87 protein-coding genes and 1 pseudogene (1 of these 88 only partly in view) are annotated in these 48,799 nt (G+C 69.0%); 12 read left to right on the top strand and 76 right to left on the bottom strand.

What is annotated here, in order from left to right:
- From F7R91_RS14705 to F7R91_RS14570, 29 genes are all read right to left on the bottom strand, one after another.
- Nucleotides 1–74, bottom strand: the 5' portion of a protein-coding gene (locus F7R91_RS14705) for a hypothetical protein (RefSeq protein ID WP_150948581.1). Its footprint begins 331 nt before the window's first position; 74 of the gene's 405 nt are visible here — the first part of the coding sequence; it begins with the start codon at nt 72–74; the stop codon falls past the left edge of the window.
- A 27-nt stretch (nt 75–101) separates the two neighbouring features.
- Nucleotides 102–1,046 carry a phage major capsid protein gene (locus F7R91_RS14700; protein WP_150948578.1) on the bottom strand — a complete coding sequence of 315 codons (945 nt, stop codon included), beginning with the start codon at nt 1,044–1,046 and terminating at the stop codon, nt 102–104.
- Between the two features lie 56 nt (nt 1,047–1,102).
- Complete coding sequence (locus F7R91_RS14695; protein WP_150948575.1) at nt 1,103–1,654, bottom strand: hypothetical protein; 552 nt, start codon at nt 1,652–1,654, stop codon at nt 1,103–1,105.
- 42 nt (nt 1,655–1,696) lie between these two features.
- On the bottom strand, nt 1,697–2,737 hold the full coding sequence (locus tag F7R91_RS14690; protein WP_150948572.1) for a hypothetical protein: 1,041 nt from the start codon (nt 2,735–2,737) through the stop codon (nt 1,697–1,699).
- Nucleotides 2,737–4,131 (bottom strand): phage portal protein, encoded by a 1,395-nt coding sequence (locus F7R91_RS14685; RefSeq protein WP_150948571.1) that lies wholly within the window; start codon nt 4,129–4,131, stop codon nt 2,737–2,739. The genes F7R91_RS14690 and F7R91_RS14685 overlap by 1 nt, the downstream gene beginning before the upstream one ends.
- A gap of 16 nt (nt 4,132–4,147) precedes the next feature.
- Nucleotides 4,148–5,719, bottom strand: coding sequence for a hypothetical protein (locus F7R91_RS14680; protein ID WP_150948568.1), 1,572 nt, complete (start codon nt 5,717–5,719; stop codon nt 4,148–4,150).
- Nucleotides 5,700–5,888 (bottom strand): hypothetical protein, encoded by a 189-nt coding sequence (locus F7R91_RS14675; protein WP_150948565.1) that lies wholly within the window; start codon nt 5,886–5,888, stop codon nt 5,700–5,702. The genes F7R91_RS14680 and F7R91_RS14675 overlap by 20 nt, the downstream gene beginning before the upstream one ends.
- Nucleotides 5,888–6,496, bottom strand: coding sequence for a hypothetical protein (locus tag F7R91_RS43815; protein WP_150948562.1), 609 nt, complete (start codon nt 6,494–6,496; stop codon nt 5,888–5,890). Before F7R91_RS43815 ends, F7R91_RS14675 begins: the two co-directional genes overlap by 1 nt.
- A gap of 318 nt (nt 6,497–6,814) precedes the next feature.
- Entirely contained in the window at nt 6,815–7,138 is a 324-nt protein-coding gene (locus tag F7R91_RS14665; RefSeq protein ID WP_150948559.1) for a hypothetical protein, read from the bottom strand.
- Between the two features lie 604 nt (nt 7,139–7,742).
- Nucleotides 7,743–8,042: a hypothetical protein gene (locus tag F7R91_RS14655; RefSeq protein WP_150948553.1), complete on the bottom strand. Its 300-nt coding sequence runs from the start codon at nt 8,040–8,042 to the stop codon at nt 7,743–7,745.
- Nucleotides 8,043–8,052: 10 nt separating this feature from the next.
- Nucleotides 8,053–9,030, bottom strand: coding sequence for a hypothetical protein (locus tag F7R91_RS14650; RefSeq protein ID WP_150948550.1), 978 nt, complete (start codon nt 9,028–9,030; stop codon nt 8,053–8,055).
- 36 nt (nt 9,031–9,066) lie between these two features.
- Entirely contained in the window at nt 9,067–9,513 is a 447-nt protein-coding gene (locus F7R91_RS14645) for a hypothetical protein (protein ID WP_150948547.1), read from the bottom strand.
- A gap of 72 nt (nt 9,514–9,585) precedes the next feature.
- Nucleotides 9,586–9,867 carry a MerR family transcriptional regulator gene (locus F7R91_RS14640; RefSeq protein ID WP_191971487.1) on the bottom strand — a complete coding sequence of 94 codons (282 nt, stop codon included), beginning with the start codon at nt 9,865–9,867 and terminating at the stop codon, nt 9,586–9,588.
- Between the two features lie 147 nt (nt 9,868–10,014).
- Nucleotides 10,015–10,719, bottom strand: coding sequence for a hypothetical protein (locus F7R91_RS14635; RefSeq protein ID WP_150948542.1), 705 nt, complete (start codon nt 10,717–10,719; stop codon nt 10,015–10,017).
- A gap of 150 nt (nt 10,720–10,869) precedes the next feature.
- Nucleotides 10,870–11,322, bottom strand: a complete 453-nt coding sequence (locus F7R91_RS14630) for a hypothetical protein (RefSeq protein WP_150948539.1) — start codon at nt 11,320–11,322, stop codon at nt 10,870–10,872.
- A gap of 79 nt (nt 11,323–11,401) precedes the next feature.
- Nucleotides 11,402–11,881, bottom strand: coding sequence for a hypothetical protein (locus F7R91_RS14625; RefSeq protein ID WP_150948536.1), 480 nt, complete (start codon nt 11,879–11,881; stop codon nt 11,402–11,404).
- A 114-nt stretch (nt 11,882–11,995) separates the two neighbouring features.
- Nucleotides 11,996–12,478: a hypothetical protein gene (locus tag F7R91_RS14620; RefSeq protein WP_225320649.1), complete on the bottom strand. Its 483-nt coding sequence runs from the start codon at nt 12,476–12,478 to the stop codon at nt 11,996–11,998.
- 23 nt (nt 12,479–12,501) lie between these two features.
- Nucleotides 12,502–13,410: a hypothetical protein gene (locus F7R91_RS14615; protein WP_150948534.1), complete on the bottom strand. Its 909-nt coding sequence runs from the start codon at nt 13,408–13,410 to the stop codon at nt 12,502–12,504.
- A 209-nt stretch (nt 13,411–13,619) separates the two neighbouring features.
- The gene (locus F7R91_RS14610; RefSeq protein ID WP_150948531.1) at nt 13,620–15,623 is read right to left on the bottom strand and encodes a hypothetical protein; all 2,004 of its coding nucleotides are present in this window, start codon (nt 15,621–15,623) and stop codon (nt 13,620–13,622) included.
- On the bottom strand, nt 15,620–16,972 hold the full coding sequence (locus F7R91_RS14605; RefSeq protein WP_150948528.1) for a hypothetical protein: 1,353 nt from the start codon (nt 16,970–16,972) through the stop codon (nt 15,620–15,622). Before F7R91_RS14605 ends, F7R91_RS14610 begins: the two co-directional genes overlap by 4 nt.
- 22 nt (nt 16,973–16,994) lie before the next feature.
- A complete protein-coding gene (locus F7R91_RS14600; RefSeq protein ID WP_150948525.1) occupies nt 16,995–17,198 on the bottom strand; it encodes a hypothetical protein in 204 nt (67 codons plus the stop codon).
- Nucleotides 17,195–17,398 (bottom strand): DUF4236 domain-containing protein, encoded by a 204-nt coding sequence (locus F7R91_RS14595; protein ID WP_150948523.1) that lies wholly within the window; start codon nt 17,396–17,398, stop codon nt 17,195–17,197. Before F7R91_RS14595 ends, F7R91_RS14600 begins: the two co-directional genes overlap by 4 nt.
- 7 nt (nt 17,399–17,405) lie before the next feature.
- A complete protein-coding gene (locus F7R91_RS14590; protein ID WP_150948520.1) occupies nt 17,406–17,591 on the bottom strand; it encodes a hypothetical protein in 186 nt (61 codons plus the stop codon).
- A gap of 14 nt (nt 17,592–17,605) precedes the next feature.
- A complete protein-coding gene (locus F7R91_RS14585) occupies nt 17,606–17,902 on the bottom strand; it encodes a hypothetical protein (RefSeq protein WP_150948517.1) in 297 nt (98 codons plus the stop codon).
- Between the two features lie 28 nt (nt 17,903–17,930).
- Nucleotides 17,931–18,107: a hypothetical protein gene (locus F7R91_RS42030; RefSeq protein ID WP_191971486.1), complete on the bottom strand. Its 177-nt coding sequence runs from the start codon at nt 18,105–18,107 to the stop codon at nt 17,931–17,933.
- Nucleotides 18,107–18,271 carry a hypothetical protein gene (locus tag F7R91_RS42025; protein WP_191971485.1) on the bottom strand — a complete coding sequence of 55 codons (165 nt, stop codon included), beginning with the start codon at nt 18,269–18,271 and terminating at the stop codon, nt 18,107–18,109. Before F7R91_RS42025 ends, F7R91_RS42030 begins: the two co-directional genes overlap by 1 nt.
- 88 nt (nt 18,272–18,359) lie before the next feature.
- A complete protein-coding gene (locus F7R91_RS14580; RefSeq protein ID WP_150948514.1) occupies nt 18,360–18,704 on the bottom strand; it encodes a hypothetical protein in 345 nt (114 codons plus the stop codon).
- Nucleotides 18,701–18,922, bottom strand: coding sequence for a hypothetical protein (locus F7R91_RS14575; RefSeq protein WP_408056032.1), 222 nt, complete (start codon nt 18,920–18,922; stop codon nt 18,701–18,703). The genes F7R91_RS14580 and F7R91_RS14575 overlap by 4 nt, the downstream gene beginning before the upstream one ends.
- Nucleotides 18,922–19,410 carry a DUF6907 domain-containing protein gene (locus tag F7R91_RS14570; RefSeq protein ID WP_150948511.1) on the bottom strand — a complete coding sequence of 163 codons (489 nt, stop codon included), beginning with the start codon at nt 19,408–19,410 and terminating at the stop codon, nt 18,922–18,924. The genes F7R91_RS14575 and F7R91_RS14570 overlap by 1 nt, the downstream gene beginning before the upstream one ends.
- Nucleotides 19,411–19,634: 224 nt before the next feature.
- Here F7R91_RS14570 and F7R91_RS14565 point away from each other — a divergent pair, with 224 nt between their 5' ends.
- The 6 genes from F7R91_RS14565 (at nt 19,635) to F7R91_RS14540 (ending at nt 23,018) form a co-directional block, all read left to right on the top strand.
- Nucleotides 19,635–20,369, top strand: a complete 735-nt coding sequence (locus tag F7R91_RS14565) for a GntR family transcriptional regulator (protein ID WP_150948508.1) — start codon at nt 19,635–19,637, stop codon at nt 20,367–20,369.
- A 32-nt stretch (nt 20,370–20,401) separates the two neighbouring features.
- Nucleotides 20,402–21,121, top strand: coding sequence for a GntR family transcriptional regulator (locus F7R91_RS42705; protein ID WP_225320648.1), 720 nt, complete (start codon nt 20,402–20,404; stop codon nt 21,119–21,121).
- Between the two features lie 77 nt (nt 21,122–21,198).
- The gene (locus F7R91_RS14555; RefSeq protein WP_150948505.1) at nt 21,199–21,588 is read left to right on the top strand and encodes a hypothetical protein; all 390 of its coding nucleotides are present in this window, start codon (nt 21,199–21,201) and stop codon (nt 21,586–21,588) included.
- A gap of 131 nt (nt 21,589–21,719) precedes the next feature.
- The gene (locus F7R91_RS14550) at nt 21,720–21,965 is read left to right on the top strand and encodes a helix-turn-helix domain-containing protein (RefSeq protein WP_150948502.1); all 246 of its coding nucleotides are present in this window, start codon (nt 21,720–21,722) and stop codon (nt 21,963–21,965) included.
- A gap of 203 nt (nt 21,966–22,168) precedes the next feature.
- Nucleotides 22,169–22,369 (top strand): hypothetical protein, encoded by a 201-nt coding sequence (locus F7R91_RS14545; RefSeq protein WP_225320658.1) that lies wholly within the window; start codon nt 22,169–22,171, stop codon nt 22,367–22,369.
- A 10-nt stretch (nt 22,370–22,379) separates the two neighbouring features.
- Nucleotides 22,380–23,018, top strand: coding sequence for a hypothetical protein (locus F7R91_RS14540; RefSeq protein WP_150948496.1), 639 nt, complete (start codon nt 22,380–22,382; stop codon nt 23,016–23,018).
- Nucleotides 23,019–23,064: 46 nt separating this feature from the next.
- On the opposite strand, the gene F7R91_RS14535 is transcribed toward F7R91_RS14540, so the two are convergent.
- From F7R91_RS14535 to F7R91_RS14450, 21 genes are all read right to left on the bottom strand, one after another.
- Nucleotides 23,065–23,289, bottom strand: coding sequence for a hypothetical protein (locus F7R91_RS14535; protein WP_150948493.1), 225 nt, complete (start codon nt 23,287–23,289; stop codon nt 23,065–23,067).
- Entirely contained in the window at nt 23,286–23,810 is a 525-nt protein-coding gene (locus F7R91_RS14530) for a hypothetical protein (protein ID WP_150948490.1), read from the bottom strand. The genes F7R91_RS14535 and F7R91_RS14530 overlap by 4 nt, the downstream gene beginning before the upstream one ends.
- Entirely contained in the window at nt 23,807–24,049 is a 243-nt protein-coding gene (locus F7R91_RS42020) for a helix-turn-helix domain-containing protein (protein ID WP_191971484.1), read from the bottom strand. Before F7R91_RS42020 ends, F7R91_RS14530 begins: the two co-directional genes overlap by 4 nt.
- On the bottom strand, nt 24,046–24,225 hold the full coding sequence (locus F7R91_RS42015) for a hypothetical protein (protein ID WP_191971483.1): 180 nt from the start codon (nt 24,223–24,225) through the stop codon (nt 24,046–24,048). The genes F7R91_RS42020 and F7R91_RS42015 overlap by 4 nt, the downstream gene beginning before the upstream one ends.
- A complete protein-coding gene (locus F7R91_RS42010; protein WP_191971482.1) occupies nt 24,222–24,497 on the bottom strand; it encodes a hypothetical protein in 276 nt (91 codons plus the stop codon). The genes F7R91_RS42015 and F7R91_RS42010 overlap by 4 nt, the downstream gene beginning before the upstream one ends.
- A 187-nt stretch (nt 24,498–24,684) precedes the next feature.
- Entirely contained in the window at nt 24,685–26,118 is a 1,434-nt protein-coding gene (locus F7R91_RS14520) for a hypothetical protein (RefSeq protein ID WP_150948485.1), read from the bottom strand.
- Between the two features lie 2 nt (nt 26,119–26,120).
- Nucleotides 26,121–26,303: a hypothetical protein gene (locus F7R91_RS14515; RefSeq protein WP_150948482.1), complete on the bottom strand. Its 183-nt coding sequence runs from the start codon at nt 26,301–26,303 to the stop codon at nt 26,121–26,123.
- Nucleotides 26,304–26,379: 76 nt separating this feature from the next.
- Nucleotides 26,380–26,649: a hypothetical protein gene (locus F7R91_RS14510; RefSeq protein ID WP_150948479.1), complete on the bottom strand. Its 270-nt coding sequence runs from the start codon at nt 26,647–26,649 to the stop codon at nt 26,380–26,382.
- A gap of 66 nt (nt 26,650–26,715) precedes the next feature.
- Nucleotides 26,716–26,973: a hypothetical protein gene (locus F7R91_RS14505; protein WP_150948476.1), complete on the bottom strand. Its 258-nt coding sequence runs from the start codon at nt 26,971–26,973 to the stop codon at nt 26,716–26,718.
- Nucleotides 26,974–26,989: 16 nt separating this feature from the next.
- The gene (locus F7R91_RS14500; RefSeq protein WP_150948473.1) at nt 26,990–27,268 is read right to left on the bottom strand and encodes a hypothetical protein; all 279 of its coding nucleotides are present in this window, start codon (nt 27,266–27,268) and stop codon (nt 26,990–26,992) included.
- A complete protein-coding gene (locus F7R91_RS14495; protein WP_150948470.1) occupies nt 27,265–27,621 on the bottom strand; it encodes a hypothetical protein in 357 nt (118 codons plus the stop codon). The genes F7R91_RS14500 and F7R91_RS14495 overlap by 4 nt, the downstream gene beginning before the upstream one ends.
- Nucleotides 27,618–27,881 (bottom strand): hypothetical protein, encoded by a 264-nt coding sequence (locus tag F7R91_RS14490; protein WP_150948467.1) that lies wholly within the window; start codon nt 27,879–27,881, stop codon nt 27,618–27,620. The genes F7R91_RS14495 and F7R91_RS14490 overlap by 4 nt, the downstream gene beginning before the upstream one ends.
- 157 nt (nt 27,882–28,038) lie before the next feature.
- Entirely contained in the window at nt 28,039–28,530 is a 492-nt protein-coding gene (locus F7R91_RS14485) for a hypothetical protein (RefSeq protein WP_150948464.1), read from the bottom strand.
- 85 nt (nt 28,531–28,615) lie between these two features.
- A complete protein-coding gene (locus F7R91_RS42005) occupies nt 28,616–28,789 on the bottom strand; it encodes a hypothetical protein (RefSeq protein WP_191971481.1) in 174 nt (57 codons plus the stop codon).
- Nucleotides 28,790–28,909: 120 nt separating this feature from the next.
- Nucleotides 28,910–29,902, bottom strand: coding sequence for a phosphoadenosine phosphosulfate reductase family protein (locus F7R91_RS14480; RefSeq protein WP_150948461.1), 993 nt, complete (start codon nt 29,900–29,902; stop codon nt 28,910–28,912).
- Between the two features lie 285 nt (nt 29,903–30,187).
- Nucleotides 30,188–30,403 carry a hypothetical protein gene (locus F7R91_RS14475; protein ID WP_150948458.1) on the bottom strand — a complete coding sequence of 72 codons (216 nt, stop codon included), beginning with the start codon at nt 30,401–30,403 and terminating at the stop codon, nt 30,188–30,190.
- Nucleotides 30,404–30,420: 17 nt separating this feature from the next.
- On the bottom strand, nt 30,421–30,726 hold the full coding sequence (locus F7R91_RS14470) for a zinc finger domain-containing protein (RefSeq protein WP_150948456.1): 306 nt from the start codon (nt 30,724–30,726) through the stop codon (nt 30,421–30,423).
- A complete protein-coding gene (locus tag F7R91_RS14465) occupies nt 30,723–31,055 on the bottom strand; it encodes a hypothetical protein (RefSeq protein WP_150948453.1) in 333 nt (110 codons plus the stop codon). The genes F7R91_RS14470 and F7R91_RS14465 overlap by 4 nt, the downstream gene beginning before the upstream one ends.
- Nucleotides 31,052–31,444: a hypothetical protein gene (locus tag F7R91_RS14460; RefSeq protein WP_150948450.1), complete on the bottom strand. Its 393-nt coding sequence runs from the start codon at nt 31,442–31,444 to the stop codon at nt 31,052–31,054. The genes F7R91_RS14465 and F7R91_RS14460 overlap by 4 nt, the downstream gene beginning before the upstream one ends.
- Complete coding sequence (locus F7R91_RS14455; RefSeq protein ID WP_225320647.1) at nt 31,441–32,115, bottom strand: ATP-binding protein; 675 nt, start codon at nt 32,113–32,115, stop codon at nt 31,441–31,443. Before F7R91_RS14455 ends, F7R91_RS14460 begins: the two co-directional genes overlap by 4 nt.
- 16 nt (nt 32,116–32,131) lie before the next feature.
- A complete protein-coding gene (locus tag F7R91_RS14450) occupies nt 32,132–33,040 on the bottom strand; it encodes a hypothetical protein (RefSeq protein ID WP_150948443.1) in 909 nt (302 codons plus the stop codon).
- A 107-nt stretch (nt 33,041–33,147) separates the two neighbouring features.
- Between F7R91_RS14450 and F7R91_RS14445 the strand changes: the two genes are divergently transcribed.
- Entirely contained in the window at nt 33,148–33,513 is a 366-nt protein-coding gene (locus F7R91_RS14445; RefSeq protein WP_150948439.1) for a hypothetical protein, read from the top strand.
- Between the two features lie 466 nt (nt 33,514–33,979).
- Here F7R91_RS14445 and F7R91_RS42700 read toward each other — a convergent pair.
- Nucleotides 33,980–34,237 (bottom strand): annotated as a pseudogene (locus F7R91_RS42700) (WhiB family transcriptional regulator); the annotation flags it as partial.
- Between the two features lie 35 nt (nt 34,238–34,272).
- On the opposite strand from F7R91_RS42700, the gene F7R91_RS14435 reads away from it, so the two are divergent.
- Nucleotides 34,273–34,824 (top strand): hypothetical protein, encoded by a 552-nt coding sequence (locus F7R91_RS14435; protein WP_150948433.1) that lies wholly within the window; start codon nt 34,273–34,275, stop codon nt 34,822–34,824.
- Nucleotides 34,825–35,056: 232 nt separating this feature from the next.
- Here the strand turns inward: F7R91_RS14435 and F7R91_RS14430 are convergent, their stop codons facing one another.
- The 24 genes from F7R91_RS14430 to F7R91_RS14315 form a co-directional block, all read right to left on the bottom strand.
- A complete protein-coding gene (locus tag F7R91_RS14430) occupies nt 35,057–35,251 on the bottom strand; it encodes a hypothetical protein (protein WP_150948430.1) in 195 nt (64 codons plus the stop codon).
- Entirely contained in the window at nt 35,248–35,595 is a 348-nt protein-coding gene (locus F7R91_RS14425; RefSeq protein ID WP_150948428.1) for a hypothetical protein, read from the bottom strand. Before F7R91_RS14425 ends, F7R91_RS14430 begins: the two co-directional genes overlap by 4 nt.
- Nucleotides 35,592–36,047 carry a hypothetical protein gene (locus F7R91_RS14420; RefSeq protein ID WP_150948425.1) on the bottom strand — a complete coding sequence of 152 codons (456 nt, stop codon included), beginning with the start codon at nt 36,045–36,047 and terminating at the stop codon, nt 35,592–35,594. Before F7R91_RS14420 ends, F7R91_RS14425 begins: the two co-directional genes overlap by 4 nt.
- Nucleotides 36,048–36,111: 64 nt before the next feature.
- Nucleotides 36,112–36,702, bottom strand: coding sequence for a hypothetical protein (locus tag F7R91_RS14415; protein WP_150948422.1), 591 nt, complete (start codon nt 36,700–36,702; stop codon nt 36,112–36,114).
- The gene (locus tag F7R91_RS14410) at nt 36,699–37,499 is read right to left on the bottom strand and encodes a hypothetical protein (protein WP_150948419.1); all 801 of its coding nucleotides are present in this window, start codon (nt 37,497–37,499) and stop codon (nt 36,699–36,701) included. The genes F7R91_RS14415 and F7R91_RS14410 overlap by 4 nt, the downstream gene beginning before the upstream one ends.
- Nucleotides 37,496–38,362 (bottom strand): PD-(D/E)XK nuclease-like domain-containing protein, encoded by an 867-nt coding sequence (locus tag F7R91_RS14405; protein WP_150948416.1) that lies wholly within the window; start codon nt 38,360–38,362, stop codon nt 37,496–37,498. The genes F7R91_RS14410 and F7R91_RS14405 overlap by 4 nt, the downstream gene beginning before the upstream one ends.
- Nucleotides 38,359–38,544 (bottom strand): hypothetical protein, encoded by a 186-nt coding sequence (locus F7R91_RS14400; protein ID WP_150948414.1) that lies wholly within the window; start codon nt 38,542–38,544, stop codon nt 38,359–38,361. The genes F7R91_RS14405 and F7R91_RS14400 overlap by 4 nt, the downstream gene beginning before the upstream one ends.
- Complete coding sequence (locus F7R91_RS14395; protein WP_150948412.1) at nt 38,541–39,239, bottom strand: 3'-5' exonuclease; 699 nt, start codon at nt 39,237–39,239, stop codon at nt 38,541–38,543. Before F7R91_RS14395 ends, F7R91_RS14400 begins: the two co-directional genes overlap by 4 nt.
- Nucleotides 39,240–39,361: 122 nt before the next feature.
- The gene (locus F7R91_RS14390; RefSeq protein WP_150948408.1) at nt 39,362–39,709 is read right to left on the bottom strand and encodes a hypothetical protein; all 348 of its coding nucleotides are present in this window, start codon (nt 39,707–39,709) and stop codon (nt 39,362–39,364) included.
- A gap of 109 nt (nt 39,710–39,818) precedes the next feature.
- Nucleotides 39,819–40,121 carry a hypothetical protein gene (locus tag F7R91_RS14385; protein ID WP_150948405.1) on the bottom strand — a complete coding sequence of 101 codons (303 nt, stop codon included), beginning with the start codon at nt 40,119–40,121 and terminating at the stop codon, nt 39,819–39,821.
- The gene (locus F7R91_RS14380) at nt 40,121–40,483 is read right to left on the bottom strand and encodes a DUF6197 family protein (protein ID WP_150948402.1); all 363 of its coding nucleotides are present in this window, start codon (nt 40,481–40,483) and stop codon (nt 40,121–40,123) included. Before F7R91_RS14380 ends, F7R91_RS14385 begins: the two co-directional genes overlap by 1 nt.
- Nucleotides 40,480–40,722, bottom strand: a complete 243-nt coding sequence (locus F7R91_RS14375; RefSeq protein ID WP_150948399.1) for a hypothetical protein — start codon at nt 40,720–40,722, stop codon at nt 40,480–40,482. The genes F7R91_RS14380 and F7R91_RS14375 overlap by 4 nt, the downstream gene beginning before the upstream one ends.
- On the bottom strand, nt 40,722–40,931 hold the full coding sequence (locus F7R91_RS14370; RefSeq protein ID WP_150948396.1) for a hypothetical protein: 210 nt from the start codon (nt 40,929–40,931) through the stop codon (nt 40,722–40,724). The genes F7R91_RS14375 and F7R91_RS14370 overlap by 1 nt, the downstream gene beginning before the upstream one ends.
- On the bottom strand, nt 40,928–41,386 hold the full coding sequence (locus F7R91_RS14365) for a hypothetical protein (protein ID WP_150948392.1): 459 nt from the start codon (nt 41,384–41,386) through the stop codon (nt 40,928–40,930). Before F7R91_RS14365 ends, F7R91_RS14370 begins: the two co-directional genes overlap by 4 nt.
- Nucleotides 41,383–41,598 carry a hypothetical protein gene (locus F7R91_RS14360; protein ID WP_150948389.1) on the bottom strand — a complete coding sequence of 72 codons (216 nt, stop codon included), beginning with the start codon at nt 41,596–41,598 and terminating at the stop codon, nt 41,383–41,385. Before F7R91_RS14360 ends, F7R91_RS14365 begins: the two co-directional genes overlap by 4 nt.
- Nucleotides 41,599–41,710: 112 nt before the next feature.
- Nucleotides 41,711–41,953 (bottom strand): phiSA1p31-related protein, encoded by a 243-nt coding sequence (locus F7R91_RS14355; protein WP_150948387.1) that lies wholly within the window; start codon nt 41,951–41,953, stop codon nt 41,711–41,713.
- Nucleotides 41,953–42,177, bottom strand: a complete 225-nt coding sequence (locus F7R91_RS14350; RefSeq protein ID WP_150948384.1) for a hypothetical protein — start codon at nt 42,175–42,177, stop codon at nt 41,953–41,955. The genes F7R91_RS14355 and F7R91_RS14350 overlap by 1 nt, the downstream gene beginning before the upstream one ends.
- On the bottom strand, nt 42,174–43,046 hold the full coding sequence (locus tag F7R91_RS14345) for a hypothetical protein (RefSeq protein ID WP_150948382.1): 873 nt from the start codon (nt 43,044–43,046) through the stop codon (nt 42,174–42,176). The genes F7R91_RS14350 and F7R91_RS14345 overlap by 4 nt, the downstream gene beginning before the upstream one ends.
- Nucleotides 43,043–43,318 (bottom strand): hypothetical protein, encoded by a 276-nt coding sequence (locus tag F7R91_RS14340; protein WP_150948379.1) that lies wholly within the window; start codon nt 43,316–43,318, stop codon nt 43,043–43,045. The genes F7R91_RS14345 and F7R91_RS14340 overlap by 4 nt, the downstream gene beginning before the upstream one ends.
- Entirely contained in the window at nt 43,315–43,689 is a 375-nt protein-coding gene (locus tag F7R91_RS14335; protein ID WP_150948376.1) for a DUF6197 family protein, read from the bottom strand. The genes F7R91_RS14340 and F7R91_RS14335 overlap by 4 nt, the downstream gene beginning before the upstream one ends.
- Entirely contained in the window at nt 43,682–43,942 is a 261-nt protein-coding gene (locus F7R91_RS14330) for a hypothetical protein (RefSeq protein ID WP_225320646.1), read from the bottom strand. Before F7R91_RS14330 ends, F7R91_RS14335 begins: the two co-directional genes overlap by 8 nt.
- Nucleotides 43,939–44,793, bottom strand: coding sequence for a phage antirepressor N-terminal domain-containing protein (locus tag F7R91_RS14325; protein WP_150948373.1), 855 nt, complete (start codon nt 44,791–44,793; stop codon nt 43,939–43,941). Before F7R91_RS14325 ends, F7R91_RS14330 begins: the two co-directional genes overlap by 4 nt.
- A 103-nt stretch (nt 44,794–44,896) precedes the next feature.
- A complete protein-coding gene (locus F7R91_RS14320) occupies nt 44,897–45,157 on the bottom strand; it encodes a hypothetical protein (protein WP_150948370.1) in 261 nt (86 codons plus the stop codon).
- Between the two features lie 66 nt (nt 45,158–45,223).
- On the bottom strand, nt 45,224–45,475 hold the full coding sequence (locus F7R91_RS14315; RefSeq protein WP_150948367.1) for a helix-turn-helix domain-containing protein: 252 nt from the start codon (nt 45,473–45,475) through the stop codon (nt 45,224–45,226).
- 255 nt (nt 45,476–45,730) lie between these two features.
- Here F7R91_RS14315 and F7R91_RS14310 point away from each other — a divergent pair, with 255 nt between their 5' ends.
- The 4 genes from F7R91_RS14310 to F7R91_RS14295 all read left to right on the top strand — a co-directional run bounded on the left by F7R91_RS14310 (nt 45,731) and on the right by F7R91_RS14295 (nt 48,128).
- The gene (locus tag F7R91_RS14310; protein WP_150948365.1) at nt 45,731–46,066 is read left to right on the top strand and encodes a helix-turn-helix domain-containing protein; all 336 of its coding nucleotides are present in this window, start codon (nt 45,731–45,733) and stop codon (nt 46,064–46,066) included.
- 181 nt (nt 46,067–46,247) lie between these two features.
- Nucleotides 46,248–46,499, top strand: coding sequence for a hypothetical protein (locus F7R91_RS14305; protein WP_150948363.1), 252 nt, complete (start codon nt 46,248–46,250; stop codon nt 46,497–46,499).
- The gene (locus tag F7R91_RS14300) at nt 46,489–47,772 is read left to right on the top strand and encodes a tyrosine-type recombinase/integrase (RefSeq protein ID WP_150948360.1); all 1,284 of its coding nucleotides are present in this window, start codon (nt 46,489–46,491) and stop codon (nt 47,770–47,772) included. The genes F7R91_RS14305 and F7R91_RS14300 overlap by 11 nt, the downstream gene beginning before the upstream one ends.
- Nucleotides 47,773–47,900: 128 nt before the next feature.
- Nucleotides 47,901–48,128, top strand: a complete 228-nt coding sequence (locus F7R91_RS14295; RefSeq protein WP_150948357.1) for a dodecin — start codon at nt 47,901–47,903, stop codon at nt 48,126–48,128.
- Between the two features lie 91 nt (nt 48,129–48,219).
- Here F7R91_RS14295 and F7R91_RS14290 read toward each other — a convergent pair whose 3' ends face one another.
- The gene (locus F7R91_RS14290; RefSeq protein ID WP_150948355.1) at nt 48,220–48,708 is read right to left on the bottom strand and encodes a phosphatase domain-containing protein; all 489 of its coding nucleotides are present in this window, start codon (nt 48,706–48,708) and stop codon (nt 48,220–48,222) included.
- Nucleotides 48,709–48,799: the final 91 nt, after the last annotated feature.

The following is a 48,799-nucleotide window of genomic DNA, read 5'->3' as shown; positions in this document are numbered from 1 at the left end:
TCGTCGCTCGCGGCTGTCGCCGCTGCGGGCACGTCCGCTTCGATGACCCGCACGTAGGGGGCGGTGTCTGCCATGAGAGTGCTCCTCTTCTGCGGGCCGGGTTACGGCAGGTCGATGCGGGCGACCGGGTAGCGGTTCGCCTCGGTCGGCTGGTCGTTGTTGATCGTGTTCGCGACCTGCCAGCCGACCCGGAAGGTCAGGCGGATGGCGGTCATGTCCTGCTGAGCGAGGTTGTAGACGATGGCCCCGGTGTTGTCCTGGATGACAGCCTCGGTCAGCACCTTCATCGTGATGTCCTGGCGGACGCCCACGACGAACTGCGACCAGTCGCCCATGAACAGAGTGGGCGACCCGGATGCGGTCGGGAACAGACCACGCATCGGGTACATGATCGGCAGGCCGTCCAGGGACATCAGGTTCCCGGCCACGCGGGACTCGTCGAGCTTGCGGCCCTGACTGTCACGCGACTTCCGCAGCCGCGTCTTCACCGAGGTCGCGCCGACGAAGCCCGTCGCGTCGTAGCCGTCGGCCTCAAGCTTCTCGTAGGCGTTGTCGACGTCACCGAAGAACGCGCCCGCGGTGGCCGCCGAGTTGGCGGTCACGTTGTTGCCGGCGGACGTCGCCGAGGAGGCGATGTTCGTCGGCCAGGAACTGGGAGCGTTGGTGCCGAAGTAGACGGCCGCGTCGAGCGTGCGGCCGAAAGCCTCGGTCAGCAGCGGCATAGCCTCGTCCCACACGTTGGCGTCCACGTCGGCCAGGACGTTGTCCGGGACCGGCATGATCGCCGCGATCTCCTCGATGTTGAGGTACTTGTTCGTCCAGTTGACCTCGGTCGTCTGCTTCAGACCGGTGTCACCCGACACGAAGTACGCGGTCGGCAGCGCCGACAGCACCGGGAACCGGACCTGCGCCCGGCCCACCGGCACACGCCGGAACATCGACAGGACGGCGGACTGCTCCAGCGCCTTGCCGAGCATCTCGTTGGAGACCTCTTCCGGGATGAGCGCCGCAGCGTCCGTCCGCGAGGTCAGGTTGTTGTAGGCCATGGTCCGGCCTCCTCATTTCTCGTCAGCCGGCCGGACCTCGCCGCGCCGGAGATGGGTCAGCCCAGGCCCGCCTTCTGGCGGATCAGGGCGTTCATGTCGGCAGGTGCCGCCGCCGTTGTGCGCGCGCCGCCGTCGAAGGACGGGGGTGCCGCTTCCTTGCCGAGGTGGGGCTTGCGCTTCAGCAGGTCGGCGAGCGCCTTCTCGACCGCCTTGGTGTCGACGTCTCCGTCGCCGTCGACGAAGTCGGACGGGTTGAGGAACGCCGCAGCATCGGACGGGTCGGCGAATGTTGCAGCAGCCAGGGCCCGGACCTCGGCACGAACGGCACGGTCAGCCATTGCGGCGACACGCTTCTCGGCCGCGTCGGCTCGCTCCGACGCCTTCTGTAGCTCCGTCTTGTCCCGGTCCTCGATCTCCTTGAGCCTGGCGGCCTGCGCGCGGCCGGCCTTCTCGGCTTCCTTGGCACGCCGCTTCCACTCGTCGAGCGCCTTCTCCCCTGCTGGCCCGAGCGGGGCATCGCCACCCTCAGGCGGCCCAGCCGGTTCGGCAGGGCTGGCTGGGCCGGCGCCACCTTCGGGCACGGTGGTTTCGGTTGCGGTTTCGGACATGTGGTGCTCCCGTTGCGGGATCAGGCCGCGCGTTGCGCGCGGTCAGGTCAGGTAGCCGAAGCGGCGCAGCATGGCGATCGCCTCGTCCCGGCTCCCAGCGAGCCGGTAGATCTCTTCCGGCATCAGCCGGGGGGTGCGCAGCCGGAACGAGCGGCCGATGTTCGCCGGGGCTTGCCCGCGGGCGATGGCACGAGCCCGTTCCGAGCGGTAGAACGCACCACGCCGCGTCGTGCCCTCACGGGTCACCTGGAGTTGTCTTCCGTAGGCCGAAGCGGTGGCCATGCCGCGGCGGGCATTCACGATCGACGTGATGTCTGCTCCGTCACGGATCGCCCGCGCCCCGGCGACAGTGAAGATGCGCTCCTGCTCGCGGCGGGACAGCCCGTTGAAGTAGTCCTGGGCGTTCGTCACCAGGCCCTGCCGTGGCGGGACCAGGCCCCGCCCGCCCCGGCCTCGTGCGATCAGGGTGGCCGGCATGTGAATGCAGTCGCAGCGGGGATGGCGTTGAAAACCGCGGTTCCAGCCGAACTCTTTGCCCGAGAGGATGGCGCAGCGGGCGCAGCACGGGGCCGCAGCGATGCGGATGTAGCCCTGGATCGTGCGCCTGCCGGCGATGCCCGCACCCACCGCAGTACGGCCCGCGTCCGCGACCTGTGTCGCCGACATGCGCAGCAGCTGGTTGAGGCCGCGCATCATCGCGTCCACATCCGAGGCGCCCACGCCGATCGCCTGCTTCGTCGAGATGACCGGCAGGTACAGCAGCGTGTCCAGCGCCCGGCCGTCCGAGGCGACCCCCGCGAAGGATGCTGCCCGCACCCTGGTGTCCGCTTCTTCCTCGACGCCGTCCGCGGCCTCGACCGCGTCGAGGTAGGGGTCGGCCTGGGCGGCGGCGGCCAGTTGCCCGGCCGTCACCGCCTCCATCACCCCCGGCCCCACCAGGGCCTGCCACGACCCGGACAGATTGCCCGCGTCGAGCGTGCGCCACAGCCGCTGCACACGATTCGTGGTCCGCCGCACCAGGCGTGCCTGAGCCGCGTAATAGGCGAACGCCACATCAACGGCCTCACGCTGCGAGACGGCCATCAGTAGGCCGCCTGCGGCGCCTGTTCAGGCTGGCCCGGAGCCGTTTCGGGTTTCGGCCCGTACTCGGCCGCCAGGTCGCCCTCCAGCGCCCGGGTCAGCGCGTCCTCGCTCAGGCGCCGCCAGCGTTCGATCTCCTGCGGCGTAGCACCCCACCGCTCCCACAGCACCTCGCGCGGAACCCCGAGCGTCCCCATCTTGACCAGCGCGTCAACCAGTTCGCCCTCTGTCCGCCACTCCGGGGACTTCCATACGATGCGGGCCTGAGATGAGGCGAACCCGGCCAGCCGCATCGTGCGCTCCAGGCCTTCCTCGAGGAACCGGCGCCGCTGGTAGATCTTGTGGATCAGGCCCGCTTCGGCCGCCTTCAGCGCCTCCGCCGACAGGTTGATCATCGAGCCGAGGAGGTAGTGCGGAGGCGTCGAGGTGATCGCGGCGATGTCGTGAACGTCGGCTTCCTTGCCCTTCAGGTAGCCGCCCAAGTCCGCGGCGGCGAACTGCCCGAAGTGAGCGCCCGGGTCCTCGGCCATCAGGATTCGGTTCACCGCCACATCGAACGGCTGAACCTCCTGGCCGGTCTTCTCATCGACGGGGATCTCCATCCCCGTCACCCACTTCTGCGGGAACGCCGCGAACTCCTGCGTCATCATCCGGTCCGTGATCGTCTTGTTGATCCGGTCCTGGATACCCGTCACCGAACGCAACTCGCTGGCGCCCGGCTTCAGCATCCGCGGCCGGTTCGCCAGCACCCCGAACGGCAGCTCACCCAGCAGGTTCTTGCCGCCCCACTCCTCGCCGCGCACCTCTCGGCGCACCCACCTCGGGTTCTCACCCGTCTTCGGCTCCGGCGCCTCGAACTTGTAGATCCGGTCAGGCAGATAGAGCGTGGCGCACAGCCTCGCCGTCCAGTCGTCCACCCACAACTTCAGTGCCGCAGCCAACTCGCCCGGCTCGCCCGGCACCGCCTCCGTGATCACCTGGGTGGGGTGCTCGGGCGTGATCCGCCAGCCCGCGCGACGTCCCTCCGGAGGAGACACCAGCAGGTACGACTCGCCCCGGATCGCCGCCTCCAGGAACGCCAGAGACGAGCCCCCGTCCAGGTTGTTGTCCTGCCACAGCCCCCACGCCGCCTCATCCGCCTTGCCCGTACTGTCGGACTGGAACCCGGCCACCTCCAGGCGCCCGACCAGCGCGTCGACGACAAGCTCCATGTAATTGGCGCGTGACATCTTCAACAGCCGCCGAAACGGATCCCTGGCCTTCTCGTGCAGGAACGGCAGCGGATGCTCGCACTCGTAGTACTCGTCGAACTTCGCGGTCTCCTTGGACCGATCGCACAGCTTCTTGTACAGGCGATCCCGCCACCACTCCGGGGACTGAACTGCAGGCTGAGGCATCCACGCCCCCTCTCGGTCAGAACCCGGCGACCCTGCGCCGCTTCGGTTTGGCCAGGCCCGCGGCGATCGCGTCGCCAGCGGCTTCGTGGGCGAGAATCGAACACATCGCAATGTCGATCTTCTGGGACTCCGACGCCTTCTTCAGCAGGTAACGCCCGGCAGGCCGCGCCGCCTTACGGGCGTTGCGGATGTGCTGGCCCGCCCACGTGCAGCCGTCGTGCCAGAACGTCGAGTCCTTCTTCGTCACGTCCGTCGCCAGCCGCTCGGCCGCACCGTGCATCTGCACAATCCGGTTCGTGTACCAGCGCACCACGACCTTCTCGCCATGCCGGTCGGCCAGCGTGTCCGCCTCGGTCTCCCAATAGGGAGGGTCGAGGTAGGCGCGCACTACGCGGTACGTCGCGAACACCTCGTCGAACGCGGCCATGACCTCCAGCCGCGGCACCTGCCCGCCCCACTCCGCCGGATTCCACACCGTCGGCCGACGGTCCGGGCCATAGACCGGGGTGAACTGGTAGCCGTCCAGGGTCTCGAGGCGGATGCCGGTCCAGTCGTCAATGTCCGAACCGTCGAAGCCCAGCGTCACCGCAGCGCCCGGCTCAACCTCTTGCAGCGCCAGCCGTAGATCCCACCGGTCGCCGTCGATGTACGCGCCCGTACCGGCCACGATCCGGTTCAGGTAGAAGCGCTCCGCCTGTGCGGGATCCTTCTCCGCAATCTCGACCAGCTCGCCGTCGATGCGGTCCAGATCAACCCAGCCGCCGACGAGCACGGAGGAATCGCCGTAGGCGACGCGCAGCGCCTTGTGCCGCTCCCGCTTGTTCGCCAGCGATGCCGGCGCCGGAATCCGGTGATCGCGGTACACGTCCCGGACGGATGCCTCCGCCGTTCTCTGCGCCACGCTCTGCTCGGACGGATCCCACGCGTTCGTCGTCTCCACCGCGCGCCCGCCCGTGCCGGACAGGTTCCTGCGCTGGGTCTCGGCGAGCCTCCAACCGCCGTTCGCCTCCAGCCAGGAGTGCGTCTCGTCCTGCACAGCGAACGTGATCCGCTGGCCCAGGCGGGCACGGCCCGAGCTGGTGACCGGCTCGATGCGACCGCCGCCCGGCACGTTGATGCGGGTCTCCCCGGTGTCCGGGATGATGTCCGCCAACGGCCCCTCATTGATCATCGGAACGAGCGCGCGGTACACGTTGTCCGTCTGATCTTCAGAAGTCGCCGCAATCTGGATCCACGGCGTCTCCCACCGCCGCCCCACCGGCTCGCCGTCCGCATCCCAGCCCGCAAACCGCACCGGGCCCTCCGCCTCCGCGCACACCATCGCGCACGTCAGCGGACCCTTGCCCCACTTCTGCGGGCGCACCAGCTGGCTTCGCCTGTAGTGCCAGGCCGAACGCCAGCCGTCCTCGGTGGCGTCCGGACGCAGCCGATAGTGCCAGGCCAGGAACGTCCACATCTCGTCCGTCAGTAGGTACGGCTCGCCGATGTCGTCGCCGTCCGGGATCACGCAATGGGATTCAATCCACTCCCCGACCAGCCACCCCAGCGTAGGGAACTCGCCCGGATGGTCAGGGCCTCGCCAGGGCATCCGCAGACACCTTGCTCAGATCGACGTCACCCTCGAAGACGAGGATGTGCTCGACGCCGATCGCCTCGCGCACCGACTCCCAGTGCTCCTGGATAGCTTCCGCCTGACACTCGCCGACGTTCGCCAGTACGAGGATGTCGCCCGGCTCAAGCTTCACCAGCTGCGCCATCACGACCCCCCGGCGGCTTCGCTGTCGACGACCCGCAGCCGTTGCCGGGCAGTCTTCTTCCGCGCCTGCGTCGAACGCTCCTGCCTCTGCTCGGCCACCTCGTCCGGCGCAATCTCCCAGCGCAGCCGCAGCAGCGCCAGCGGCGTCAGCCCCAGACGGTCACCCAGCTGCCGAGCCTCCTTCGAGGCGTCCAGATCACCGAGCTCAGCCTTCACCTTCCAGCGGACGTACTGCGCGACCTCACGAGTCCATCCCAGCCTCTCCCACGCAGCCGCCTGAGGCGTCGCCCACAGATCCCGCCACAGCTCCGCCTCCAGGGCGGCGGTGGCCTCGATCTGCTTGTCCAGCACCGTCGCCGCAGCCTGCGCCCCGTCCAGCTTCCGCTGCACCGCAGCCCGCTGACGGCCCTGTAGATCCGGCTCCAGCAGCTGGAGTTCGTACTCGTCGGCCTGACGGCGAGCCATGTCCCGCTGCGTCGTCGCGACGACGTCATCGATCAGCGGCCACTTGGGCGGGTCACCCTTCCGTCCTCCTGCCGGCAGCCGGGTCATGGCGATCGTGGCGTTGCGCCTGCGTCGCTCCCCGGCCGGCTTGGGAGGGGGTCCCATACCTGCCATTGCGATCACTCTCCATGTGCCGTTGCGGCACGTCGGCGCCCGCCGTTGCGGCAGGCGCGTAGGTCACGCTGGGTCACACACCCCGTGATCTTGGTCGTCCCAGACCCGTACACGCATCGAGCGCCCTCCCCGGCGGTCCGACAGAAGATCGTCACGGGGAGTATCCCCCCAGGTCAGAGGCCTGCGCGTTGATCACTTCGAACCGTCTGGATTCCTGATCGTCACGTTTGCGCAGGTCAGGGGCTTGCTGTGATCGTCGGGAGATCGTCTGGCCATGCTCCCGGGCCACCGATGTCACACAGTGCGACATCAACTGGCTTGCGGGCCTGCCTGGGAGAGGTCCGGAGCCGGCTCGACGCACCGCGCAGTGCGCTCGACCGTGATCGCTTCGTCGACCTCGCTGTCATCGGTCGACTCACCACTTCGGTCCAGGTCTGCGGCGTGGTAGTGGATCACACCGTCGACGACGCTGATCGGATGGTCGATGGCCACGTCGTCCGGGTCGACACCGTTGGCGTGCAGCCAGCCGGCCAACTGCTCGGTGTGACGGCGCATGAGGTACGGACTGAAGGTGACCGGAGCCTGGCGATCCTCACGATCCTCGGTCCGCTTGGGGCTGGGTTTACCGGTCATTGGTTCCATCCTCCGGGCTGAGCCTTGGCTGTCTCGCTGCTATGGCACGGCCCGCACAGACCACGCCCGTGCTTGGGGTCGTTGGGGTCGAGGCCCTGCTCGGCGAGCTCCCGCCGGCTATGGGGGTGGTGGTCGGCATGCACGCTGGGGCGCTGCCTGCACAGCACGCAGACCGGATCACGGGCGAGGACTGCTGGCCTGAACCGCTGCTCGTGCTCGCGTCCGTACCCGCGTTGTCGTGCGCTGCCGCGTCGCTGCTCTGCTTCTCGACGGTGCTCTTCGCATCGGCCCGCCGTCGTGAACTCTGGGCATCCGGGCACCGAGCACACCCGATGGCTTCCGCGTCTGGGCATGGCCGCCTCCGCGTCGCTACTCTGTCCCGCCTTGGGGGTGGTGTCGATGAAGTCGGATGGCGCCGTGGGTGTGGTGGCGGTCGGCGTGTTCTTGGTGATGGTCTCGCTGTGGACCCACCTGTATTGGCTGCTGCTGCCAGCCGCATGCCTGATCGTGGGGGCTGTGGCTGCGACGGCTCGGCAGCGGCGTACTGGCCCGCCGCCTGAGGTGACGCTCAGGCCGGGCGGTGAAGGCCGGCCGTGGCGCCGGTCTAGGTGATGCCGAGGTAGCCGGACATGCGGACGATGTTCTCCGAGCCGGGCGGGTCGAAGGACACCCACACCCGGTAGTCGCCTCTGGCCAGGGTGAGTGCGCCGCCGTCGGGTCCGACGAGGATGCGGGCGGTGGTGCCGTTGGTCCAGGCCCCGGTCTTCCAGTCGCCCGTGGCGGGGTTGTTGCGGTTGCTGACGGGGAGGATGGCGAGCTTCGGCGGGGTGCCGGTGATGTCGATACCAGCGGGTGGGGTGACGTCGGCGTGCACGTACTCGGTGCTGGTGGCGGGGAGTTCCATGTCCGCCTCCTCAGTACGGGACGCCGACGGGCCAGGGTTGACTGCTGGGTTCGCTTACTGTCCACCGGCTGTACGGCGCCCCGACGCTGACGTCGATGTCGTCGTCGGCGCCGGCTGTGGCGAGTGGCCTTGCGGTGCTGGTCTCCTCGGCCGGGGCGAGGGTGGCGCTCTTGGCGCCTGTCAGCGGCTGGGCTGTCTCAACGGTTGCGGCTGTGCCGAGTGCTGCCGTGACGAGCCCTGCGAGAGGCTGTGCGGCTTCTGCGGCAGTCGCGATGCCGAGAGTGCCCGTCTTGGCTCCGGCGAGAGTCTGTGCGGTGTCCTGCTCGACGGCCGGGGTGAGCGTCGCGGATTTGGTGCCGGTGAGGGGCTGTGCAGCAGCCGTCTCCGCGGCCGTGCCGAGAGTGGCCGCCTTGGATCCGGTGAGCGGCTGAGCCGTCTCTGCCGCGGTTGCGACGCCGAGGATCGCGCCGGCGGTTATGTCTGCGGCGGTGAAGTCGTCGAATCGGATTGCGCTGGTCGACTCGCTGCGGATTCCTACGCTCGTGCCCGATGCGACGTTGGTGTCGGTGACGCTGACCCGCTCGATCCCGTTGACGAAGCCCTTGATCGTCGATCCGACGGCCTGGACTTTCGCGACGTCGCCCGGCGAGGCTGCAGCCACGTAGGTGCCGATGACGCTGAAGGAGCCGCCCACGACGGAAAACAGGTCCCACGATGTGCCGTCGTTGCGCCACAGGTAGCCGCTGGTGATGTTCGAGTTGCCTCGGCACCATATGCCGTGGCTCGCCGCGGTGGTGGCGGCGATCGTGGCCTGCGCCGAGTTGTCGCTGGTGTCCATGGCGCCGGCGGCGCGGAGGATGATCGTGCCGCCTGCCGAACCCGGGCTGAGTTGGTTGGAGGAGATCGACCAGTCGCCGGACACCTCAACCCAGTTGGCTCCCAGGTCGGTGGAGTCGGCGCGGTTGAAGTCGTCGGTGAAGCTCGCCACGGCGACCTCCTGCTCCCGCCGTCGGGCCGTCGGGTGCTATGCGGCGGAGCTGGACCGCGCGAAGTCTGAGATGGTCAAAGTGAAGTTGTTGCCGTCCGGGGTCCACGAAAGATCGTGCTTGGTGAGCGGGATCAGGTCGGCGTCGGTGCCCGTGGTGGTGTCCGGGTCGTAGCAGATCACGACCGCGCCTACAGCGTTGCCGGTGGGTGAGGTCCAGGTGACGTCGTCGGCGTCGAGTGCGACACGGTCGTTGGTGTCGTCAATGGTGGCTGTGACGCCGGTGAGCGGCTTGCGGCCTACGGTGGTCTGCTCGTTGGTGGTGCCGGAGACGACCGCGGCGAAGTCGTCCTTGTCGCGCAGGACGGCATCGGTCTCCAGGCCGCTGCTTTCCAGGGCGATCAGGACGAGCCCGTCGTTCGCGGCGGGGAGGCTGGCCAGATAGGCGATGCGGCCGAGTGAAACGTTGAAGACTAGATTCGACACTTGGCCAACCTCCGATTTTGCGCGTTGGAAGTCCCGCCGTCCGTGACGGGGGCGTTTCGGGCGACGGGACGGTCAGGCGGCGCGGGCGTGTGGTCCGCGGCTGTTGGCGGCTGGGTCGGCGGGTGTGTGTTTGGCTCCGCCGACTGCTGCTCGCCGAATGGTGGGGAGGTGGAAGTACTGGCCTGCTTCGCCGTCGAGGACGGGTTCGATCTTTCCTCGGGTCATCCAGACGCGGATGGTGCCGGGCTTCACTCCGGCGGCGCGTGCGGCTTCCCATAGGTCGCCGAGGTCGTCGTTGCCGTCGAGTTGGGCGATGTGGATGTCGAGGCCGTCGGGGTTGGGGTAGGCGACCACGTCACCTCCCGCAGGTGTGCGAAAGCCCCCACCGGACTGCTCACGGCGGGGGCTTGAGGGTCGTGATGTGACTCGTGTGCCACGATCAAGCATCACGATTACAGTCGGTGGCTGGTTTCGTCAAGGGCCTTCTGTGTGTCTGCCGGTTTATGCGGCGGTCTGTGCGGTTTCAGCGGTGACTTGTTCCTGGGCCCTGCGCAGTACCCGCCACTGCTGCTCGCCTTCCCAGCTGGTGTCGCATGTGGGGCAGGTCGTTTTGAAGCTTCGGGTGCTCGCGGTGAGTTGCGTGCCGCACGGCTGGTCGTCGATCTGGACGGGGCAGAGTCCGATCTTCACCTGTCCGGTCTTGGGTTTCTGTTCGGTGAGTGCCTTGCACTGCGCGTGGAGGCGGCGCAGGTCGGCGATGTCCTGGCCGACGGACTCGTATGACGAGCATGCCCAGAGGAGGTTGTCGGTGAGGAATCGGGCGTGATGCGGGATCGCTTCAGCCGGGTTGCCGCGCCAGGGGGCGATGGTCCAGCTGAGTGCCGACCTCCACGCATCCTCAATGTCTCGCAGCCGGGCTGCTATCCCGCCGGGGCCGACGAGGTTGAGGACGTCCAGGCGTGGCGGGATCGGCGGGGTGCGGCTGCCCGTGGTTCCGGCTCCGGGGTTACGGGCGCCTCGCGTGAGCATGGCGGTGGTGTCGAGTCGGCGGAACAGGGCGGGGAGTTCGCTGATTCGGGTCGCGGTTGCGTCCTCGCAGGGCCGGCAGGCCCACCGTCCTGCTTCGGCGATCCACAGTTGCCGCTTACAGCGGGGCGTCACGCAGACGGGCCATTCGTATCCGTCAAGGCTGGGTTGGTCGTGCACGGCGGCTCCTCGGTGCGGGGCGGGGCTGCTGGTGACGCTGGGTTAATGGTGCCGCATGCGGTTGACAGCCGGTGGCTTGCGCGTGCCGTGCCCAAGCCGAAAACCCCGACCGAGGACGTCGGCCGGGGCGGGGGCGGGTCGGGATAGCGGTCAGACGGCCAGCAACTCGTCCGCGATGAGCGCGCGCGCCTGCTCCATCAGCCCCGGATCGTCGAGCGTGATCCGGCCGGCGTGCACCCGAAGATGCCCGTAGTACGCACTGTCGAGGTCGACGACCCGCGCCATGTCAACCGCCCACCCGACCTCTGTGTCGATCGTGCGGGCTTTCCGCACCGTCCGGGACCCGGAACCGGTGCAGGCGAGCCAGCAGCCGCACCGCTGTTCGTGGCTGCCTTTCCACTCGCCGATGAACCCGTGCCGAGCGGCGAGTGCGAATAGGTCGCCAGGTTCGTGCACATTGCCCTCGACCGGGACGACGCCGAGGACGGCCGTCAACCCGTTGTCGGCGGTCGTATAGGCGAGGACGCAGCGGGATCCGGTCTCCCAGTCGTGGAGCATCGGGAAGATGGTGACCCTGCCGTGGCCGTTCAGGTTCTTCGCCATCGGTACGTTTCTCTCTCGCTGGGTGGTGCGGGCCCGGTAACGCTACCGGGCCCGCACTGGCTATCTGGGGTGGGTTTGGTCAGCCGTGGTCGCCGCACGGCAGCGGGTCGCCGGGCTTGCCGTCGTCGCCGCACGTGTCACCGCAGTCCACCTTCGCCGTCCACAGTTCCGGGACGACCTGGTACCCGGCGGCGCGGATCGCGTCCACGGTCGGCGGGATCGCGACATGCGGCGCCGGATAGGTGGCTCCTCCCCAACCGTCGCAGGGCGCGTGGTGGACCTTGTGCCATCCCGGCCGCCGGAAGAACTGGTCGTAGGCGGCGGTGAACGTCATGAACTCGTGCCATGCCGGGTCCACGTCCGCGCTCATGTAGAGCGTCGGCGCACCGTCGGGCTTCTGAGCTGAGGTGGCGAGGTACGCGAGAGCCTGGTCGGTGATCGCGTCGGCGGTTTCCGGGGTCATGCCGTTGGTTTTGGCCACGCGGCGGGACAGCCGCTCGAAGAACGCGGGCCCGACGAGCGATCGGCCCGTCACATGCTCGATGGTCTGTAATGTCATGCTCTCTCTCCTATGTGGTGGTGGGTGGTGCGTTGCAGTCCGCCCGGGTCCCTCGGCCTGCCAATAGGCTGGAGAGCCGGGCGGGAGTCCTTGGCCCCCAGCTCAGGCTGCTCGCTACTGCTGGTTGTTTGTCTTGACCCAGACGCCGCGGGTGCTGCTGTGGGTGTGGCGTTGGTGGACGGTGCCGTTGTAGGTGTGGTTGTGGATCTCTGGCATGGCGGCCTTCTTCACGCCCTTCACAAGGCTCTTCAGGGCGAGGAACGTGGCGGGCGGTCCGGCGCAGATGGCGATGACGACGGTCTCGTTGGCGGTGCCGGAGAAGTACAGGACGGCAGAGGCGGCTGCGCCGAGGCAGAGACTGAGGAACCCTCCGGCGATCATCATGACGCTGGCGTCGGTGGCGCGCTCCGACATCGCCGGGATGCCGGGCTGCTGCACGGGCGGGGTGGGGCCGTAGCGCGGCACGGGGGTGGTGTCGCGGTAGGAGGCGGGTGTCTGCATCGCCTCCTCGACGGCAGCGAGCAGCTTGCGGGCGTTGTCGTCGATGTGGGCCTGCCCGGTGGCGGGTGCGGCGGGCGGCTCGGGCAGGTCGTACACGGGTCGGGTTCCTTCCGGGGTGGTCAGGCGGCTACTCGGCCGCCGCTGCAGGACTTGTTGGGGCAGTGGATGACGATCTGCCGGTCGTAGTCGGCTTTGGCGTCGGCATTGAGGGCGAAGATCATGCTGGTGCCTTTGCAACGCGGGCATTCGCCGGGCAGGACGTTGCGCTCTTTGTCTTGCGTGACCCACTCGAAGTCGGTGAGCCCGGAGTGCTGGTTCTTTTCATCGGGGTTGCTGCTGCCGGGCTTGCGGCGGTGTTCCATCGCCGGGTCAGCTGGGTTGTATGGGGCGGGTTCGCGGCGTACTTCGTACTTGCTGAGGTCGTGCGCTTTGGGGGTCCGGGTCCTGGCCGCGGTCTTCTTGGCGGGCGCCGGCTTCTCGGGTGCGGTTTGGATGGCGGCTTCGGTGGCCTGCCCGTACCAGGTGCCGCCGACCGTCTTGCCGCCGTGCTTGGCCCGCTCGTGGGTACGCAGCGCCTTGGTGGCCTCCTTGGCGTCCCGGTAGCGGGGCTTCTCTTTCTTGCCGCAGGGGCAGGTCCAGCCGACGAGGCCGGTGCGCTGGTCGGCGCCGAACCGGGACGCCTTGTACACCGCCCAACGGGACACCTTCTGCCGGGTGGGCTTTGCGGGGCAGGGCTTCGATCCGGTGAAGGATCCGTCCTTGCCTTTGGTGAAGATCTGCCCGTTGCCTTTGCAGGTGGGGCAGCCTTCGTGGGTGAGGCGCAGGATTGCGGCGTCTTTGCGGGAGCGGATGACGTCGTCGTGGTTGTCGAGCTTGGAGACGGCGAAGAGGACCATGCGCGCCCCGATCTGGGCGTGCAGGGGACCTTTGCGGGGGACTTTGACGCGGCTGGCGGGATGCTTGCGGGCTGCGGGCTTGCCGCGGCGCGTAGCGGTGGTTCGGCGGGCCGGCTTGCGCTTCGCGGGCATGATCGGGGTCTCCTCGTGCGGTCGATCGTTTTGTAATGGTTTGCGTGGTGCTCGGCGGGTGCTCGCGGGTGCTCCGCTGCTGGTCAGAGCCGCTCGGGGTGCTGCTCGCTGGGTGCTCGGGTTTTCGGCGAGCAGTTGGGCGAGCACCTGGTCGAGCGGCTGTGACCTGCGGTCGAGCAGTGGCGAGCACCCCGCGAGCAGTGGATGTTCTAGGTCAAAGCGGTCAGGGCTTCGAGCTTGTAGCCGCGCGGGTTCGTCAGCCCGTCGATGTCCCCGATCGGCACCGGCGCGCCAACCCCGGCCTCCCGCAGCAGCTTCCGCAGCTGGACGGTCGTGAGGTCGCCGTACAGGTCGGGGTTCAGGTCGGTGAGGGCTTCGGCGAGCGGCTCGGGCCGGATCCGCTCCACTTTGAGGTCGGCCATGACCTCGATCGCGTCGACGACGATCTGCCGGTCGCCGGGGATCAGCTTCTGCTCGACTCCCCCGTCGGCCAGGTGCAGCAGTCCTGCGGCCTGCAACGTGTCGCGGTCGAAGGACGGCCGGCCCGCCGTGGTGCGGTCGGCGACGGCCTGCTTGATGCCGTCGCGGCTGTGCTCGTTCCACCCGTACAGCAGCGGCCGGTCCAGGCCGGGGCCCTTGATGTAGGACTGGCCCGCATCGTTCTTGATGTCCTTGTTCTGGGCGGGCACAAGCCGGTCGGGGCGGAAGCCCTTGGCGGCGGAGCCCTGCCCGAAGACGACGCGGATGTCGTCCCAGCGGGAGGCGAGCATGACGCGCAGGGTGAAGGTGTCGGCGATGGCGTCGCCCATGCTGTCGCTGGTGGCGTCCTGGCCTGCGGCGACGGGGTAGATGCCGGACTGCTTGGCCAGGCGCAGGAGTTCGATGAAGAGTTCCTTCGCTGTCTGGCTGAGGTAGATGAACTCGTCGACGAACACGAAGATCGCCGGGTGTTTGCGGGTGGCGACCCAGGTGTCGCCCATGTCGAGCCGGTTGCGGACGGTGTTGCGGGCCTTGGCCATCTTCACCAGGTGGCTGAGCCATTCCTCGCAGGCCTTGTTGCCGCGGATGGGCGGGGCGGCCATGACGCCTTCGAACTCGCGCAGCCCGTCTTTGACGGGGTCGAGGTCGAGGGCGATGGCGTTGTGGCAGGCGGTGATGATCTCGGCGAGGTCGCGGAGGACACCGGTGGTTTTGGCGGCGCCGGACACGCCGATGACGAGGATCCGCAGGCCCTCGAGGACGAGGTTCAGCGGCGTGCCGTCCATGCAGCGGCCGAAGTTGTGCGCGTCGGTGATGTCGAGACTGTTCGGGGCGTGCACTGCGGGCTTGGCCATGTCCTCGAACGGGTTGCCGGTGACGAGGCGGAGCACGAGGTGCGCGGACTCGGCCGGGTCGGGGTCGATGAGCGTGCCGCCCTGCTTGATGTTGAAGTGGGCGTCCAGCTGCTCGGCGACCGCGTTGACCTTGCCGGGGGTGGATCCCTTGAGGATGACGTCGATCTCCCAGAACTTGCCGCGGAAGCCGAGGGCGCGCACGGCCCGGGTGCCGATGCCTTCCCAGGCGAGAGCGCGCGAGACGCAGTCCTCGACCATGCCCGGCGACGTGGCCAGGGCGAGCGGGAACGGCTCGTCGGACTCGGGGTTGTCCTGGTCGGCGATGATCTGCTGCGGGGCCAGCTCCGGGCGGTTGACCCGGTAGCGGCCGTACAGGGTGACCGCGGCGACAGCGGCGGCGGCGGTGAGGGCGGGCGGGATCTTCCACGACCAGTCGAGCGCGGTCATCCCGCCGAACTTCACGAGCGCCCACCAGCCGGCGAGGTTGAGGCCTGCGGTGGCGACACCTGCCCAGCCGAGGAACTTCCAGCGGCGTTTGCGCACGATGTCGACCTTGTTCCAGTCGCCGGACTTGGACATGCCGCCGAGGACTTCCTGAAGGTCGTGGGCGCGCACGTACCGCCAGCCGAGGAACGACACCGCGCTCGCCCCGGCACCGAACCAGCGGACCGTGAGCCCGCACATCCGGGCCGTCTTGGACACGACGACCATGGCCGCGCCGCCGGTCTTCCGCAGCACCGGGTAGGAGGGCTCGTAAGGGAGCAGGACGCCGGGCGCGATGTCCTCGCCGGACAGGTCGTCGGGCACGACGAGGCTGCCCTCGATCACCTTGCTGAGATCCCAGTCGGGCGGGAGTTCGGGGTGCTGGTCGATGCTCATGGCGCGTCCTTCTGGCGGGCGTTGGCGGTGCGCTTGGCGTCGGCTGCAAGGGCGCGCGCCGCGGGGTGGAACCTGGGGGTGTCGTTCTTCTTCCGGCGGGGCGGAACGGGCTTGTACGAGGACGTCTTCCGGGGCGCCTTCACTTGGATCGCACGCTGCGCGTTCGTGGTCTTGCTGAGGGTGTTCACGGGTGTGCCGGTGAGGGCTGCTTCGACGCGCTTCTCGGCGGCCCGGCGGGCGGTGATGGACTCGATGGACTCGCCCGGGTCGCAGCCCTTGATGTTGCGGTAGGCGCGCGCCCACACGGCGGCGTCGTCGGTGGTCGATCCGACCGCGGCGGCGATCTTCACGGCCTCGTCCCAGACGTCCGGGAACTGCTCGGCGCGGTCCTCGGCGAGCCGCTTACGGGCTTCCGCCGCGGCCTTCTCGGCGGCCTCGTTCTCGGCGGCTCGCCGCTTCTCTTCCGACGCCCTGCGTGCGGCCTCCACCTTGGCCGCCTTCTCCTGCGCCTTGCGCTCGCGGCGGGTCTTCACGCCGTCGCGCTTGCGGATGCGGCCGTGCTCGTGAAGATCCCACACGCCGGGGCCGGCGACCGAGGCGAACGCGGTGCCGATCGCGGTTCCGAGGTCGAACTCGGCGATCCCGTGGAACAGGTTGATCGCGGCGGCGATCAGGGCGAACAGCCAGACGATGGTGCGGTAGTGCCAGACCGGCCGGCCATTGGCGACAGCTGCGCGAGCGCCGCGGTGCACGACCCATGCGGCACCTTCCAGCATGATCGGGGCGGCGATCAGCCAGGGTGCTTCCCGGTTCCAGAACGCGTTCATCTGGACGGGCAGGGCGACGATGGCGCAGACGATCGCGAAGCGGATCGCATATTTGCGCCACTTCTCGTCGGCTTCCGCGACTTCCTTCGCAGCCTCGGCCTGCTCCTCGCTGGTGCGCTTGGCCTGCTCGGCTGCCTCTTTGCTGGCGCGGTTGGCTTCGTCGCGCTTGCGGTGGGACTCGGCGATGCGGGCGTCGCTGGCGGCGTCGTCCTCGCGGGCCTTCCGCTCCTGCCGGTCGTTGGCGAGCCGCAGCCGGCGTGCTTCCTCCTCGCCCTTCGCTCGGATGGCGTCGGCCTCAGCCTCCGCCTTGATGCGGCGTTCTTCCTTCGCTGCTTCAGCGGCGACGCGGCGTTCTTCGGCTTCGGCCCATGCCCTGGCACGGGCAACTTCGGCGTCGGCGACTGGCGGTTCGGGCTGGGGGCTGCGCTGTTCCTCGACGGGCTCGGGCTCGACCGGCTGCCAGTCCCCGAGCACGGGCATGGCCGGCCGCTTGTGGCCGTTCAGGGGCGGGCTGGCGGTCATCGGAGTCGGTGTCCTTCCAGGGTCAGCCGCGGCGTGCGGCGAGGTGGGCGATCAGGATGCTGGTCAGGTAGTTGAGGCCGATGAACGCACTGACGGCGACGGCCTCGCCTGCGACGAGCGGCCACGGCCTAGACCAGTCGAGGGACTTGGCGACCTCGAGCGTGGTGATGCCGACGGCCAGGGACGGCGCGAAGACTGCGAGGAAGGCGATGATCCGCACGGTCACTCCCCCGTCCTGCGCCGCGACCGCGTGGAGCGGTAACCGAAGGGGCCGGGAAGGTCGACGCTGGTGGTGGTGCGGCCGGTGCTGGACCAGGTGCGCTTCGGCCCGTTACGCGGCCCGACCGTCACCGACCAGGAGCGCCGGTTGATGTTGAGGCGGACGCCGGGCAGGATCCGGAAGCTCTTACGGAACGTGATCGGCATCAGTCCCTCACCTCGGTCCGCGGCGCCAGCGGGGCAGCGCCTCCTCGGCGTCGATGACGGCCTGGTTCGCGGCGAGGTATTCGTCGGTCTCCTCGGTGATGCCGGCCGACACCTCCTCCAAGTGCTGCTGCGCGGCACGCACCTTGGCGCGCGCCTCCTTCGTACCGATCAGGCGATCGATGAACTGGCCCATGACGGGCTCCTCTCTCAGGCGGGCGCGCCGGTGCGCGCCTTGTGGAATTCGCGAACAAACTCGTCGGTCAGCCCGGAGCCGACCGCGGCGCCGACCGGGCCGATCCCGGTCACCGATGCCGCCCAAAGCTCCAGCCAGGCGGCCCGGGTGGCCAGGTAGTTGATGACCGGCCGGGCGGAACGGACGACGAAGACGACCGCCCCGAGGGCGACCATCACCGTGAGGGCGAGGGCCCGCAGCGCCCACCGGCCCGCCCAGACGGCGGCACGGTGCCACCGGCCAGGCTTCGCAGTGATCAGATAGGCGTGCACGGCGGGCTCCTCTCAGGGATTCGGGTGGTCAGCGGTGGCTCTGCTCGTGGTCGCGCCGCTTCTGCTTGCAGCTGGCGCACTTGCGTTCGCGGCCGGCACCCAGCACGAGGTGCTGGATGGTGCGGCCACAAATGGCGGGCGTGGCACCCACCACCAGTTCGGGATGGCACTTCGGGCAGTGGAAGTGGACGTCCTGGACGGCCATCAGGCGGCGGCGGGGAGTCGGAGCCCGTCGAGTTCGTCGACGAGTCGCGGCCCGAGCGGGGTGACGGCGTCGACACCGGCGGCCTGGTCGCGGATCAGGCGGCGCTGCTCCTCGTCGGCCTTCAGGTACTGGTCGATCAGACGGGCACGGTCCTGGATAGACATGGCGGTTCCTCGGTGGGAGTAGGACGGGGGTTGGGTGCCGCGTCGGCGGGTGCCGTGGGGGATCGGATTTCTCCGCCGACGCGGCGGCTTAGGGGGTGACCTCGTCGATCGGCGGGGCGATCGCCGCGCGGATCGCGCCGCGGACCTCGTCGTTGCGGGCCCACGCGAACTTCGCGTGCAGGTGCACGGTGCCATCCACGTCGGTGCGCTCCGGCCACACCATCGCGTCCAGCCGGCGCACCCACGCGTCGAACGCGGCCCGCTGCTCGCCCGCGGTCAACGTCAGCGAGTCGACATCCCCGACCAGCGCACCCGAAGTCGCGATCCTCCACGCGAGGGCGGGCAGGTCGGCGACCTTGAGGAACTCCCCGAGCGCCCGATGCGCATCCCGCTGCCAACGCAGCCGGTAGACGTTGGAAATGTGGGAGGTCACGACCCGGCCTCCTCGACGATGAGGAACCGGTCGGTGCGAATGTCCTGCACGACGGTTGCCGGGACACCGTGGTCGCGGAACTGGCGGGCCAGCTCCTCCGCCGGCCGACTGCCGCGCGGGTGGCCGGCCGGGGAGGTGGCGAGAACCTTGCGGGGGCGGCGGACGTAGGACGCAGCCTCATGGGCTGCAATGTCGGCGGCCGACATCGCGGTGGTCATCAGGCCACCGCCTCTACGTGCTGGTTGTGCAGGCGGGCGGTGCGGGCGGCCTCGTCGAGCTTGTCGGCCAGCTTGCGCAGGTCGTTTGCCGTGGTCCGCGCCATGTCCGGCGTGAGGTAGGCGTCGACGCTGCCCTCGTCGCCCACGATGACGTGCGCTGCACGCATCCGCGGGTCGGTCGACATCGAGTCGCTGCCGACCGCCGCGGTCAGGCTGTAGACCGGCTTGCCCTCGTTGAAAAACGAGGGGACGTGTACGGCGAACTCATCGCCCGTGTGGTCGACGTCCTCCAGGAAGTGCACCCAGTTGGAGACGTGGTTCGTCGCGCACCAGTCCGGGCATGGAACGAACACGATCTTCTGCTCGGAGCCGGGGGCGCCGATCGCCACTGGGGCGAGGTGGTGGCCCGGCGCGATCGCCGGGAACGGGCTGACGGTGGCGATGGCTTCGGGGCGTGCCGTGCCCGGACTGGTGGCATGATTGGCCATGGCGGTCTCCTGTTATCGCAGGTAGCTCCGTTGCCCCTTGGTCGGCGTTGTGGAAGGCCCGACCAGGGGCTTTTTCGCGTTCAGGGCGCACCCGAGAGGTCCGCTTTCGCGGCGCCCCGTCGAGCACGGGTAGAACGTACCACGAGTCTGAGGGTACGTTCTACCCCCCGCAAGATGGTACGTTCTACATGAACAGGAACCGTGCCCGCGACAGAGGGAGCTACATGGAAAACCGAAAGGGGTACGCGGACATCGCCGCCGAGTACCGGCAGAGCATCACCGACGGCGACCTGAGGCCGGGCGACCAGCTGCCCACCGTGAACGAGCTAGCTCAGATTCACGGCGTCGCCCGGAACACGGCCGCCAGAGCCTTCAACTTGCTGAAGACCGAGGGCCTCATCACAACAAGGGCTGGCGCCGGCACGGTCGTGGCTGACCTGCCTGTCGTCGTCAGCGGCGTCGACCGACTCGACCGGATGGCGCGCAACGGTAGGCGGTACGGGCCCGGGGAAGACTCCACGGGGCACCGAGCCATGCGCCGCTCCTGTCGCGACATCCGGGTCTGCAGGGCGCTCGACATCGACCCCGGCGAAGAAGTGATCATCCGCATTCGCACGTTCCGGCAGGACGGCAAACCCACGTCTGTCGGTGTGTCGATCATTCATCCGCGCGCCACGATCGCCGTACCCGAGGTGAGCGAAGACGGCCCACTCCCGAAGTTCTGGCAGCAGATCTACACCGAGCGCACCGGAAACGAGATCATCCGAGGCCAGCGGCGAGCGCGAGCGCGCCAGGCGTCACAAGATGAACTCGACGCCCTGGGTATCAGTGCACCAGATCACGTCGCCGTTGCCGTGCTGGTCACGAACGTCACGTTCCATGACCAGGATGGCCCCATCGAGCACTGGGAGGACATCTATCCACCAACCAAGGAGATCGATGTTCCGGACGCAAGGTAGCGAACGGAAGCGGCGGGGCCCGCTCAGATGAGGTGAGCGGGCCCCGTGTACACGATCATCCCATCCATCAAGGAGGGGTCATAGCACTTCACGGGCGTACCGCCCTCTATCGATACTTCGCAGCCGACGGCTGCCTGCTTTACGTCGGGATCGCTTTCGACCCCGACGCCCGCGCCGAGCAGCACGCTCGCAACGCATACGACACATGGTGGAAGCTGGCGACGAAGCGCACAGACGAATGGTTCGGCAATCGACTGGACGCCGAACTTGCCGAGATCGACGCCATAGCCAAGGAACGCCCCCGGTTCAACGTCAGAGACAATCCCCACGCACCCCAGGCAATCCAACGCATTGAACAAGCCCGTGCCGCCAGAACCGAACTGCTACCACATGAAGAGTCCAACAAGCACTACATGCGCGTCGCCGAGCTGATCCGCAGCAGAATCGAGTCTGGTGAACTGCCGCCGGGAACAAAGGTCTCCCATACGGCATACGCCGTCGAGTTTGGTGTTAGCAGAGAGACGGTGAAGAGAGCCTGCGGAAAACTCGCGGAATTCGGGATCCTCCAGCATGGCCATGGACATCGAGTCGCGCCTGAGCCGTCTGCTGGAAACGGGTGGCTCTTTCTGCGAGCAAACCGACCCGAAGAGGTCGCCATCGCACTGCGAGAAGCCATGACTGACGATCAGGTGGCCGCCCTGATGGCTGCCTTGGTAGCTGACTCGTGGCGGCAGAATCCCGTCGTCACCTGACCGCGCCCTGAGCCCATCCCCACGCCCGGCCAACCACTAGGCTGGCCGGGCCCACCACCGAAAGGATTTGACCCCGTATGCGCCCCCTTGAGTACCGCGATTTCCTGGTCGACGTCCTGCAACGAACGCCTGGTGTGCAGGGTGCGAAGGCTGTGGAGGGCGGCAAGTATCCGTTCGCGTTGGCCGTGTCGGCGGGTGGGCGGGACTTGCGCTGGCAGGTGATAGGCCAACTCGCTGACGGGGCGAAGCATGAGCCCGCGACGCCGGCCGTGGAGAGCGGTCCGCCCGCGTACACGGAAGCCCCGCTTGGTGCCGCCCCGGACGCGTGGCTGGCCGGGGTGATCGGGGCGGCAGAGCCGGCGGACACCGAGCGGATCGACGTGTGGTCGGCGCGGGAGGGCGAGCAGGACCCCGGCGTGACAGTCCACTTCCACAACGGCGAGCGCGCATTTGTTCGGAAGATCTAGGCAGCTACAACCCCTTCAGCCCCATCCGTCGTGCACGGGTGGGGCTTTCTCGCATGCGCCCTTGCGGAGCTGCGGCACTGCCCTGACGGTGACCTACGAGCGGGGTGGCGTTCAACAATTGGGGGACTTGCATGGCGGGCAGGTTGAGCGACATCACCGGCCAACTGCTGTTGCAGTGGGCGGCGTTCCTGCACCGGACGGTTGCGGGCCGGGATGCGCGGCAGCGGAACATCGATCGCCGGGATGGGGCGGTCCGCGCAGCGTACCGGCGAGGGGTCACGGTGGAGCAGTTGGCGGCGCGGATGCGGCTCACGCCCAGCTGGATCCGGCAGGTGCTGAACGGGAAGCGGCCTCCGGAGGTGGAGGAGGCGGCTTAGAAGAAGCGGGCAGCCCCCGACCGACTGGGTCGGAGGCTGTCTGTTTGTCGTCGGGGAGTGCTGCCTGTCACTCCAGGGTTGGTAATTGTTCGACCAATCGGGGCATACCTATAGCGGTGCTGGCTGTGGTTGAGCCACGCTGTCAGACCCATGAACGACACTGGCTACGTTAAGCGCCGTCTGGGGGGATAGCTGTGAGTGTCATGGAGCAATGGGTTACTGATCATGATGATGAGACTGTGATCGTTGTGTCTGCTGAGGAGTTTCGGGCTGCGGCGGAGCAGGCTCTGGATGAGCTTGGTCTGACCTATGCGGAGCTTGAGCAGCAGGCTCGCCAGCGTGACTTCTCGTCGGCGCAAGCTCACGCCCTGTGGGTGTCGATTGGCGGCACGGTTGACCTCTGACCTGGGACGATTGGCCTACGACTTCGCCCAGGAACTGCAGAACGTGCTCAACACGACGATCTGTCGTGACGTGCGCATCAAGGCGGTTCAGCGCCCGTTCGACAGTATCCCGGTTTTCACCGTTGGTAGCGGGCTGTCTCGGCAGAATCTGACGCAGCCGACGGGTTTCCCTGTGCGGATCGACAGCAAGAAGCCGCGACTGTGGATGAATCTGAGCTACCAGGTTCACCTTGACGACGAGGCCAAATACCTGACAGTCCATAAGTCGTATTGCGGCATTTTCTCGGACGAAGATCTGGAGACTTGCCTCTGCCATTTCGACTATGAGCGTGAGAAGGACAAGTACACGAGCGCCCACTTGCAGGTGCACGGCGAGTCGCCGGCGCTGGATGCTCTCAACCGGGCGGGCGACGAGAAGCGGCCACTGGAGAAGCTGCACTTCCCGGTGGGCGGGAAGCGGTTCCGGCCGAGCCTGGAGGACATCATCGAGTTCTTGATCGCTGAGCGGCTGACTGACGGCCGCGAAGGATGGGAACAGGTGGTGGAGGCAGGTCGGGAGAAGTTTCAGCGGAACCAGCTGCGGGCGGCAATGCGCCGCCATACGGCAATCGTTGCCGAGTTCATGCGGGAGCAGGAGAACCAGGGCTGATGACATGACGAAGCGCCCCGCCCGGAGTCCGGAGCGGGGCGCTTCGCTATTCGCCAGTCTTTTCGCCACCCCACCAGCGGGCGTCCGCCTCGGCGCATTCCCGCACGCTCGGCCCGCTGTCGTGTCTGGCCGGTGCGGGGTCGGGCGGCCCGTACACGCACTCGCCGTCCTGGATGGCGCACACGTCCTGGCCTGCTGCGGCGGCGAGGCAGTGCCCGCGGATGCTGGCCTGGCAGTCGGTGACGGGGCGGGGTGCGGCCTGGTGGATCACGGGGCGGGCTCCGACTGGTCGGGCGGGCAGGGGATGCCGACGGGCTCGGGGTGGATGCGGAGGGCGTCGTCGATGCGGTCGCAGGTGACGGTGACGGCGTCGCACCAGGAGGCGCCGGGGGTGCCGAAGGGGAGCATGCCGTCGGTTTCGCGGTCGGCGACTTCGGTACGGCGTTCGGCGATCACCTTGCGGACGCGGGCGACGGCGGCTTCGGCCAAGTGGCGGGCCTCGCCGATCTTCTTCAACTCCCTCTCGCGCTGCTTGGCGATGGCCTGCCAGTCGACGGGCGCGCCCTGCTCCTCCTGCGCCGGATCGAACGGCTTCGCGACGCGGCTCGGCAGTGGCTCCAGCGCCGCCGGGTACAGCGGGTGCTCCTCGGGGAGGATGCCCATGCTGGCGCCCCAGTTGGGGTTGAGGAGCGCGGACACGGCGTCGTTGAGTTTGGCGACGCGGCCGTACAGCACCTCGATGTCTTCCTCGGGTGTGGCTGGCCGCTTCTGCTGCTGGGTCTTGTCGGTCATGCGGCGGTTTCTCTCTGCTGGTCGGGGATGTGGATCTCATGCACGCCGAGTTCGCCGATGGCGAGGGCGATGGCGACGGCTTGCGCGCGGTCGGTGGCGCCCAATGTGCGGTAGGCGTAGCCGAGGATGTCTTTCACGGTGCAGGGGCTGATGCCGAGCCAGGCGCCGATCTGCTCGTTGGTGTTGCCGTTCGCGGCCAGGGCGAGTACCTGCCGCTGTCGGCGGGTCAGGTCTTTCACAGGTGCCGCCCGTTTTTGATGCGTCCGCCGGTGTCGACTTTGCCGTCGGCGGTGGCGAGCATCCGAATCGCCCGCTCGAGGACGTCTTCGATCTTCTCGCCGCGGTAGCAGAGGTGGAGGACTTGCAGCGTCCAGGCGGTGACGGGCTGCCGGGGTGGCGGGGTCGGGCGGGTCACAGGACTCCTCCGTCCGGGTGGATGTCGGTGATGGGCCGGCCGGTGGTGTTCTGGCCGAGCAGGTCGAGCCAGCCGCAGGTGCTGATGCCGAGCGCGATGCGGAGGCGTTGTTCGCGAACAGCCCAGTCGACGGGTGTGCCGGTGTCGCAGGGTTCGGGCGGCATCGGCGCCGGCTCCCCGCCGGTGTCGTCGGCGAGGGCCGCCCAGAAGTGGCGGGTGGTGTGGTCGTCGTGCGCCCAGTAGTCGAGGACGTCATCGTCGGGGCAGGTCACGGATGCTCCTTGGGTGGTTGGTTATGCCAACCGCGGCAGCACTGGCAGGCGGTCGGGGTGAGGTGGGGGTTGCCGTAGCCGGGGATGAGTGCGGCTGCGGCGAGGGCTGCGGTGCGGTAGGGGCGCCCGTTGGGGCAGTGGGCGGGCGGTGGGGTGCTGCGTGCGGGGTGTGGGGGCTTCCAGCGGGTCACGGGCGGGGCTCCTGTGGGATCAGGAGGTCCGTGCCGCACTTGGCGCACAGGCCACCGTCTGGCAGGTCGTCGGATGTGATCGGGATGCCGGAGGCGCCGAGTTCGTCGGTGTGGCGGGTGCAGTACAGGAACATGCCGAGTCGGGAGCGGTGGCCGACGATGCGGTCGCCGGTGTCGTCTGCCGCGGGCTGCACTGGGGCGGGCTGGTCGCACGTGGCGCACAGTGCGAACGCCTCCTGGTTGTCGCCCTTGCAGCGGGGGCACCTGGCCGGGTCGACGGTCGCGTCCTGGCGCTTGCTGGCCCATGCGGCGGGCCGGGCCAGCATCACCTCGGGCGTCTCGGTGTCGGTCTGCTGCTGCGCCCCGGCGGCCAGCTGGTCCAGGAGGCGGCGCATCTCAGGCGTCCAGTGCCCTGTGAGCAGCTGCTCCTTGTACAGCTTGAGGAAGTCCAGGGTGCGCTTCAGGCCGGGCTGGAGTGAGCCGGCCGCGATTCCGGTGAAGCCTTCGATGGTGGCGGCGAGGCTGTCGGTGTGGGTGGCGAGGAGGCGTGCAAGGTCGGGGCCACTGGCGGCCGGTGCGGGCTGGGGTGTCTCGTCGGCCATGCGGCGCAGCTCGGCCTCGATCATCCGGGCCCCGTGCAACGCGCCTTGGCGGTCGCCGGACGCGCGGGCAGTGCGCCGCAGGAACCGTGCGGCCTCCCGCCATCCTTCGGCGGGCGTCCCGAAGGGCTCCATCCCGCAGGCGTCGCAGCTCCCGCACAGGTCGACGCACACGAGCTCGTCGCCCTCGTCGTCGTCCAGCAAAGCGGCGGCCCGGTCGGTGGCTGGCAGCACGGCCAGGACCGCGTCGGCGCAGCAGTCGTACTCGTCAGCCGGGACCTGGTCGCCGAGGTGCACCATGCCGTGCTCGCGGAGCACGGCGGCGATCCGGTCGCGGAGGCTGGCGGGGTCCACAGACCCGGCGCGCGCATGGTGGGGGCAGTCGGTGATCATGTCGACGGTGTCGCCCGGCTGGTCGAGGTATCGGGGTGGGGTCTCCTGGCGGGTGAAGGGGCGGCAGGTGCATCCGGGTACGCCGAACTGGGGCTCGTCGTCGGGTGTGGCGGCGTTCAGGATCGCGGCCTGGCTGGTGGCGGCTGGCAGCACGGCCAGGACCGCGTCCACGTCGCGCATGAGGCCCTCGGGGTAGCAGCCACTGCGGTCACGGCTTCCGGGCCGCAGCGCCTCGGCGATCCGGTCGCGGAGGCTGGGGTCCACAGGCGCGTCGTCGGGTGTGGCGGCCGGGACACACGACGAGACGGCAGGCCGGTACGCCGAGCAGTCGCACGAGCGGCACTCGCCTGCATTCAGCTCGTGCTCCGGCTCGATGTGCCCGCACCCGCAGGGCGTGTACTCCGGGCCCTGCGGCGGCGGAAGGGTCTGGCTGTTCATGGTCACAGTTCCCCTCGCTGCTGGAGTTCGGTGCGGAAGAGGCCTACGACGGAGGGCAGTTCGTCTCCCTGCTGCGCGGGCCGGAAGCGGGCGGCTTGGTCGGCGTGGGTGATGGCGAGGTCGAGGGCGGTGTGGAGGACGTCGGTGGGCTCGTCGCGGAACGGGCGGGCGGTCTGGTCGGTCACGTGTGCTCCTGGTGGTCGGGCTGGGCGGGGGCCGGCTGCCTGCCGGGGAAGCAGGCAGCCGGGCGGGGGCGGGGGGTCAGGCGAGCAGTCGGCCCGGGATGTGCGGGCACTCGTAGCCGTCGGCCTCGGGCTCGGGCACCGATCGGTCCAGCACGCGGCCGTCCTCGGATTGCACGTAGTAGCCGGACGCCTTGCCCTGCGCCTCGTGCTCGGTGCAGCAGGCGAGGAAGGCGAAGCCGTCACGGTCGATGACGGTGGACAGCGATCCCATGGAGCCGCGCATGGTCGTGCCGACGGGGTGGGGGTAGTCGGTGGTGGGGGTCTTGACGGGGTTGAAGCCGGTCATGGTCGTTTTCCTCCTGGTTTGTGGTGTGTTGGGACGGTAGTGGTGGGCACTGACAGCGGGCGTCGGTCAGTTGGTGGGCCAGAGGAAGACGGCGGGGACCGTGCCGTTGGGCGCCTGGTCCCAGTCGTTCTCGGGGTTCTGCGCGCGCATCTGGTCGGTCGCGTACCAGTCGCCGGAGAAGGAGCTGTGCGCCTCGTAGAGGGCGCCGTCCATGACGGAGAGCGGGCTGAAGCCGTTGCCTTCCGCGTCCTTGGCGAGGACGACGATCGTGTCGTCGGGGAGGTTGAGGGCGTCGAGTTCGGCTCGGAGTTCGGCGAGGGTCATGGTTGGGGTCCTTTCGTCAGGTGCGGGGTGGTGTGAGGGCGCGCGCCACAGCCAGCGCGGCTCGTGTGTCGGCGCACGGCCAGTCCTCGTCCGCGCACCACTGGCAGCCGGGGCGCGGCACGCCACGGTGGGGCGGGTTGGCCTCGTGCAGCTCGGCCGCGGACTCCAGGAGTTCGGCGAGCGGCAGCCGGGCCCCTATCAGCGCGGCGGTGCTGGAGGTGGCGGTCATGGCCGCGGGGAATCGCATCTGCCGCAAGATGGCTGCTGCGGCCCGGAGTTCGTCGGCGGTGTTCATGGGGTGTCCTTGGTGGTCGGGGCCGCAGACACGGCAGGCTGGGTGGCGGGCTCGCAGCCGTGTGCGCGGACGGTGCCGTCGACTTTCGGCTCGAACATGCGACGGCAGCCAGGGCAGGGGATCTTGGGCTGGCCGGGCTCGACGAGCACAGCGATCTCACTGTCGAGGTCGAGCCACACCAGCAGGGTCACGAGCGCGTCAGCCTCGACCGTGCGGCCCTTGCCGATGCGGGTGAACGTCGAGATGGCGAGCCCGGTCTGACGGGCGACACCGCGCCAGGTGAGGCCGAGGTCTCGGCGGCGGGCGTCGAGTCTGCGGTGCAGCTCGGGAACGTCGAGGCGGTGGCTGCTCACCGGGCCGCCTCCGTAGCGGCCGGGGGCTCACCGTGCTCAACACTCCCGAGGACTTCCTGGCACAGGCAGCCGTCGACCGGGGACCAGGACGGGCAGACGCTGGTGATCCCGGCGGTGTGCTGGCAGGGCTCGTTCCAGAACGTCTCGTCGCAGCCGCACTTGTCGTTGTTGTGCCAGCGGGGTACGGGCTGTCGGCAGAGGTCGCAGACGAGGTAGGGGTTGGCGAACGAGACGTAGACGTGGGTTCGGGTGTGCGTCATGCGGATCTCCTTGGGTGGGTTTCAGGTTCGGGACGGGACCGGAAGGCCACAGGCGGGCCGTAGACGGCCTAGGAGCGTCCGGGTGGACCCGGCGGGCCTGGAGCGCCCCTGAGGCCGTCTGGCAACGAACTGTGCGGCGGGAAACGGCACCTGAGGGTCAGCCGGTCCGCCCGCCCGCATCCGCCGCGGCCCCTGTACGCCCCTGTGACGGCCCGGCGGGCGTGTGTGGCGGCTCCGGGGCCCCGGGCGGCTGTGCGGGCGCCTGACGCCCACCCACAACCCCGGACGAGGCGGCGGCGGGCGGCGTCTGCCCGTCGACGCGCGCACGCAACGAGTCCACGGCGGCCTGGTCGTCGTCGGTGAACCCGCCTTCCGACCAGATCTGCTCCTGGGCGAGGTCGAGGGCGTAGCGCAGCATGGTGCGCTCGGAGTCGGTGAGCGGGGCTGTCTCGTCGTGCAGGCGGCGCACCTCGGCAAGCAGGGCGGGCATGTCCTCCTCCAGCACAGCCTCCGCGTCCTCCAACGCTTCCTGCTCGTCGAGCGGCGAGTAGCAGTTGATCCAGCCGGACAAGGCGGCACGGCGCGCGGCGGCACGGGCGTCGATGTCGGCGAGCTGCTGGGCGGTGAGCGGGGCGGGCTGGTCGGTCATCGGGGTTCTCCGTTCAGGTGATCGGGTGTGGGAGGCTGCGGGGCGGGGCCCGCCGCGATAGCCGCACGGCGGGCCCACCTGGTAGTCAAGCGACGGACTTCGCTTCTGGCCCGCGGGGCTCGTAGCTGAAGCAGTTGCGCTCTGGCCCCGGCCAAAGCAGGTCACGGTGGCCTTGCTCGTAGCCATGGCAGTTGAGGCACTGGCGAACGTGGCGCTCGTCGGCACGGCGCTGGAGGTCGGCGAACTCTTCGTCGGTCATGGGTGTGCCTTTCGTCGGGTGGGGTGGTGCGGGCAGGGACACGGGGGCGGGCTCAGGCCGAGCGGGTGAACGCGGCATGCTGCTCCGGGGTGATCAGGCCCATGTCGCGCCACTGGTCGATCAGGTCGTCCTGGCCGGGAACGGCGATGCAGGACGAGCAGGCACTGAGTCGGCTTCACCGGGAGGCTTCTGGCCCCACCGGCAGGCGGGGATACCAGCCCTCTCGGCCTGGCGCTCCAAGTCGCGCAGCGCCCCGGCTACCTCGGGGTAGAAGAACTCGATCTCGTCGAGTTCGCCGGGCTTGGCGAACGCCCCGCACAGGCACTCACCCGACATGTGCAGGTGCTCGGTGACCTCGTTGAGCGGGAGGGCGCCGTCGAAGCACAGCCGATGCTGGGCGTGTTCATGGTCCTGCTGGCAGCGATACCGGGCCCGGTACTCGCGCATGTGGACATCGGTCCAGTGGACGATCGCGGACACCCAGACGATGGCGCCGTCCTGGTCGATGGCTTCAGCATTGCGGAACCGGCGGTCGGTCTCGGCCCAGCGCATCCCACCCAGATAGACGATCTTCCGGGTGCGGCCCTGGTCGCCGACGACGCTTCGCCGGAACGCCATCAGCGGCTCGTCCTTGAGGTGCCGGTACATGACCTTGTGGCCGACGGGCCCGGGGAAGCCCTGCCACACGGCACGCTTCCCGGCGTTCGGGCCGCGGCCGGCCAGGACCTTGCCGAGGACGAGGTCCTGGTACGAGTTCTGCGGGTGCAGTTCGTGCAGATCAACGTTCCAGGCGGCGGCGACGTCGCGGACGTGCTGCGTTGTCTCGGGGATTCCGGTGCCGGTGTTGACGTGCAGCAGGGCGTCCATGCGTTCACGCATCAGGTGCATGAGGACGACTGAGTCGTTGCCGCCGGAGAACAGGCCGTAGCTGCCGACGATCGGGTAGGTGGCGAGCGCTTCGCCGAGGATTTCGAAGGTGCGGGCGATCGCTTCGTCGAGGGTGCGGGCGACGTGCTCGCCGTCGGTGGCCTTCGGTGGCTGCTTGGTCAGCAGGTCGGGCATGCCGGGGAACATGTCGCCGACGGGCTGCCGGTGCTTGCTACGGCTGGTCATGTGGGTTCCTTGTCCGGGTTGGTGGTGGTCTGTGGTGTTGGGGGCGGGTTGGGGTGACGGGCGCAGGTCAACGGGCGGGCCGCGGTCACAGCGACCACAAAGTCGGCTGGTGATCGACGAGGGGCAGTTCGGCCTGACCCGGCATCGACGGCACCGGGCCGGCGGACGGCGGCGGCGAGGCTCGGGCCGGGCGCCCGGTGACGCCCAGACGGCGGGCACACACCGGGCCCAGACCCGACGGCGCCGGAACCCGAAGCCGACGGCCGCACGCCGTGCAGCGGGACATCAGGCGGCCTGCCCGTCGATGACGCGGAGTCGGCGCGGGCGGCGGCGGTCGCGGGTCGCGGTCTCGCTGGGGTCCTGCCAGCCGTCGAGGGCGGCGTTGAGATCGGCGAGGTGGGCGGCCTGCTCCTCCGGCGTCCACCGCGGCGCCGGGCTGGCGGGCCGCGGCTTGGCGGGGCGGGCGTGGCCGAACGTCCCGGTCGGGAGGGCCTCGGCCATCAGGCGGTCGTATGCGTTCACGCTGCGGTGGCCTCGGCTTCCTGGTAGCGGCGGTTGTGGACGGTGGTTCGGGCGCGGCCTTCGTCGTGGCAGGGCGTCCCGGGCTCGACCTGGCACTCCGGACAGCAGGCCGTCGCCTTCGCCCACGCGGACACGCGCTGCGGATGCGGCTGGGTGAGGATCCGGCCGGACTTCCGCAGCTGGCACGGCCGGTGGGCGCCGGCGCCGCAGTGCGGGCACGGCACAGAGCGGGCCGGATGCTGGCCGGCGCGCATGAAGTGGCGGAGGGAGTCGGGCATCGGGGCTCCGGCGTGCAGGGTCATCGGTTCTCCTTGGGGCAGTTGCCGCAGTCGCAGGGCTGGTCGGGCTGGTGCTCGGTGTTGCGGTAGTGCCGAACAGCCGCATCCCACTCGGCTTTCGGGCGGGACCACTCGGGTGGTGGGCCGGGCGGGGACGTCCCGGTCGGCCAGGCGCCGGGACGGTGGCCGGGCGGAGGAGGAGGCTTCGGCTTGACGGGCGGTTCACGGCGGGCCTTGCCGATGTCGATCTGCGCCCGCAGCAGGGCCTTCAGCTCATCGCGGCCTTCGCGGCGGACGGCCTTGACGTCGTCGATCTGGATGCCGTCGTCCTGCGGGATCTGCGAGTCGCTCACGACGCCGCCCTTCCGTTGTGGGCGGCGAGGAGTTGCCCGGCGGACTGGAGGAGTTGGAACTCCTCGGGGCGAGCTACGGCCAGGGCAGCGCGCCAGTCCCAGATGAGGGACTCGGCGGGGTGAACGCCCGGTTGGCGAGCGGCGTGGGCGAGTTGGTTCAGGGCTTGCAGACCCCGCCGCAGAGCGACGCCAACATGGCGCGTGCAGTTGGGGCAGAGCGGCATGCCTTCGTCGTCGACGAGGTGCACGAGGTCCGGGATCGCCGTTTCCTCGCAGCGGTGGCATTCGGCGAGTCGGGTGGTTGTGCGGATGGCCGCGCGGACTGGCTCGAACGGGCCGCGGTAGTCGGCGGGTTCGCCGTGCGTCCTGATCTGGGTGAGGTCGGTCATGCGACACCGAGCCGGCGGTCGTTGCCGCCGAGGGCGACGACGGTGGTGGTCTGGGCGAGCCTGGAGGTGATGCGGGCGCCCAACTGGTCGTGGAGGTCGGTGCCGTTCGGGTCGGCGACGGGCAGGTTGCTGGTGATGATCAGCGGGCGGCATTCGTTGTAGCGCTCGTTGAGGATCCGGTAGGTGGCTTCCTCGGTGAACTCGCTGATCTTCTCGGTGCCGAGGTCGTCGATCAGCAGCAGCGGTATCCGCATCAGCCGCTTGACCTCGTACTCGGCGCCCTTCTCGCTGCCCCCCGGGCGCATCAGCGCGTACATGTCGGGGGCTGTGAGCGCCAGCAACTCGAACCGGTCGGGCCCTGCTTCGGCGATGCGGCGGAGGGCGCCGTAGGCCTGGTGAGTCTTGCCGGTGCCGAACGGGCCGGTGAGGAAAAGGATCCCGGCGGTCTTCGGATCGCCGATGGCCCGGTCCGCCCAGGCAATCACCTGCGGGTGTGTCGCCTCGGCTTCCTGGTACCGGTACGGCGTGGCGGTGGTCCAGCGCTTGACGGCGATGTTGGCGCGTTGGCGGCGGTGGTACTCGGGGTGGCCGGGCTCGTCGGGGGTCGGGGTGTCGTCGATGGGGCCGGCGGTGACGTGGCCGAGGCCGCGCGCCTCGAGTGCGCGCTGCATGCGCTGCATGACGGCCTCACTCGCCAGAGGCTTGGGTTCGGGCATGGGTGTGGAATCCGTTCTCGTAGACGGAGTGGTCGGTGGGGGGCTGGTAGGGCCGATGGCCGTTCGGCTTCACCGACTTGAGCTTTGGGCGCTTGGCGTCCGGAGGCGGCAGGGGCGGAAGTTCACCCCAGCCGCGCATGAAGTAGCGGGCGGAGTCGATGGGTTCTGTCGCACGCGCTGCAGCGGTGACGGCGTGGTCCAGCAACGCAGTAGCACCGCTCTTGGAGATCAGGCTGAGTAGCGGGAACCATCCGTTGCCCTTGAAGGGCCATCGGACGATGACGCCTGCTGCGCTGAGTCCGTCGACGAGCGGGCGCGCAGCAGGGGGGATGCCGTAGTCAAGATCGGACCCGGCTGGCTGGCCCTCCTGCTGGCTAGCTAGAGGGGTAGTAGTTGAGGGGTTAAGAGGGGTAGGCGTCCCGGATTCCCTGACACTGACGTCCCAGAATCCCTGACACTGAGACGGGTCAGTGTCCGCGTTTTCCTGACACTGACCGTTGGGCTCAGTGTCAGGAGAACTGGGACGCTGAGAGTCGTCAGTGTCCGCGTTTCCGGGACCCTGAGAGGGGGGCTCAGCGTCAGGGATTTCCGGACACTGAGACTCGGGGAACTTGGCGAGCTTGTACTTAGCTGTGCCGTTCTTCTGGCCAGCCGTCAGCTTCTCGAGAGCACCCTTGGTGATCAGTGACTTGAGGACGGCGTAGAGCTGCGCGCGACTGAGTTTGGCCCCGCGGAGCACCTGGGGCCGCTCCACGCTGTTCCACGTGATGCGGGTGTCGTCGTTGGCGTCCTCGGCCAGGACGACGAGGAGGAGCTTCTCCCGGTGCGTCAGGGCCTCGGGTGCGCTGGTGAGCACCTCGACGATCAGGCGGATTCCCACGGGTGTCTTCTCTCGGTCGCAACTGCTCAAAGGGCTGGGCTTGTTGGCAGCTCCGGTCCTCCGCTGCCATACTACTTTAAAGATTGGAAAGAATGGAAGGAATCACCATGGCTTACACTCTCGACATGGCGTCTGACCTGGAGCCCCGCATTGCCGAGGACGGCATTCAGGAAGTGCCGCTCACCCGGGCGCGCGCTCTCCTGACACGGCTCATCGAGCAAGTCCGCGAAGACGGACTGGTCAGCGCCCTTACCGTGCGCGGCCGGCGCCGCGCCTACCTCGTCACGCCCGGCGCCTTCGAGACCGCACAGTCCGACCGCCGCATGATCGAGGCGTTCCACTTCGTCGCGGGCGAGCGGCCCCAGCCGGCGACCACGCAGGAGTTCCTCGAGCAGATGGCTGTCAAGCTCACGGAGATCGAGGAGCGAGACGCGGCCAGGGCCAAGCGCTTCGCCGACTACGAACCGGACTGACCTCATCGCTCCTCCTTTCCTCCTGGCCCCGCGTCTGCGGGGCCTTGTCGTGTCCGGACTAGGCGACGGCTCGGGTGGTGCCGGTGCGTTGGCGTTCGGCGTCGGCATTCGCTTCCCGGCACGGCTCGCAGACCTCCGTGCCTTGGCGTTGGTGTCGCCGGTAGCCGGGTCGGGTGCCGCATTGCATGCGTTCGGCGTCGTCGGCGACGTGAGCGGGGAGGACGCATTTGCGGTTGCCGCAGTCGACCAGTACGCGGCCTTCCGGCTCCCGGCCGCGGGCGAGGATGAACGCGAGCTTCTTCGGGGTGTAGGGGCGGTTTTGGTGCCAGGCTTGTGTCGGGCCGATCCAGGCGAGGTGGCCGCCGAAGAGGCGGACCGTGTTGTTGTCGAACAGGTCCTGTAGGGGGTTTTCGCGGCGTGGCTGCCGGGCGGTTGCTGCCTTGTCTTCCGCCTGCTGCGGGGTGGTGCGTCCGCGGCGGACGGACCGGTTGAGGCTGGCGCGCTCGTCTCCGGTGAGCCCGCCGAAGATGCCTTCGGGGATGCGCCCCTGGAGCGCGTACTGGAGGCAGGCTTCGACGACGGGGCAGCGGCGGCAGACGGCTTTGGCGTCCTCGATCTGGATCAGCCAGGGGCCGCTGGTGCCGTTCGGGAAGAACAGTTCAGGGTCTTCGTCGAGGCAGGCGGCGGTCGCCCGCCAGTCCCGGTTGCTGCTGGTGCCGGTCATGCAGCCACCTGCTTCCGGTCGCGTCGCTGGCCGGTGTGGAGTTCGCGGAGGATGCCGTTGACGGTGGATTCGCTGATGCCGAGGCGTGCGGCGATCTCGTGGGCGGGGAGGCCGAATGCGTCGAGGTGTTCGATCTCAGCGCGGCGGACGGCGGCGAGGTCGTCGCGCTTCGGCTCGAGCTCGTCGGCCTGCTCGGTCTCCGGCAGTACCAGCGGGTCGTCGATGGCTGCGCCGTCCCAGGCGGCCGGCCCGTGCCAACCCTTGTTGCGGGCGAGGATGCGGGCCCTGTTGCTGGGTCCGGGCCGGCGAATGAGGTGCTGGTAGTGGAGGGCGACGATGTCGGCGGTGGCGCGGCGGACAGTTCGGAGTTCACCGCGGGCGATGTTGCCGAGCGCCGACGGGAAGATCCCGAGTTGTGGGGCGAGTTGGGCGATGGGCCAGCCGATAGCGGCGAGGGCTTGGAGGCGGCGCGTGGTGCCGGTGGCGTCGACGTCGCGGGTGTCGGCGGGCGGGGGGCCGATCGGGACGGAGAGGATGGCGTAGGCGGTGTTGTTGGAGATGGTCTGCTTGCCGTAGCGGATGTCTGAGATGAGGTGGTGGACGAGATCTGCGGCGCGGGCGATCTGGGCTTGGGTCCAGCCGGCCGTGAGGAGTCGTTCGACGTGGGCGCGTGCTTGGGTGGCGTCGGTCCGGCGGCGTTGGCCGCGTGGTGTTCGAGGCGGATGCGGCTCATGTACCGGTAGTTGGCCTGCTTGCAGGCGGCCGTCTTGCAGCCGCGCAGGTAGCAGGATCGGGACGGGGTGTGGTCGGCGGCGGTGGTCACGGCTGCGGCGTCTCCTTCCTGGCCGGCTGTTCGTTGTCGATCGGCTGCTGTTCCTCCCGCCGTTGGGCTGCGCTCCAGGCGCCGCCGATGAGGAGGGCGACGGCGAGGCAGATGACGAACTGGGCGGCGAGGACGGCGGGCAGGCCGTGGGTGTCGAGCTGGTTGAGGTACCAGGCGGTGAGGTCGCTCACGCGGCTGCCCTCCTGGCGGCTGCGGTGCCGCGCCAGGTGCGCACCCCGGAGTGGTGGGCGGTGGGCCGGCTGGAGCACGCCCAGCTGACCTTGCGCACGTAGCCCTCGCCCTTCAGGAGCGTCATCAGGTGCCCCCAGTGCGCTTGCGGGTTCGGCGGCTGAGGCAGGTTGTGGGCGTCGGCGATCTCGTAGGTGGTGAAGGTGCGTCCGGATGCTGCGGCGGTGATGAACACGGGCCACACTTCGGCGAGCCAGGTCTCGTAGTCCTCGGCCTGGCGTTGCGTCCGCGTCTTCCGCGGCTCGGGGACGCTGCCGTCGAGGGCCGGCTGCACGGTCGCGGTCATGACGCTGCCTCCTCGGGTGTGCCGTGCTGCTCGAGCTCGGGGGTGTCGATGCCGCGGTCGTCGAGGACGCGGTTGATGGCGCGGCGAACGGCCGTGACGAGTTCGTCGTGGAAGTCGTCCTTCAGGCCGGGCCGGTGTGCGACCTGAACGGCGAGGTCCCAGTTCGTGCCGTGGCCCCACACGAGGTTCGTCACGTGCTTGAGGTAGCTGGCGCCGAGATCGACTGACCAGCGGGACATGTCGACTGCGTCTTCGACGAGTTCGCTGATGCCGCGGTCCGCTTCGGTGAAGTCGGTGTCGTCGAGTTGGTCCCACTGGAAGTCACCCCGGCTGGGGATCTTGTGGCCCTCGATGACCGTGGACTCCCCGATCTCCTCGGGGTCGACGGCGGCGCGGAGCTGCCGTGCAGCCTCGGCGCGGAGGTCGTCGTCGGTGTACGGATGGGTGAGCATCGTGTTCTCCTGGTTCCGGGGCCCCGGCCGATTCCCGCGGCCGGGGCGCCCCTATGGGTGCGGGTTAAAACGGGGGTTCGTCGCTGTAGCCGAGCGGGGTGTCGTAGCTGAACGGCACGTCGGGCCGGAGGTCTTCGGCCCTGCGCTCGACGTGGCCTGCGAGGTCGAGGCCAACCCGGCGCAGTTCGTCGGTGACGCTGCGGGCCCACTTGCGGACGGCGTCGTTCTCGCCGTCGATGAGCGCCTCGGCGACATGCCCGGCGATGATCGGGATAGCGGCGGCCAGCGTGTCGGCGGGCGTCACATGCCCGGCGAGGTTGAGGTTCCGAAGGGCCGTCTCGACGGGCGGCGAGTACGGCTGGCCCGGGATGTACGGCCCGAACTCGGCGGCGTGCCGGGCCGCCCACGGGTCGTCAATGGGCGCCAAGTCGCCGATTGCCTTCCGCCAGTCGCTGATGTGCTCCCCGTCGCCGACGTACCGGTCCGCGAGTTGAGCGGCGGTGGCGGCAGCTTGCGCGGCGGCGAAGTGTGCCTGGGCGGCCATCACGTGGTGCAGGGACCCGGACGGGTCGACAGGCCTGCCGCCCGGCTTGTCCACGAACGAGGCTGCGCTCAGGTGCCGCTCGCCTTCGCGGTAGTGCTGCGGCCCATTCACGCGGCACCGCCCGGCTGCGTCGCCTCGGGCCAGTCGGTGGAGCCGTCGACTGCGTCCTGGTCCCACAGACCGTCGCTGTCGTCGTCCTGGTCGTCGCGGGCGACGGTGTAGGCGGGCTCGTCGGCCGGAGCGGGTGCGGGCTGCTGTACGGGGGCGGTGAGGGCGGCGACGGACAGGGGCGCCTTCGCCGGGACGATCTCGGCGTGGACGGTGCCTTCGAGTTCCTCGGCCGCGTAGGGCATGCCATGGAGGGCGTCGGAGGCGATCAGCCGGCAGAGTTCGCCCGTGGCGCGGGCGACGAGCATCGACTTGGGCTGCTTCTTCCACTGGTCCTTGTTGAGAAGGCCGAGGAGCCGGGCGCGCGGGATGTCCCACTCGACTTCCTGCCAGGTCTCTTCGCCCTTGCGGAGTCCGCGCATCTTGCAGTAATCGTCCCGGGACTCGACCAGCTCGATCTTGTGGCCCTCCCGCTGGACGACGGCCCGCATCGCGTGGGCTCGCAGAGCCGGGGTGCCCTGGATGATGTCGATCGACTTCAGAGTCGCCATCGGCTTCATGCCAAGTTCGCTGCCGGCGAGGATCGCGGCGGCGATGTCGCCGGGCTTGCCTCGCAGGGACTGCGGAACGAACGAGGTGGCGGCGAGCTTGGTCGCCATGTCGTAGGCGAGGCTGGCTTCCTGTGCCCACGCCATGAGGGCGGTGGTTCCGGCGGTCGGCGCCGGGGCGGGGAGCGTCTGCTCCGGGTTGGTGGTGGCGACGGCCTGCTGCTCGTCGCGGGTGGCGATCTCGTTGCTCATCCGAGGTATTCCTCTGCTTGGCGGATGGTGTCCCAGGTCGGCATTCCGATCTGGGGGATTTCGGTGACCGGGCCCGTCCAGTCGGGCCAGTGGTCGTTGGCGACGCAGTCGGCGTAGATGCGCAGGGCGCGTTCGTTGCGGGCGCGGCCGATGTCCCGGTCCTGGTCGGTGAGTTCGCGTACCGTGATCAGGTACGGGGCGGTCTTGGAGATGAAGACGAAGATGAAGCGGACGTCCTCGGGCTGCAGGGCGGCCCAGATGCCGTCGGTGTAGAAGGCGTCCTGCTGGTGGTAGCTGTAATCCCGGATGGCGCGGGAGACGGCTTCCGGGTTGGCGTCCTTCGTCGTCTTCAGGTCGACGGCGAGCGTCATGCCGGGCAGCTGCTTCAGCCAGTCCGGGCGGACCCGGCAGCGCACGCCTGTTGCCGGGTCTGTCCAGTACAAGGAGCGCTCCGCAATGCCCGAGCCGGGCGCGAACAGCGGGCCGGCGAGCGGGTGCTCGCGGACCGCCTTCGCCATCGCGTCTACCTGCTGCTTCTCCTTCGGCAGGAGCGGCACCTTGCCCTCGGCGTAAGCCTCGTCGCGCAGGGCGCGGGGTTCGAGCTTCTTGTAGTCGGAGAAGCCGACGATCTCGACGATGTCGTGGCCCTCGCCTAGCACCGCCGTGTGGACAGCGTTGCCGAGGTCGAACTCCCGCTTCGGCGGCTGCGGGTGGTCGCGGTCGTACTTGAACTGGGCGGGGCAGCCCGGATTCAGCAGGGCGCGCAGGCCGGACGAGGAGATCGACGTGCGGTCCGCGTGGTACTGCTCGGCGGTCAAGTCGTCGCGGACGACCGGCGCCTCGACCTCGACGGCGGCGGTCATGAGCCCAGCCCCCGAACGACGTCCTCAAGGTCATCGCGGGCGCCTTCGATCCGGGCCGTGAGGCTGTCGACCTGCGCCTGTAGTGAGTCGCGTTCCCGGACGATGTCGGCGTAGTTGTCGCGCAGCTCGGTGAGTTCCTCTTCGAGGTTCTCGATGAACTCGTCCTTTTCGGCCTCGGTCATGTGGCACCGCCGTGGAAACGGGACAGGGCCTCGCCTGCCATGGCGCCGAGCTGCTCGTCGGTGGCGGTGTAGAAGGCGTCAGGCTTGGTGACGGCGTCCCACACGTCCCGTGCCCAGCGTGCGTCGCCGAGCGCCGTGTGCGCGGCGTCGCCGGACGGCCGCGGGATGCCAACGAGTTCCGATGCCCGGTAGGAGCTCCACGGCCAGCCGAGGGCGGCGTCGACCTTGCTGTAGTGGACGGCGTCGCACGTCTGGCGGGTCATCCGCTCGGCCTGCCCGTACAGGTGGCCGGCCGCGAAGGTGGCGATGTCGAGGGCGCGGTAGTGCCAGGGCTTCGCCACGTCGTAGTAGCGGGCGAACAGGTTGCGGATCATGTCCGCGTCGAAGGACGGGTTCGATCCGATGAGGACGGCGCCGTTCAGCAGCGAGTACATGCGGGTCGCGGCGGTGTGCGGCTCGTCCCACGTCCAGCCGTCTGCGGCAGTCCGCTCGTGGTAGCGGTTGATCTCCAGCGCCTTCGGGTCGGCGTGGGCCAGGTCGGGGCGGATGCGGAAGACGTGTTCCTCGTCGCGGCCATCGCGGCGCACGATGAGAGCGAACTCCCACGCGTCGTGCATGAACGGGTCGAGGCCCGTTGTTTCCGTGTCGCCGAACACCAGGGGCGGTGCTGCGGCGGTGGGGCTGTTGGTGCTCATAGTTCTCCGTTTCGGGATGTCTGGTGCCGGGCCCCGCCTCCGGTGGGAGGGGGAGGCGGGGCCTCGGCTGCGGCGGAACGCTTGGGGGAAGCGCTCAACACCGCGCTATGGGTGGTTGTTGGTCAGGCGTGACCGGCGATGAGGAGGCCGCGGGTCTTTTCCATGAGCCGGTCGTAGTAGCCGGTCAGGTCGAAGTCGGGGTCTGCTCGCAGGTCGTCGGCGGTGCGGGTCCAGTCGGCGAAGCCGGCGACTTCGTGCGCTGCCTGGGTGGCCTCGTCGTGGGTGGTGAATGCGGCCATGGGGAGGCCGGAGTGGTGGCCGAGCCGCCACGGGTGGGTCGCGTCGTCGCTGCACCGGCGGAGTTCCTGCGGCTGCTCGTACACGTGCAGGCCGGGGACCGGCTCGGCGGCTTGCACGAGGACTGGGGTTGCGGTGCGGCTGGCCCTCACCTCGTGGGTGGAAACGGTCACGGGAATCCCTCCATGGGATGCTGGTGGTGGACCCCGGGCGCTTCCATCGCTCGGGGTTTCTGTTGTGCGCCGCCTCGCCGGCCTGGCCTCATCCGGCGAGGACGGCGGGCTATGCGGCGGCCAGTTCGGCCGGGATCGGGGTTTCGACGGTGTCGTCGGAGGCGGCCTTCAGCTGGCGTCGCAGCGTCTCCAGCTCGGTGTCCCGCGCCATCAGCTGCTCGGTCTGCCGCTGGAGTTGCTGTTCCTTCGCCTGCAGCCGTCCTTCGGCGACTTCGGCGCGGGCCCGCCAGTAGCGGACTCGCTGGCCGAGTTCGGCGAACCGTTCGTGGCAGTAGCGGATGTACTGCCGGTCTTCGCGGCGCAGTTGCCTGAGCCGGGCGTTGTCCGGGCCTGCTCGGTGCTTGCCGCGCATCACGCCGCCTCCCCACGGAGGCTGGCCGCGGTGTCGCGAAGCAGCGCGATCGCCTTCGCCTTGCCGTTGCCGCGGTAGTCGCACCAGGCGGCGACGGAGGGGGCGTCGATGCTCGCGTTGAGGGCCTTCTCCGCGGCCCAGGTGAGGGGGTCGCCGCCCACGTGGCGGGGGGTTCCGTGGACGGCGACGTTGATGGCGCCGATGATGTCGACCTCACACTTGTCGAGCGGGAGCCCGTTCTCGGCCTGGCGGACGCTGTACAGGTACTTCTTGCAGTAGCCGACCGATTCGATGTGGTCGGCCGCGGCGTCGAGGGTCAGGGCGATCTCGGCGTCGGTCGGCGTGATGGTGGTGACGGTCACGACGCGACCGCCTTCTGGCATGCCGGGTGGGGCTCGGGCTCCGCCTCCCACTTGCTGGCGACGACGACCAGCTCACGCACGATCTCCAGCTCGGTCTTGACCTGGCCGTCCTTGTTCTTGTTGAACGGGTTGAGGGTCTGGGAGAAGGTGCGCTGGCGGCGCAGCTTCTTCCCGCACGCCGGGCACGGCAGGCTCTTGCTGGCCTGGTGCTTGATCTCTCGGAAGCGGTAGGTGGGCATTACAGGTCCCCCAGGTTGTCGTTGCGGATCATTCGCCAGGCCGTCCGGCGGCCCGGGTTGCGTTCGGTGCGGATGCGTTCGTCGATCCAGGCGTGCCGCGCCTGGACGGCTGCGGCCTCCCGGCGGGCTCGGATGCGGGCGGAGATGCGCTCCCCGGCCAGCAGCAGGAACAGCGGGGCGACGAGGATGAACGGCGCGAGGTAGATCACGACGCCTCCCACTTCCGAATGGCAGCCTCGACAGGGGCCTGCAGGTGCTGATGCCATCCGCTGGCCATCGGCGTCGGGGTGCCGGTGTGGGCGAGGGTGGCGACGGCGGCGGCGAGCATCGGCGGTGCAGCCCAGTCGGCAACGGGCAGTTGCTCGTAGGGCCAGGCGTTGGAGCCGTCGTCGTTGAGGCGGGCCCACTGCCACACGGGGCCGCGGGCGTAGTCCTCGTCGCGGCCGGTGTGCCAGTCCCAGATGAGGATCAGGCCGTGCGGCCAGCGGGTCGCGGGGATACCGGAGGTCTCGGTGGTGAGGGTGATGACGCCACGCAGGTACGGGACGTCGTAGGAGTCCTCGACGAACGCGTCCGTCTGCTCGGGCGTCAGCTTCGCCTCGGTCAGGGCGGCTTCGATGGCCTCGATGTACGGGGCGTGGGGCAGGGTGTAAGTGCTGGTCACTGGGTCCCCCAGATGTCGGTGCGGTCGATGTATCCGGCGGCGGCGCTGTCGGCGTAGTCGCGGGCGGTGCGGTACTCGTGGCCGATCTCGATCTCCACGTCGATCAGCAGCAGCAACTCGCTGATGCGGTCCGCCAGGCGGCGGTTGAGGTGGGCGACGAGGCTGTCGAACAGGCCCGCCGTGGGCGACAGCGCCGGCGCCGGGGCGGTCACCGCTCGTCCTCGTCGCGTCGGGTCTGCTGGCGTGCGAGGCGGGCGTCGTGCTCGGCAGCGGCCACCAGGAGGCCGAGGACGGCGAGCAGGAGCAGGGTGTCGAGGAAGCCGTTCACGACGCGGCCTCCAGGACTTGCCGGCATTCGGCCGTGGTGGGCTTGTGCCGCTCCGGTGCGATCGGCCCGTGGCCGCGGATCACGGTGGGCAGCGGCAGGACGAGACGCGGGTTGGCGAGGTTCGCCATGAACGGGTCGCCGTACTCGGTGAAGTCGCACGTCCACAGCCAGCGCGTGCCGTCGCAGGCGACCTGCACTTTGCCGAGGTCGATGGCGTTTCCGTCAGAGAAGACGATCATCACGCCACCTGCCTCAGGCTGCGGGCCCGCTTCACAGCGGCGGCCTTCGCGGTGACGGTGGCCAGCTTGTCGAGGGTGTCTTGGTCCGCGTGGTCGAGGACGATGTCCACACCGGCGGCCAGCACGAGGATCAAGTGGCCGTCGCGGGTGTCGAGTTCCACCGCGTCCGGGTTGCTGCCGAGGGCGATCGTCGTCGCCACAACGCTGGTCTGGACGTTGCTCACGACGCCACCGCCTTCGCGTGCTTGCAGGGCCAGCGGTTGCCGCACGCGCACCAGTGGCATCCGTCCAGTGGGTCCGGCACCTTGTCGTAGTGCTCCGGCACGGGGCCCTGCTCGGCCTCGGATCCCTCGGCCGCCTGGTCGGCGAGCTTCTCCAGGCTTTCGGCCGCATCCTGTACGCCGTCCGAATAGCCGTCGAGGTAAGCCTGCGAGTGGTCGCGGTGATCGTCCGGCGTCTGGCCGTCCAGCTTCTCGACAGCCGTCGCGGCCTCGGAGAAGACACTGGAACGGAAGGCGCGCGGCTGGGCGAACGGGTCGTCCGCGTGCGGCATCGCCTGGTGGTAGAGCCACTGAGCACCCAGAGCGTCGGCGCCAGGATCGTCGGAGTCGAAGATGAAGGACGACAGCGACCGGCCAGCAGCCGCCAGCGCGTTCTCCAGCTCAGCGATCCGTGCGACCTGCTTCTTCTGTGCCGTCTCCGCCTCGTGCAGCGGCGTGAACACCTTCGTGCCGTACTTGGTGGCGGTGGCGCACGGCCAGCCGACGACCTGCCCCTCCTCCTGGCAGACCGCGCACAGCCACGAGTTCGGCACACCGCAGTCGTCGAAGACCGGGATGTGGAAGCGGGCCGGGAGCTTCGCGTTCTCCTCCAGGGAGAAGCCCGCCAGGATCTCGTAGTGGGGGTGGTCAGGGGCCTGCAAGAGCGTGGCCCGCCGCTGGCACTCGTCGTGGTCCACCGGCTTACCGGCCTGCGCCTTGCCGCGGCAGGTGCCGCAGGCGTTCGGGTCGGCGCTGGTACTCATCGCGGCGAGGAACTTGGCGCGGTTCTCGACCCAGAACGGGTCGCGGTCCGAATCATGCTGGGCGGTCACGTCGTCGCCTCCTTCGGCGCGGTCGGGCGGTAGTAGGTGGGGAGCGCGGCGAGTTCCGTCGCCCACTGCGGGTAGTTCTCGTCAGTCGCGACGCGGGCGTCGGACTCGATCAGCGCCACGTCGAGGGCGTAAGCCACCAGATCGTGCGAACCCTTGGGCTTCTGCAGGCGGGCCGTCAGCAGCGTGAACACCGCCTCGTTACGGGCCATCCGCGCCGCCACCTCCGCGGCAGGGACGTCCAGGGCGGTCATGTCGCGGGCCGGGGCGGTCATGACGCGCCGCCGTTGCGCAGGTCGGCAGCGGTCTCCCGCAGCAGCGCCGTCACTTCGGCTTGCGTGCGACCGCGGGAGTCGTTCCAGTCAGCCAGTTCCGAACCCGCGATCCTCTGCTCGACGAGCGCGGCAACGTCGTGCGCCGTGAGCTCATCCGGCTGGAGGTTCAGCGGAAACATTGGAGTGCCGTGAAGCGCCATGTTGAGCGCGCCCATGGCGCACACCCGGCACTCGGCGAGGGGCTTGCCATGCTGCGCGTAGTCGTCGTACAGGTCGCCTTGGAGCCAGCCGACAGTGTCGATGTGGTCGGCGGCCCGGTCGAGGGCGTCGGCAATCTCGGCCTCGCGCTCCGGTGACAGGCGGTCAGACACAGTCGCCACCGCCCTCCGGCAGGAGGAGCACCTCGTCGTCGGTGACGTTGCGGATCGTCCGCAAGTCCTCTTCCAGCGTCGACAGCTGAATCCGCATCCGGCCGTCCGCGTCCGCCAGGAACAGCACCCGGCCGTTCGCATACGACACGTCGTGGGCGACGATCCGCTCCACGTGACCCGACATCCAGATCAGCTCGTACACGTCCGGGGTCGGCGACTCGTAAGGCAGAGGCTCGGGGGTCAGGTCGTTCACGACGCCTCCCCGAGCTGGAACCGGTCCTGCACGTCGTAGTGCTTGGAGACCTCGACCCAGGCCGTGTCGAACAGATCGATGTCCCGGTGCGTGTACACGGCGACCTCGCGGTGCACCCCATGGATCGGGCGCTTGATCTTCTGCGGGTCCTTGCCGGCGTACCGGGCCCGGTACAGGGCGGCCACCGTCTTCCCCAGGCGGGTGCGTGCCGAAGGGAGGTCAGCCGGGGCGATCCGGCCGTCGAGGTACTCGTCGCACGTGATGGTGATGTCGACCGGGTCGATGTCCGGCTCCTCGCCGTTCATCCGCGCCAGTTCCGTGCGCGCCATCGCCTCGACGTAGGAGGCGTTCACGAGGCCGAACTGCTTCGCGACACCCATCGCGGACAGCCGTTCACGGGCCAACTGCGCCCGCTCCACGCCGTCCAGCTGGGTGCGAAGACTCTCGACCTGCTCCAATGTCGCGGCCGGGTTGATCGCGCCGCCGCGTGTCCAGAAGTCACGCAGGGCGCGGGCGCTCTTCTGCTGGTACTCGATAACCAGCGGACGGGCCGCGTCGGACACGCGATGCTCGTCGATGTTCGCAAGAAGCATCGACCAGGTGTCGAGGTCAACCGCGACCAGTTCGCGGACCTTGCCGTCCTCCGCAACCACCTTCGTTACGGAGGTGGTTGCCCACGACTTGCGGTTGAGCTTCTGACGCTGCGCCTCGTAGTCCAGGTGCATCGCCTTCAGCACCGGCTTGAGCACGACGTGGGGTTCGCCGTCGACGAGGACGGTCTCGATGAAGGCGTCCATGAACGGCACCCGGACGATCTCCGCAGGCTGCCGGTCAGGTAGATTCGTGGACAAAGGTCCACTCCTGTTCTCTCAGGGATGTGTGGGTGGATCGCGCGGCTAGGCCGCGGGGCCCCGGCTGCCGGTGTGCGAACCAGCGGTTGGGGCTCAAGCCGCACTAGGCGGCTATGGGCTTCGGGGTCGCTTCGGCGGGGATGCCGAGGTAGTCGGCGACCGCGGCGGCGGGGAAGCGGAGCGTCTGCCGGCTGCTGCCGGGGGTGGCGATGTCGACGACGCAGCGGCGGACGAACTCGGGGTCGTCGGCCAGGCGCATGGCAACCCACATCCGGCTCACCTTGAGCCAGTCCATGAGCTCTGCCTTGGTCAGGAGCAGGGGGTTCTCGGAAGGCGGCGGCGTGGGGGTGCGGGGCTGCTTCACGAGTCCTCCTTTCGTCTGTTGCGGAAGATTTTCCGGCGAATGTGGAAACGCGGGGCAAGGGAAGGGTCACGTGGGGGCGGTGGCGCTGAACAGGTCGTCGATGGGTTTGCCGAGTGCGCGGGCGACGAGGTCGCAGGAGCGGTCCTCGAAGGGGTTTCGTCCGCTGGGTCCGGTGGAGACCATGTGGCCGATGGCGGAGCGGCTGATGCCGTAGCCGAGGGGGTCGGCTTCTTTGGTCTTCTCGGCAAGGCGTTCGATGGACAGTCCGGCCTCGCGCATCGCGTCCCTGATGGGCTGGCCGTTGTCCCGTCTGTGCATGAGGTGCCCTTTCGTGGCCGCGTGGTGACGCCGTGTGGCCGAATGTGGAAGGTCGGCCAGTGGCTTCGTTTCCACATTCAACGCCGAATGTGGATGCATGTCAAGGTATCTGGCGTGCGGGAAAGCATTGGCCAGGGCTTGGGCATATGCCAAATCTTCCGCATGTGGAAATCAAAGCAGGTCACATGGCACGTGACGACTTGTAGCCAATGCGGACTGTGCACGATGCTTCTACATGTGGATGACCTTGCAGCCTTGATCGATCGCGTCCTGCGGGAGAAGGACTGGACCCTGTCCACCCTCGCCCGGCGCTCCGAGCTGTCCGTCTCCACCCTCCACAGCTGGAAGAGCGGCGACCGCGCCACCGGCAACCGCGGACCCAACCCCGACAAGCTCCGCCAGCTCGCCGCCGGAGCCGGCCTCACGGTCGCCGAAGTCTTCGAAGCCGCCGGCCGCCACGTGCCCGTCGCCATCGACGACGAGGAAGAGCGTCGCTTCCTCCACCTCTTCCGCACCCTCGACACCGAGGACCGCCGCGTCGTTGAGGCGACCATGCAGGCGATGCGGGAACGGCAGAAGTCCGCACGTTGACGGAATTTAAGCCGATTGTCGTACAACCCTTTGCGATGTTCGTTTTGCCCTCACTGATCGCGTGTTGACGCTTCACGAACGGTAGTTGTCGGAGGTACCGTCGAACATCCGCCGTACCTCCACCTGCGGCCGGGCCACGCGAGCCGAGTCATGGGCCATTGGGGGTCGTATGTGCGCAACCGTGATCATGGAAGACGTCGACCCGATCGCGCCGCGATGGGACCGGGACCGAGTCGCCATCATCATCGGTCAAGACCTCGACTACTTCACCGCGTTGAGGCAGATCAGGGCCATGCTCATCTACCTGGGCGCCCCGCAGCTGGGCCTCGGCGCGACATGCTGGTGCGGGGACTTCGTGGCCGTACCCAAGCAGGCACGCATCCCCCCGCAGCGAACCGCCACCCGGCGCGAGGAGGCACGGCATGCCCCGTAAAGCCCGCAACAACCCTCGGCAGATCCGCATCAAGTCGTGCGGCTGCAAGCTGTGCACAGAAAGGTTCCGCCCCCACGAGGAACCCACCCGCAAGAGCTGCACCGGCCCGTGGCAGGCCCGCTACCGCGACCCGGCCGGCAAGCAGCGCGCCAAGACGTTCTCCGGGGAGAACGCGAAGAAGAAGGCCGAGGCGTTCCTCGACAAGACGCGGGACAAGGTCCGCTCCGGCAGCTTCGTCGACCTCGACCGCGGGAAGATCACAGTCGACGAGTTGCAGGCCATGTGGAAGCCGACCCGTCGCATTGCCGCCAACACTGACGAGACGGCAGAAAGCGTGTGGCTCAACCACGTGCAGCCGCACTTCGGTTCGTGGCCGCTGGCATCGATCGGGCATCTCGACGTCGAGGCGTGGATCGCGAAGCTGACAGCGAAGGTCGGCCGGGCCACCATCGAGAAGGCCTTCCAGATGCTCGACGGGATGCTGGCGGCAGCACTGCGGGACCGCCGCATCAGCCACAACCCGTGCGACGGCGTCAAGTTGCCCAAGCCGCAGCCGAAGCACCCCGACGACCTGATGCCCCCCACCTATGACCAGCTCGCCGAGATCCGCGCCCACGTCCCCGAGCACTTCCATCCGATGCTGATCGTGGCGGAGGAAACGGGGCTGCGCTGGGGTGAGCTGATCGGACTTCGGCGCTGCTGGGTGAACTTCGACGACGACAGCATCCAGGTTCGCGAGACCATCATCAACGTGCGGGGCAAGGCTCACCGCAAGGCGTACCCGAAGTCGGAGGCCGGCTGCCGCACCGTTCCCCTGTCGGCGCGCGCGGCGCACGCCCTCAAGGCGCACCTGGAGAAGCATCCGGCGAAGGTCACGAGGACGGCGCCGGGCAGTGGCATGCACGCCGAGGAGCTGGTCTTCCGCTCGCAGCGGGCCGGGCAGAAGGTGAAGGGGCGGCCAGTGTTCGACGGGGTCCTGGACCGGGGGAACTTCTGGCTGAAGTGGAACAAGGCCACCGATGCTGCGGGGGTTGTGCGGAAGGTGGTCAATCCGACGACGGGCCGTGTCGAGCGGTGGCCGCACGTCCACGACATCCGGCATGCGTTCGCCTCGCGTCTGCACGAGCTCGGTATCCCTGAGGCCGACGCGCAGCGGATCCTGGGGCATGAACGCGGCGGCCGGGTGACGTGGTTGTACACGCACGCGTCGGCGGACTCGGTGTCGAGTGTGCGGGCGGCGCTGGACGGCGGGGGCCTGCGGCGGGTTGTGTAAGTCCGCGCAGAGTCCACATCCCGTCCACGCACCCCCGTGCACCCACATGCCGCCACATGCAATATCGGCAGGCGGGAAACCCCTCCTGAACTGGCCTTCTGGCAACTCCAACCCTTCCACCTGTGTGGATGTGGGCTCCACATCGCCCGTCCCTTTTCCGGGTCACGGAGATCGTCGGCAGCTCTCACGAGGGGGTCGACCAGGCCATCCGCAACGGCATCGCCCGTGCCTCGCAGACCCTGCGCAATCTGGACTGGTTCGAGGTGACCCAGGTCAGGGGCCAGATCGAGAACGGGCAGATCGAGCACTTCCAGGTCGGCCTCAAGGTCGGTTTCCGCATCGAGGACACGAGCTGACGGCCGCGGGGCCGGACCTGGGGTTGCCGCCACCGGGTCCGGCCCCCGGCCCCCGCTCGGGCCCCGGCCTCCGCGTCGCGGGATCCGGATCTCAGGTCCGCCCCTCCCGCTCCTGCGCCTCCTCGAGCGCTTCGGACGGGGCCGTCCAGGATGCCCGTACGACCGTGAATCCCGCCCGGCGGGCGTCGTCGCACACCAGCTCGTCGTCGTCCACCAGCACGCGGATCTCCCGGGTGCGGGCGAGCCGCCCGAGGATCTCCAGCTTGGTGCGCCGGGCGGGCCTGCGGTCGTCGTTGCGCCGCATGAAGACCCGTCCCTCGGGCAGTCCGTGCGCGGCGAGCCAGTCGAGCGTGTCGCGCCGGCAGCGCTCGGGCCGCCCGGTGAGGTAGACGATCTCGCATTCCCGCGCGCTGTCCAGCACCAGCGCGATGCCCTCGGCGATCGGGGGATCCTGCGGTGCGCCAGCGAAGAAGGCGTCCCAGTCGCGCGGCCGGCGCTCCAGGAACCGCTGCCGGTGCGCCGTGTCGGCGAGGGTGTTGTCGAGGTCGAACACGGCGAGCGGTGGTCTGGTGTCGGTCACACCGCAACCCTAGGTCCTGTCGTCGAAGGCGGATTCGTAGTGGCCGAGCCCGGGGCCCGCGGCCGACGGGGGGGCGGCGGCCCGTGCGGCG

Origin of the sequence: Streptomyces luteolifulvus (assembly GCF_008806595.1) — a bacterium.
Taxonomy (GTDB): Bacteria; Actinomycetota; Actinomycetes; order Streptomycetales; family Streptomycetaceae; genus Streptomyces; species Streptomyces luteolifulvus.
The sequence above is the reverse complement of the archived record's forward strand: the minus strand, read 5'-3'. Positions and strand labels throughout refer to the sequence as shown.

Coding starts and splice junctions, on each gene's coding strand:
- F7R91_RS14475 (WP_150948458.1), bottom strand. CDS start 30,403: ATGGCCGAGGCCCTCCCGACCGGGACGTTCGGCCACGCCCGCCCCGCC.
- F7R91_RS14340 (WP_150948379.1), bottom strand. CDS start 43,318: ATGACCGCCCCGGCCCGCGACATGACCGCCCTGGACGTCCCTGCCGCG.
- F7R91_RS14605 (WP_150948528.1), bottom strand. CDS start 16,972: ATGACCGCCAGCCCGCCCCTGAACGGCCACAAGCGGCCGGCCATGCCC.
- F7R91_RS14570 (WP_150948511.1), bottom strand. CDS start 19,410: ATGGCCAATCATGCCACCAGTCCGGGCACGGCACGCCCCGAAGCCATC.
- F7R91_RS14530 (WP_150948490.1), bottom strand. CDS start 23,810: ATGACCGACAAGACCCAGCAGCAGAAGCGGCCAGCCACACCCGAGGAA.
- F7R91_RS14445 (WP_150948439.1), top strand. CDS start 33,148: ATGGCTTACACTCTCGACATGGCGTCTGACCTGGAGCCCCGCATTGCC.
- F7R91_RS14545 (WP_225320658.1), top strand. CDS start 22,169: ATGGAGCAATGGGTTACTGATCATGATGATGAGACTGTGATCGTTGTG.
- F7R91_RS14400 (WP_150948414.1), bottom strand. CDS start 38,544: ATGACCGAGGCCGAAAAGGACGAGTTCATCGAGAACCTCGAAGAGGAA.
- F7R91_RS14480 (WP_150948461.1), bottom strand. CDS start 29,902: ATGACCAGCCGTAGCAAGCACCGGCAGCCCGTCGGCGACATGTTCCCC.
- F7R91_RS14595 (WP_150948523.1), bottom strand. CDS start 17,398: ATGCCGATCACGTTCCGTAAGAGCTTCCGGATCCTGCCCGGCGTCCGC.
- F7R91_RS14655 (WP_150948553.1), bottom strand. CDS start 8,042: ATGGAACTCCCCGCCACCAGCACCGAGTACGTGCACGCCGACGTCACC.
- F7R91_RS14550 (WP_150948502.1), top strand. CDS start 21,720: ATGGCGGGCAGGTTGAGCGACATCACCGGCCAACTGCTGTTGCAGTGG.
- F7R91_RS14675 (WP_150948565.1), bottom strand. CDS start 5,888: ATGGCGCAGCTGGTGAAGCTTGAGCCGGGCGACATCCTCGTACTGGCG.
- F7R91_RS14455 (WP_225320647.1), bottom strand. CDS start 32,115: ATGCAGCGCGCACTCGAGGCGCGCGGCCTCGGCCACGTCACCGCCGGC.
- F7R91_RS42005 (WP_191971481.1), bottom strand. CDS start 28,789: ATGACCGACGAAGAGTTCGCCGACCTCCAGCGCCGTGCCGACGAGCGC.
- F7R91_RS14575 (WP_408056032.1), bottom strand. CDS start 18,922: ATGACCACCGCGATGTCGGCCGCCGACATTGCAGCCCATGAGGCTGCG.
- F7R91_RS14590 (WP_150948520.1), bottom strand. CDS start 17,591: ATGGGCCAGTTCATCGATCGCCTGATCGGTACGAAGGAGGCGCGCGCC.
- F7R91_RS14615 (WP_150948534.1), bottom strand. CDS start 13,410: ATGCCCGCGAAGCGCAAGCCGGCCCGCCGAACCACCGCTACGCGCCGC.
- F7R91_RS14295 (WP_150948357.1), top strand. CDS start 47,901: ATGTGGGCTCCACATCGCCCGTCCCTTTTCCGGGTCACGGAGATCGTC.
- F7R91_RS14425 (WP_150948428.1), bottom strand. CDS start 35,595: ATGACCGCGACCGTGCAGCCGGCCCTCGACGGCAGCGTCCCCGAGCCG.
- F7R91_RS14680 (WP_150948568.1), bottom strand. CDS start 5,719: ATGCCCTGGCGAGGCCCTGACCATCCGGGCGAGTTCCCTACGCTGGGG.
- F7R91_RS42030 (WP_191971486.1), bottom strand. CDS start 18,107: ATGGCCGTCCAGGACGTCCACTTCCACTGCCCGAAGTGCCATCCCGAA.
- F7R91_RS14485 (WP_150948464.1), bottom strand. CDS start 28,530: ATGACCGACCAGCCCGCCCCGCTCACCGCCCAGCAGCTCGCCGACATC.
- F7R91_RS14375 (WP_150948399.1), bottom strand. CDS start 40,722: ATGCCCACCTACCGCTTCCGAGAGATCAAGCACCAGGCCAGCAAGAGC.
- F7R91_RS14610 (WP_150948531.1), bottom strand. CDS start 15,623: ATGAGCATCGACCAGCACCCCGAACTCCCGCCCGACTGGGATCTCAGC.
- F7R91_RS42025 (WP_191971485.1), bottom strand. CDS start 18,271: ATGTCTATCCAGGACCGTGCCCGTCTGATCGACCAGTACCTGAAGGCC.
- F7R91_RS14315 (WP_150948367.1), bottom strand. CDS start 45,475: ATGCACAGACGGGACAACGGCCAGCCCATCAGGGACGCGATGCGCGAG.
- F7R91_RS14555 (WP_150948505.1), top strand. CDS start 21,199: ATGCGCCCCCTTGAGTACCGCGATTTCCTGGTCGACGTCCTGCAACGA.
- F7R91_RS14695 (WP_150948575.1), bottom strand. CDS start 1,654: ATGTCCGAAACCGCAACCGAAACCACCGTGCCCGAAGGTGGCGCCGGC.
- F7R91_RS14505 (WP_150948476.1), bottom strand. CDS start 26,973: ATGACCCTCGCCGAACTCCGAGCCGAACTCGACGCCCTCAACCTCCCC.
- F7R91_RS14490 (WP_150948467.1), bottom strand. CDS start 27,881: ATGACGCACACCCGAACCCACGTCTACGTCTCGTTCGCCAACCCCTAC.
- F7R91_RS14385 (WP_150948405.1), bottom strand. CDS start 40,121: ATGCGCGGCAAGCACCGAGCAGGCCCGGACAACGCCCGGCTCAGGCAA.
- F7R91_RS14405 (WP_150948416.1), bottom strand. CDS start 38,362: ATGACCGCCGCCGTCGAGGTCGAGGCGCCGGTCGTCCGCGACGACTTG.
- F7R91_RS14690 (WP_150948572.1), bottom strand. CDS start 2,737: ATGGCCGTCTCGCAGCGTGAGGCCGTTGATGTGGCGTTCGCCTATTAC.
- F7R91_RS14565 (WP_150948508.1), top strand. CDS start 19,635: ATGGAAAACCGAAAGGGGTACGCGGACATCGCCGCCGAGTACCGGCAG.
- F7R91_RS14410 (WP_150948419.1), bottom strand. CDS start 37,499: ATGAGCAACGAGATCGCCACCCGCGACGAGCAGCAGGCCGTCGCCACC.
- F7R91_RS14700 (WP_150948578.1), bottom strand. CDS start 1,046: ATGGCCTACAACAACCTGACCTCGCGGACGGACGCTGCGGCGCTCATC.
- F7R91_RS14500 (WP_150948473.1), bottom strand. CDS start 27,268: ATGAACACCGCCGACGAACTCCGGGCCGCAGCAGCCATCTTGCGGCAG.
- F7R91_RS14685 (WP_150948571.1), bottom strand. CDS start 4,131: ATGCCTCAGCCTGCAGTTCAGTCCCCGGAGTGGTGGCGGGATCGCCTG.
- F7R91_RS14625 (WP_150948536.1), bottom strand. CDS start 11,881: ATGACATTACAGACCATCGAGCATGTGACGGGCCGATCGCTCGTCGGG.
- F7R91_RS14460 (WP_150948450.1), bottom strand. CDS start 31,444: ATGACCGACCTCACCCAGATCAGGACGCACGGCGAACCCGCCGACTAC.
- F7R91_RS14355 (WP_150948387.1), bottom strand. CDS start 41,953: ATGATCGTCTTCTCTGACGGAAACGCCATCGACCTCGGCAAAGTGCAG.
- F7R91_RS14520 (WP_150948485.1), bottom strand. CDS start 26,118: ATGAACAGCCAGACCCTTCCGCCGCCGCAGGGCCCGGAGTACACGCCC.
- F7R91_RS14630 (WP_150948539.1), bottom strand. CDS start 11,322: ATGGCGAAGAACCTGAACGGCCACGGCAGGGTCACCATCTTCCCGATG.
- F7R91_RS14665 (WP_150948559.1), bottom strand. CDS start 7,138: ATGACCGGTAAACCCAGCCCCAAGCGGACCGAGGATCGTGAGGATCGC.
- F7R91_RS14420 (WP_150948425.1), bottom strand. CDS start 36,047: ATGCTCACCCATCCGTACACCGACGACGACCTCCGCGCCGAGGCTGCA.
- F7R91_RS14470 (WP_150948456.1), bottom strand. CDS start 30,726: ATGACCCTGCACGCCGGAGCCCCGATGCCCGACTCCCTCCGCCACTTC.
- F7R91_RS14510 (WP_150948479.1), bottom strand. CDS start 26,649: ATGACCGGCTTCAACCCCGTCAAGACCCCCACCACCGACTACCCCCAC.
- F7R91_RS14395 (WP_150948412.1), bottom strand. CDS start 39,239: ATGAGCACCAACAGCCCCACCGCCGCAGCACCGCCCCTGGTGTTCGGC.
- F7R91_RS14300 (WP_150948360.1), top strand. CDS start 46,489: ATGCCCCGTAAAGCCCGCAACAACCCTCGGCAGATCCGCATCAAGTCG.
- F7R91_RS43815 (WP_150948562.1), bottom strand. CDS start 6,496: ATGGGACCCCCTCCCAAGCCGGCCGGGGAGCGACGCAGGCGCAACGCC.